Source organism: Mycolicibacterium nivoides, from assembly GCF_003855255.1.
GTDB classification, from domain to species: Bacteria; Actinomycetota; Actinomycetes; order Mycobacteriales; family Mycobacteriaceae; genus Mycobacterium; species Mycobacterium nivoides.
Genome location: NZ_CP034072.1, coordinates 2,935,849 through 2,992,193 on the forward strand (window position 1 = coordinate 2,935,849; position 56,345 = coordinate 2,992,193).

The 56,345-nt window shown below is 66.6% G+C and carries 58 protein-coding genes (2 of these 58 only partly in view); 23 read left to right on the forward strand and 35 right to left on the reverse strand.

All coding sequences use genetic code 11. The features are described from left to right. The 6 genes from EH231_RS13985 to EH231_RS14010 form a co-directional block, all read right to left on the reverse strand. On the reverse strand, positions 1-684 hold the start of the coding sequence (locus tag EH231_RS13985; RefSeq protein ID WP_124712589.1) for an NAD(P)/FAD-dependent oxidoreductase. It extends 789 nt beyond the left edge of the window; the window shows 684 of its 1,473 coding nt (coding positions 1-684); it begins with the start codon at positions 682-684; its stop codon lies off the left edge, out of view. An 88-nt stretch (positions 685-772) separates the two neighbouring features. Further along, the gene (locus EH231_RS13990; protein WP_090427859.1) at positions 773-1,345 is read right to left on the reverse strand and encodes a hypothetical protein; all 573 of its coding nucleotides are present in this window, start codon (positions 1,343-1,345) and stop codon (positions 773-775) included. A gap of 67 nt (positions 1,346-1,412) precedes the next feature. Continuing rightward, positions 1,413-1,826, reverse strand: coding sequence for a hypothetical protein (locus EH231_RS13995; RefSeq protein ID WP_090427856.1), 414 nt, complete (start codon positions 1,824-1,826; stop codon positions 1,413-1,415). Between the two features lie 119 nt (positions 1,827-1,945). After that, complete coding sequence (locus tag EH231_RS14000; protein ID WP_090428922.1) at positions 1,946-2,371, reverse strand: hypothetical protein; 426 nt, start codon at positions 2,369-2,371, stop codon at positions 1,946-1,948. Positions 2,372-2,505: 134 nt separating this feature from the next. Next, positions 2,506-3,879, reverse strand: coding sequence for a hypothetical protein (locus EH231_RS14005; RefSeq protein WP_090427853.1), 1,374 nt, complete (start codon positions 3,877-3,879; stop codon positions 2,506-2,508). A 15-nt stretch (positions 3,880-3,894) separates the two neighbouring features. Next, on the reverse strand, positions 3,895-4,686 hold the full coding sequence (locus EH231_RS14010; protein ID WP_090427850.1) for a (2Z,6E)-farnesyl diphosphate synthase: 792 nt from the start codon (positions 4,684-4,686) through the stop codon (positions 3,895-3,897). Positions 4,687-4,742: 56 nt separating this feature from the next. Here EH231_RS14010 and trhA point away from each other — a divergent pair, with 56 nt between their 5' ends. After that, positions 4,743-5,486, forward strand: a complete 744-nt coding sequence (gene trhA / locus EH231_RS14015; protein WP_090427847.1) for a PAQR family membrane homeostasis protein TrhA — start codon at positions 4,743-4,745, stop codon at positions 5,484-5,486. 46 nt (positions 5,487-5,532) lie between these two features. Here trhA and EH231_RS14020 read toward each other — a convergent pair whose 3' ends face one another. Genes EH231_RS14020 through mca form a run of 4 tightly spaced genes read right to left on the reverse strand, consistent with a single transcriptional unit; the run spans position 5,533 to position 9,058 of the window. Next, positions 5,533-5,907: a nuclear transport factor 2 family protein gene (locus EH231_RS14020; RefSeq protein WP_044521572.1), complete on the reverse strand. Its 375-nt coding sequence runs from the start codon at positions 5,905-5,907 to the stop codon at positions 5,533-5,535. Positions 5,908-5,917: 10 nt separating this feature from the next. After that, positions 5,918-7,927 (reverse strand): thioredoxin domain-containing protein, encoded by a 2,010-nt coding sequence (locus EH231_RS14025; protein WP_241177972.1) that lies wholly within the window; start codon positions 7,925-7,927, stop codon positions 5,918-5,920. Continuing rightward, on the reverse strand, positions 7,908-8,195 hold the full coding sequence (locus EH231_RS14030; protein WP_090427842.1) for a hypothetical protein: 288 nt from the start codon (positions 8,193-8,195) through the stop codon (positions 7,908-7,910). Before EH231_RS14030 ends, EH231_RS14025 begins: the two co-directional genes overlap by 20 nt. After that, on the reverse strand, positions 8,192-9,058 hold the full coding sequence (mca, locus tag EH231_RS14035) for a mycothiol conjugate amidase Mca (RefSeq protein WP_124712591.1): 867 nt from the start codon (positions 9,056-9,058) through the stop codon (positions 8,192-8,194). Before mca ends, EH231_RS14030 begins: the two co-directional genes overlap by 4 nt. A gap of 111 nt (positions 9,059-9,169) precedes the next feature. On the opposite strand from mca, the gene EH231_RS14040 reads away from it, so the two are divergent. The 3 genes from EH231_RS14040 (at position 9,170) to EH231_RS14050 (ending at position 11,034) form a co-directional block, all read left to right on the forward strand. Continuing rightward, a complete protein-coding gene (locus tag EH231_RS14040; protein ID WP_090427836.1) occupies positions 9,170-9,592 on the forward strand; it encodes a DUF4307 domain-containing protein in 423 nt (140 codons plus the stop codon). Positions 9,593-9,831: 239 nt separating this feature from the next. Continuing rightward, positions 9,832-10,326: a transcription elongation factor GreA gene (greA, locus tag EH231_RS14045; RefSeq protein ID WP_090427833.1), complete on the forward strand. Its 495-nt coding sequence runs from the start codon at positions 9,832-9,834 to the stop codon at positions 10,324-10,326. A gap of 36 nt (positions 10,327-10,362) precedes the next feature. After that, positions 10,363-11,034: a GOLPH3/VPS74 family protein gene (locus tag EH231_RS14050; RefSeq protein ID WP_124712592.1), complete on the forward strand. Its 672-nt coding sequence runs from the start codon at positions 10,363-10,365 to the stop codon at positions 11,032-11,034. 12 nt (positions 11,035-11,046) lie between these two features. Here the strand turns inward: EH231_RS14050 and EH231_RS14055 are convergent, their stop codons facing one another. The 5 genes from EH231_RS14055 to EH231_RS14075 all read right to left on the reverse strand — a co-directional run bounded on the left by EH231_RS14055 (position 11,047) and on the right by EH231_RS14075 (position 16,532). Continuing rightward, positions 11,047-12,201 carry a cystathionine gamma-synthase gene (locus EH231_RS14055; protein ID WP_090427827.1) on the reverse strand — a complete coding sequence of 385 codons (1,155 nt, stop codon included), beginning with the start codon at positions 12,199-12,201 and terminating at the stop codon, positions 11,047-11,049. Positions 12,202-12,284: 83 nt separating this feature from the next. Continuing rightward, positions 12,285-12,710, reverse strand: coding sequence for a TM2 domain-containing protein (locus EH231_RS14060; protein WP_124712593.1), 426 nt, complete (start codon positions 12,708-12,710; stop codon positions 12,285-12,287). 241 nt (positions 12,711-12,951) lie between these two features. Next, positions 12,952-13,632, reverse strand: a complete 681-nt coding sequence (locus EH231_RS14065; protein WP_124712594.1) for a DUF2189 domain-containing protein — start codon at positions 13,630-13,632, stop codon at positions 12,952-12,954. Between the two features lie 438 nt (positions 13,633-14,070). Continuing rightward, a complete protein-coding gene (locus EH231_RS14070) occupies positions 14,071-15,465 on the reverse strand; it encodes a cystathionine beta-synthase (protein ID WP_090427818.1) in 1,395 nt (464 codons plus the stop codon). Between the two features lie 29 nt (positions 15,466-15,494). Then, positions 15,495-16,532 (reverse strand): alpha/beta hydrolase, encoded by a 1,038-nt coding sequence (locus tag EH231_RS14075; RefSeq protein WP_090428919.1) that lies wholly within the window; start codon positions 16,530-16,532, stop codon positions 15,495-15,497. 192 nt (positions 16,533-16,724) lie between these two features. On the opposite strand from EH231_RS14075, the gene EH231_RS14080 reads away from it, so the two are divergent. Both EH231_RS14080 and EH231_RS14085 read left to right on the forward strand, forming a co-directional pair. Continuing rightward, entirely contained in the window at positions 16,725-17,699 is a 975-nt protein-coding gene (locus EH231_RS14080) for an SGNH/GDSL hydrolase family protein (protein WP_420891964.1), read from the forward strand. Between the two features lie 44 nt (positions 17,700-17,743). After that, positions 17,744-18,961 carry an acetyl-CoA C-acetyltransferase gene (locus EH231_RS14085; RefSeq protein WP_090427814.1) on the forward strand — a complete coding sequence of 406 codons (1,218 nt, stop codon included), beginning with the start codon at positions 17,744-17,746 and terminating at the stop codon, positions 18,959-18,961. Positions 18,962-19,035: 74 nt separating this feature from the next. Here the strand turns inward: EH231_RS14085 and EH231_RS14090 are convergent, their stop codons facing one another. Continuing rightward, positions 19,036-19,890 carry a DUF559 domain-containing protein gene (locus tag EH231_RS14090; RefSeq protein WP_241178176.1) on the reverse strand — a complete coding sequence of 285 codons (855 nt, stop codon included), beginning with the start codon at positions 19,888-19,890 and terminating at the stop codon, positions 19,036-19,038. A gap of 261 nt (positions 19,891-20,151) precedes the next feature. After that, a complete protein-coding gene (locus EH231_RS14095) occupies positions 20,152-21,000 on the reverse strand; it encodes a Bax inhibitor-1/YccA family protein (protein ID WP_090427813.1) in 849 nt (282 codons plus the stop codon). 175 nt (positions 21,001-21,175) lie between these two features. Here EH231_RS14095 and EH231_RS14100 point away from each other — a divergent pair, with 175 nt between their 5' ends. Genes EH231_RS14100 through EH231_RS14110 form a run of 3 tightly spaced genes read left to right on the forward strand, consistent with a single transcriptional unit; the run spans position 21,176 to position 24,708 of the window. Next, positions 21,176-22,225 (forward strand): enoyl-CoA hydratase/isomerase family protein, encoded by a 1,050-nt coding sequence (locus tag EH231_RS14100; protein WP_090427809.1) that lies wholly within the window; start codon positions 21,176-21,178, stop codon positions 22,223-22,225. After that, positions 22,222-22,998, forward strand: coding sequence for an enoyl-CoA hydratase (locus EH231_RS14105; RefSeq protein WP_090427805.1), 777 nt, complete (start codon positions 22,222-22,224; stop codon positions 22,996-22,998). Before EH231_RS14100 ends, EH231_RS14105 begins: the two co-directional genes overlap by 4 nt. A 9-nt stretch (positions 22,999-23,007) precedes the next feature. Then, entirely contained in the window at positions 23,008-24,708 is a 1,701-nt protein-coding gene (locus EH231_RS14110) for an alpha/beta hydrolase (protein WP_090427803.1), read from the forward strand. A 14-nt stretch (positions 24,709-24,722) separates the two neighbouring features. Here EH231_RS14110 and EH231_RS14115 read toward each other — a convergent pair whose 3' ends face one another. Both EH231_RS14115 and EH231_RS14120 read right to left on the reverse strand, forming a co-directional pair. Beyond that, the gene (locus EH231_RS14115; protein WP_090427800.1) at positions 24,723-25,091 is read right to left on the reverse strand and encodes a rhodanese-like domain-containing protein; all 369 of its coding nucleotides are present in this window, start codon (positions 25,089-25,091) and stop codon (positions 24,723-24,725) included. Positions 25,092-25,093: 2 nt separating this feature from the next. Beyond that, complete coding sequence (locus EH231_RS14120; RefSeq protein ID WP_090427796.1) at positions 25,094-25,612, reverse strand: cysteine dioxygenase; 519 nt, start codon at positions 25,610-25,612, stop codon at positions 25,094-25,096. A gap of 118 nt (positions 25,613-25,730) precedes the next feature. Between EH231_RS14120 and lpqV the strand changes: the two genes are divergently transcribed. After that, entirely contained in the window at positions 25,731-26,189 is a 459-nt protein-coding gene (lpqV, locus tag EH231_RS14125) for a lipoprotein LpqV (RefSeq protein ID WP_090427793.1), read from the forward strand. Here the strand turns inward: lpqV and EH231_RS14130 are convergent. After that, positions 26,186-27,895 (reverse strand): SulP family inorganic anion transporter, encoded by a 1,710-nt coding sequence (locus EH231_RS14130; RefSeq protein WP_090427790.1) that lies wholly within the window; start codon positions 27,893-27,895, stop codon positions 26,186-26,188. The two genes, lpqV and EH231_RS14130, sit on opposite strands and share 4 nt — an antisense overlap. A gap of 66 nt (positions 27,896-27,961) precedes the next feature. Here EH231_RS14130 and EH231_RS14135 point away from each other — a divergent pair, with 66 nt between their 5' ends. Beyond that, positions 27,962-28,966 carry a patatin-like phospholipase family protein gene (locus EH231_RS14135; protein ID WP_170856299.1) on the forward strand — a complete coding sequence of 335 codons (1,005 nt, stop codon included), beginning with the start codon at positions 27,962-27,964 and terminating at the stop codon, positions 28,964-28,966. Position 28,967: 1 nt separating this feature from the next. On the opposite strand, the gene EH231_RS14140 is transcribed toward EH231_RS14135, so the two are convergent. Next, entirely contained in the window at positions 28,968-29,825 is an 858-nt protein-coding gene (locus EH231_RS14140) for a patatin-like phospholipase family protein (RefSeq protein WP_090428916.1), read from the reverse strand. Positions 29,826-29,860: 35 nt separating this feature from the next. Then, entirely contained in the window at positions 29,861-30,715 is an 855-nt protein-coding gene (locus EH231_RS14145; protein ID WP_124712596.1) for a class II glutamine amidotransferase, read from the reverse strand. Positions 30,716-30,780: 65 nt separating this feature from the next. On the opposite strand from EH231_RS14145, the gene EH231_RS14150 reads away from it, so the two are divergent. Next, positions 30,781-31,836, forward strand: coding sequence for a zinc-binding dehydrogenase (locus tag EH231_RS14150; protein ID WP_090427783.1), 1,056 nt, complete (start codon positions 30,781-30,783; stop codon positions 31,834-31,836). A 3-nt stretch (positions 31,837-31,839) separates the two neighbouring features. On the opposite strand, the gene EH231_RS14155 is transcribed toward EH231_RS14150, so the two are convergent. Beyond that, positions 31,840-32,889, reverse strand: coding sequence for an NAD(P)H-dependent amine dehydrogenase family protein (locus EH231_RS14155; RefSeq protein ID WP_090427781.1), 1,050 nt, complete (start codon positions 32,887-32,889; stop codon positions 31,840-31,842). A gap of 77 nt (positions 32,890-32,966) precedes the next feature. Continuing rightward, entirely contained in the window at positions 32,967-33,881 is a 915-nt protein-coding gene (locus EH231_RS14160) for a trypsin-like serine protease (protein WP_124712597.1), read from the reverse strand. A 372-nt stretch (positions 33,882-34,253) separates the two neighbouring features. Here EH231_RS14160 and EH231_RS14165 point away from each other — a divergent pair, with 372 nt between their 5' ends. The 6 genes from EH231_RS14165 (at position 34,254) to EH231_RS14190 (ending at position 39,483) form a co-directional block, all read left to right on the forward strand. After that, the gene (locus EH231_RS14165) at positions 34,254-34,523 is read left to right on the forward strand and encodes a hypothetical protein (protein ID WP_090428913.1); all 270 of its coding nucleotides are present in this window, start codon (positions 34,254-34,256) and stop codon (positions 34,521-34,523) included. Positions 34,524-34,616: 93 nt separating this feature from the next. After that, positions 34,617-35,066, forward strand: a complete 450-nt coding sequence (locus tag EH231_RS14170) for a hypothetical protein (RefSeq protein WP_090427776.1) — start codon at positions 34,617-34,619, stop codon at positions 35,064-35,066. Between the two features lie 459 nt (positions 35,067-35,525). Beyond that, a complete protein-coding gene (locus EH231_RS33820; RefSeq protein WP_164480887.1) occupies positions 35,526-35,987 on the forward strand; it encodes a helix-turn-helix transcriptional regulator in 462 nt (153 codons plus the stop codon). A 165-nt stretch (positions 35,988-36,152) separates the two neighbouring features. Next, positions 36,153-36,950: an AraC family transcriptional regulator gene (locus tag EH231_RS14180; protein ID WP_241177975.1), complete on the forward strand. Its 798-nt coding sequence runs from the start codon at positions 36,153-36,155 to the stop codon at positions 36,948-36,950. Positions 36,951-36,954: 4 nt separating this feature from the next. Beyond that, on the forward strand, positions 36,955-37,836 hold the full coding sequence (locus tag EH231_RS14185; RefSeq protein ID WP_124712599.1) for a DUF8686 domain-containing protein: 882 nt from the start codon (positions 36,955-36,957) through the stop codon (positions 37,834-37,836). A 456-nt stretch (positions 37,837-38,292) separates the two neighbouring features. Continuing rightward, positions 38,293-39,483 carry a lipid-transfer protein gene (locus EH231_RS14190; RefSeq protein ID WP_124712600.1) on the forward strand — a complete coding sequence of 397 codons (1,191 nt, stop codon included), beginning with the start codon at positions 38,293-38,295 and terminating at the stop codon, positions 39,481-39,483. A 30-nt stretch (positions 39,484-39,513) separates the two neighbouring features. Here EH231_RS14190 and EH231_RS14195 read toward each other — a convergent pair whose 3' ends face one another. Genes EH231_RS14195 through EH231_RS14215 form a run of 5 tightly spaced genes read right to left on the reverse strand, consistent with a single transcriptional unit; the run spans position 39,514 to position 45,942 of the window. Then, positions 39,514-40,893, reverse strand: coding sequence for an NAD-dependent succinate-semialdehyde dehydrogenase (locus EH231_RS14195; RefSeq protein ID WP_090427771.1), 1,380 nt, complete (start codon positions 40,891-40,893; stop codon positions 39,514-39,516). A 33-nt stretch (positions 40,894-40,926) separates the two neighbouring features. Further along, a complete protein-coding gene (locus EH231_RS14200) occupies positions 40,927-42,372 on the reverse strand; it encodes an APC family permease (protein WP_205867136.1) in 1,446 nt (481 codons plus the stop codon). Between the two features lie 34 nt (positions 42,373-42,406). Next, entirely contained in the window at positions 42,407-43,513 is a 1,107-nt protein-coding gene (locus EH231_RS14205) for an alcohol dehydrogenase catalytic domain-containing protein (protein ID WP_124712601.1), read from the reverse strand. An 8-nt stretch (positions 43,514-43,521) separates the two neighbouring features. Beyond that, the gene (locus EH231_RS14210) at positions 43,522-44,847 is read right to left on the reverse strand and encodes an aspartate aminotransferase family protein (RefSeq protein WP_090428898.1); all 1,326 of its coding nucleotides are present in this window, start codon (positions 44,845-44,847) and stop codon (positions 43,522-43,524) included. A gap of 27 nt (positions 44,848-44,874) precedes the next feature. Continuing rightward, positions 44,875-45,942 (reverse strand): phosphotransferase, encoded by a 1,068-nt coding sequence (locus EH231_RS14215; RefSeq protein WP_090427764.1) that lies wholly within the window; start codon positions 45,940-45,942, stop codon positions 44,875-44,877. 99 nt (positions 45,943-46,041) lie between these two features. On the opposite strand from EH231_RS14215, the gene EH231_RS14220 reads away from it, so the two are divergent. After that, a complete protein-coding gene (locus tag EH231_RS14220) occupies positions 46,042-47,307 on the forward strand; it encodes an RsbRD N-terminal domain-containing protein (protein WP_124712602.1) in 1,266 nt (421 codons plus the stop codon). 17 nt (positions 47,308-47,324) lie between these two features. Here the strand turns inward: EH231_RS14220 and EH231_RS14225 are convergent, their stop codons facing one another. Continuing rightward, complete coding sequence (locus EH231_RS14225; RefSeq protein WP_090427758.1) at positions 47,325-47,930, reverse strand: TetR/AcrR family transcriptional regulator; 606 nt, start codon at positions 47,928-47,930, stop codon at positions 47,325-47,327. A gap of 62 nt (positions 47,931-47,992) precedes the next feature. Here EH231_RS14225 and EH231_RS14230 point away from each other — a divergent pair, with 62 nt between their 5' ends. Further along, positions 47,993-48,823, forward strand: coding sequence for an alpha/beta fold hydrolase (locus EH231_RS14230; RefSeq protein ID WP_124712603.1), 831 nt, complete (start codon positions 47,993-47,995; stop codon positions 48,821-48,823). Between the two features lie 70 nt (positions 48,824-48,893). On the opposite strand, the gene EH231_RS14235 is transcribed toward EH231_RS14230, so the two are convergent. Further along, a complete protein-coding gene (locus EH231_RS14235; protein ID WP_164480888.1) occupies positions 48,894-50,516 on the reverse strand; it encodes a fatty acid--CoA ligase in 1,623 nt (540 codons plus the stop codon). A gap of 108 nt (positions 50,517-50,624) precedes the next feature. On the opposite strand from EH231_RS14235, the gene EH231_RS14240 reads away from it, so the two are divergent. Further along, entirely contained in the window at positions 50,625-50,936 is a 312-nt protein-coding gene (locus EH231_RS14240) for a hypothetical protein (RefSeq protein WP_090427752.1), read from the forward strand. 3 nt (positions 50,937-50,939) lie between these two features. Here the strand turns inward: EH231_RS14240 and EH231_RS14245 are convergent, their stop codons facing one another. The 3 genes from EH231_RS14245 to EH231_RS14255 all read right to left on the reverse strand — a co-directional run bounded on the left by EH231_RS14245 (position 50,940) and on the right by EH231_RS14255 (position 53,156). Then, positions 50,940-51,254 carry a hypothetical protein gene (locus tag EH231_RS14245; RefSeq protein WP_164480889.1) on the reverse strand — a complete coding sequence of 105 codons (315 nt, stop codon included), beginning with the start codon at positions 51,252-51,254 and terminating at the stop codon, positions 50,940-50,942. Between the two features lie 132 nt (positions 51,255-51,386). Beyond that, the gene (locus EH231_RS14250) at positions 51,387-52,748 is read right to left on the reverse strand and encodes a cation:dicarboxylate symporter family transporter (protein WP_090427748.1); all 1,362 of its coding nucleotides are present in this window, start codon (positions 52,746-52,748) and stop codon (positions 51,387-51,389) included. A 153-nt stretch (positions 52,749-52,901) separates the two neighbouring features. Then, positions 52,902-53,156, reverse strand: coding sequence for a hypothetical protein (locus EH231_RS14255; protein ID WP_241177979.1), 255 nt, complete (start codon positions 53,154-53,156; stop codon positions 52,902-52,904). 205 nt (positions 53,157-53,361) lie between these two features. Between EH231_RS14255 and EH231_RS14260 the strand changes: the two genes are divergently transcribed. Continuing rightward, positions 53,362-54,921 carry a sensor histidine kinase gene (locus tag EH231_RS14260; RefSeq protein ID WP_090427742.1) on the forward strand — a complete coding sequence of 520 codons (1,560 nt, stop codon included), beginning with the start codon at positions 53,362-53,364 and terminating at the stop codon, positions 54,919-54,921. Then, on the forward strand, positions 54,918-55,622 hold the full coding sequence (locus tag EH231_RS14265) for a response regulator (RefSeq protein ID WP_090427739.1): 705 nt from the start codon (positions 54,918-54,920) through the stop codon (positions 55,620-55,622). Before EH231_RS14260 ends, EH231_RS14265 begins: the two co-directional genes overlap by 4 nt. Position 55,623: 1 nt before the next feature. Here EH231_RS14265 and EH231_RS14270 read toward each other — a convergent pair whose 3' ends face one another. Next, positions 55,624-56,345, reverse strand: partial view of an MmpL3/TtfA transport complex stabilizer gene (locus EH231_RS14270; RefSeq protein ID WP_090427736.1) — the 3' portion only. It continues 370 nt past the right edge of the window; the window shows 722 of its 1,092 coding nt (coding positions 371-1,092); its start codon lies off the right edge, out of view; it ends in the stop codon at positions 55,624-55,626.

Consider the following 56,345-nt stretch of genomic DNA (forward strand, 5'->3'; position numbering starts at 1 on the left):
GGGGAACAGCCGATCCCGGCTGGAGAAGAAGGTCCCCGATCCGGCCACCATGTTCACCTCACGACCTGGATACGTTGTGATCAGAGCGTGCACGGTGTCCATGGCGGTCTTGCCGCTGCCGATCACCCACACCGGGGTGTCGCTGTCGGAGATCTCGCCGGAGCGCACATCACAGGTGTCGGGTGACACCGACCTCACCAGATCGCTGGACAGCGCCAAGGCGTCGTTCGGCGTCACGCGCACTCCGTAGGCCTTGATCAACCGGTCGGCCCGGATGGTGTGCGGTTGCCCGTCGGCGTCGCGGCAGGCGATCTGTACGGCACCACCGACAGCGTCCGCCGTCTCGAACTCCCAGCCGAACCGTTCCTCGACGCGCACCCGCTGTTTGATCTGCTGCAGGCAGTGCGCGAAGTGGTCGAGCACCTCGGGTTTGGTGGCCAGGTACGACGGTTCGCGGCCCAGCGTCCACTTGATGTCGCCGGCGGTGAACATCGGGTGGGGCTGGTGCAGCCGCACATACGGGTAGGTGTCCACCCACATGCCACCGACGCGCGGCCGACGGTCGATCAGGATGACCTTCTGGTCCGGTCTGAGATATCTGCTCGCCACGAACAGGGCGTTCATGCCGCACAGACCGGCGCCGACAATACAGACATCGCAGCTGTCCGCAGCTGTTGTGGTCATCGCAGCCTCCAGTGACGCCCCCTGAGGTCAGTCTGCGACGCCGGCTCGTGATGGTCGTGAGTAGTCGGCTACCCGAATCGGGCGTCGCTCAGGCGCGTTCCCAGCCGCCCCACTCATTGCCTACGAATCGCCTTCCGTCGGCGATCACGAAATGGTGCAGGAACACCTGCAGCGCCGGCTGCATGCGCTGGTGCAGTTCGGTCATCTCGGTGACCAGTTCGGGGGTCATCGGATCCTCCCCCTCGGGCTTCTTCGGCGGGATCAGCCCCAGGTGCAGCGCCATCTCCAGCTGATAGAAGGTGAAGTCGCCGTACGGCCGCTTCGGATCGCAGCCGGGCACCTCCTCGTCCAAATAGGGATCGGACAGTTCCCAGCTCATGTTTGCCAGCAGGGTGCGGTGCTGATCGGTGAGGCCGAACGGGCCGGACTCCGGCAGCCTCTCCACGAAGAACGAGTACTCATGGTCGGCCGGCGGACGCTCGTAGGGGTATTCGCCTGCGGCACAGGCGCCGAACCCGGTGGCGATGCGCAGCAGATCGAGGTCGCCGGGTTCGGTCTCCCAGTCCGGCGGAAAACACGGCGCGCCCACCTCGGTTCCGTCCCAGCCGACCCGTACTGCCCGCAACCGCTCGGTGTGCTCTGGTGTCCAGCGCAGTTCCACTCGACGATTATCCGCCAGGCACGCAGATCGCCCAGAACCGCAATGGCTCTGGGCGATCGCAGGTCGGTCAGGCCGGGATCCGCTTGACCCCGACGTACTGCAGTTCGGCCATCGCCAGCGTGTAGATGCCGGTGGCGATGACGAAGACCACGCCCGCGGTGGTCAGTGTCATGGTGAAGGCGGCGGCCAGTGCGATCACCGTGCAGGCGGCGTTGGCGATCACGGTGCCGATGCCTGCGGGACGCACCCGCTCGATCCCGGCGAGGGCGAACACCGCGATGCCGTAGACGACCGAGAAGATGCCGACGCCGTACTCGACGGATTTCGGCAGACCCGTGAGATCGGCGAACCACCCGGCTGCGGCCAGCAGCGCGATCCCGCTGATGCCGACGAGGACTGCGTCGAGCCGCATGGCCAGGCGCAGCAGCGAGTCCGCTGACTTCCTGGTGCCCGCGGCTCCGGTGGCGGTGATGGCGGTCATGATTCTCCTTCTCTCCGGTGTGATTTCTTGTCGTGCATCGACTTGGTGCGATGGAGCACGGTGCGGGGATACTCGCCGTAACCTCTTCCGGCGGCACCCCGCACCGGCTCGGGAAGGAGTCACGCCAGACGGCGCACTCCGCGGTATTGCAGCCAGGCCAATACGACGGTGGCGCTGACGAATCCGAGGACCAACTCGACGCCGGTCCCGGTCAACGGCAACCAGCCGGTCACGATGGCGACGACCGTCGCGACCGCGAAGACCAGGTTGCCGGCGAGGACGACGACGCCCACCCGCCGTACGTGCGAGGCCGCGGCCAGGACGTACAGCAGGGCGCCATAGCCGACCAGAGCGGCGCCGACGAACCACCCGGCGGTGGCGGACACGCCCGCGATGCGGGCCAGCTGATCGGCGGCCATGGCCACCAGCAGTCCGACGCCGGCGCACACGGTGGCATCGGCGCGCAGGGCGAACCGCAGCAGGGAATCTCCCACGGCCGGTCCGGCTGTGGGGTCGGCCAGTGGCTGGTGCAGGGTGGCGGTCATGTCGGGCTCCTCGGCGATGAGGGTGTCGATGGGTGGAACACCTCCGACCTTGCTCATGAGGTGCTGCCAGATCGACGCCAAACACTGCCAAGGACTGCCAAGCCCTGGTCAGGGGTATTTTCGGCGGCGCGAACCTATCGGCCGGCCGAGCCGGCCACCGGCGCCAGGTCACCGCGCAGGTCCGCGGCGATCACCCGCGCCGCGGCGTTCTGCCAGTTGTGCAGCGAGCGTTGCGGCACCTCGGTGACGAACCACTGCCAGGCCTGCCGGGCAACGGGATCCAGTCCGGCGGCGGTGGCGTTCTGCGCGTAGGCGCGGACCCCGACGACGTAGGGGAAGTACAGCGAGTTGTAGTGGCGCCACTGCTCGGTGGTGCCGAAGTCGCCGCTGTCACGGGGCTTGAGAGCGGCGATGCGGTCGGCCAGCAGCGCCTTGAGTTCGTTCGCGCGTTCCAGCGGCTGGTCCGGCGCCCCGCGCTCGGCCAGCCGGGCATCGATCGTCGGTAGTGCCGTCAACGGGCTGGCCACCAGTTTGGACAGGTCGCCGTAGTGGCCGAGGGCGCGCCGGGTGAGCCGCGTGAAGGCGTCGTCGTCGATGCCGCCCAGGGGGTGATCCGATCGCAGCGGCAGCGCGGCCTCGGTCTGGCGCAGTGCCTCACGGTCGGCCCGCAGGTCCGGGGACCGGGAGAAGGCCAGTCGGTCGAACAACCCGGCCAGTGGATCGGCAAGCACTTCGACGGCGACCGCGACCGCCAGGCTGGTGAACAGCAGGATCGTCATGACGGTACGGCCGGTCCCGGCGTCGAGAACGGTCATGCCGATCAGGGCCTGCGCGGCGAACGGGACCGCGATCACCAGCGTGCCGATGATCGAGCGGCGCATGTCCGCGCGCAGCGCCTGGCCCTCGTCGAAGGCGTCCCAGATCGCGACCGCGACACCGAGCAGCGCGACGTCGAATCCGGTGGAGGCCAGGGCCAACCAGCTGGGTACCAGTCCGAGCGGGATCACCAGGATCGCGTTGCCCAGCGCGAAGAACAGCGTCGCGACGATGATGAAACCCACCACCGACCCGGGTTTGGCGCCGCCGACCACGGCCTTGATCATGGCCCCGAGCGAGGACAGCGAGATCACCGCGAACATCACCCAGTGACCGGTCCGCAGCGGACCGTCGACGCTGCCCGCGAGTCCCGCTCCGGCCAAGGCCAGAACCGCGACGGCGAAGATCGCGGCGATCTCACCCGCGCGGGACCGGAAGGTGTCGGCCGGCCGGGCAAGTTCGACCATGACCGCGAACCAGGCGATACCAGGTACCGCCACCAGATAGATCTCGATGCGGCTGAGCACTTCCGAGCCGGTGACGAGCCGGACCGCGTCGAGCGCGACGACCACCGCGAAACTGGTCAGCCCGATCGCCGCGAGGGCGAGGACGGGCTTACGCGGGTCGCGGGCGAGCAGGTAGAGACCCAGCCACCAGCTGAGCGTGAAGACCACTGCCGACAGCGCAGCCATAGGTTCAGTTTGGCACTACTTGCCGAATCTGCGATGCCGGGCCGTGTAATCGCGCAGTGCGCGCAGGAAGTCGACGCGGCGGAAGGCGGGCCAGTACGCCTCGGTGAACCACATCTCCGAATATGCGCTCTGCCACAATAGGAATCCGCTGAGCCGTTGCTCACCCGAGGTGCGGATGACGAGGTCCGGGTCGGGTTGGCCTGAGGTATAGAGGTTCTCCGAGATCCCGTCGACGGTGACGGCTTCGACGAGTTGTTCGGCAGTGGCTCCGTTGGCCAGTTCCTTCGACAACAGCGAGCGCACGGCGTCGACGATCTCCTGACGTCCGCCGTAGGCGACGGCGACATTCACATGGAACTTCCCGCCCCTGCCGTTGGTCGACTCGACGGCCTCCCGCAGCCTGCGGGCCGGCTCCTCCCCCAACAACTCAAGGTCACCGACGGTGCGCACGGTCCAGGTGTTCGACGGGGCGCAGATCTCCTCGACCACGTCGGTGATGATCTCGAGCAGGGCCGACAGCTCTTCGGGGTCGCGTTGCAGGTTCTCCGTCGACAACAGATAGACCGTCGTCATCTCTATGCCCGCGGCCTGACACCAGCGCAGCATCTCGGCGATCTTGGCGGCACCCATCCGGTAGCCGATGCTGACGTCGTCGTAACCCGCGTCACGCGCCCAGCGGCGGTTGCCGTCGCACAGCACCGCGATATGGCGGGGCAGTTCTGATCTGGACTGCGCCAATTCCTGACGCAACCGCATCTCGTAGAGCCGATAGGCCGGTTCTTTGAGCCGCGGGGGAATGATGTCCACGAGAGTCCAGACTACTGTGAGCGTCGGGGTACACCACGGTTCTCAATGGAGGTGACATGACTGCGCCGACGGGTAGCACCAAGCCCTACCGCTCAGCGGCCGCGCTGAACCGGCCCGCGGAAGATCTGCCCGAGGCGGTTGCCGAGGGCGTCGCCCAGTTCCTGGGCAGGCCGCGCGCACGGGGCTGGATCCACGTGTATTCGGCGGTGATCGCATTCATCGCCGGTGCGGCCCTGGTGTCGGTGTCGTGGTCGCTGGAATCCACCCGGGCCGGGCTGGCCACGCTGCTCTACACGTTCACGATCGTGGCGATGTTCGCCGTCAGCGGCACCTACCACCGGGTGACGTGGAAGTCACCCAACGCTCGCAAATGGATGAAACGCCTCGATCATTCGATGATCTTCATCTTCATCGCCGGCAGCTATACCCCGTTCGCACTGCTTGCCCTGCCCGAATCCAAAGGCATGGTGCTGTTCTGGATCGTCTGGGGTGGGGCGATCGCGGGCGTGCTGCTCAAGATGTTCTGGCCGTCGGCACCACGCTGGCTCGGCGTCCCGCTCTACATCCTGCTGGGTTGGGTCGCGGCCTGGTTCATCGGACCGATCATGCACGGCGCGGGTGTGGCCGCGGTGGTGCTGTTGATCGTCGGTGGCGCGCTCTACAGCATCGGCGGCGTGCTCTACGCGCTCAAATGGCCCAATCCCTGGCCGACCACGTTCGGTCATCACGAGTTCTTCCACGCCTGCACCGCGGTAGCGGCGATCTGCCACTACATCGCAATGTGGTTCGCCGTCTTCTGACACAAAAGCCCCGCACCGCCGAAGCGACGCGGGGCCTCACACGTGTCTACAGCTGGGTGATGTCGGCCGCCGTCCAGTAGGCCTTCATCGCGGTGATCTTGCCCTCGGCGTCGAACGTCATCACCTCCATGGGTTCGATGCGCATGGCCCCACCGACGACGATCGCGAACAGGAAGGCCGCCTCGTGTCCGCCGGGGCGGAACTTGAGCAACTCGGTGGTGATCTCGCCGCCCGCGGCGGTCAGGTTCTTGTAGAAGCCCTCGATCGCCTGGCGCCCGATGTGTACCTCGCCGCTGCCCACCGGATCCTCCAGCGTCGCGTCGTCGGCGTACAGCGCGGCGACCTCGGCCGCGGACCCACCCGCAACGGTGTCGAGATAGCGCTTGACGAAGGACTCCAGGGCGGCGGCATCGTGGCTCATGGCCGCGAGGCTACACGGCGCCACTTCTGCCGTCTGGCGGTTCACCACCCAGCGAGACAGCAAGCTCTCCGACCGTCGTGACGGGCAGGTCGCACACCGTGCCGCGACAGACATAGGCGGCATCGGTGCCGTCCACGCGATCGCGCCCGGTGAGCAGTTCCGAGGAGTCGACTTCACCGCCGACCACCAGCGCCCCACCCGGCGCCAGCCGGCGCGCGGCGGCCAACAGCGGTGACGCCGGATCGCCCGCGACTGCGATCTGGATCGGACCGCGGACCTGCGCCTCGGCGACCGCGAGCCAGTGCCCGCCGGAGCGGGCCGCGCGCGCGAGGATCGGCGAGGCCGACGACAGCGTCGCCTGTGCCGCATCCACGTAGCGCGAGGACCCCGTCAGGTACCCCGCGAGCTGCAGCGCCTCGGCGATCAGGGAGGCACCCGACGGCGTCGCACCGTCAATCGGGTCGGCGGGACGCACCATGAGCTTCTCGGCGTCATCGGCGGTGTCGAACCAGCGCCCGGGCTGATCCGGGTCGGCAAAATGTTCGAGCGCGAGGTCCACCAGGCGAACCGCCTCGGGCAATCCGAATCCGGTGAGCTGGTAGAGCGTCAGCAATGCGGTGGCCAGCGCCGCATGATCCTCGAGGATCGCCGCGCTCGCCCCGACCTGGCCGCCCAGACTGGCGCGGCGCAGCCGGCCGTCCACCATGTGCAGATCCAGCAGCCGGCGCGCGCATTCGAGTGCCGCGGAAAGGAATTCGGGCCGCTCCAGCGCCACCGAGGCTTCGGCCAGCGCGGTGATGGCCAGGCCGTTCCACGCGGTCACCACCTTGTCGTCGCGCGCGGGCTGGGGTCGCAGCGCGCGGGCCGCGGACAACGCCGCCCGCACCGATTCGAAGCGGGCTTCGTCGTCGGGATCGCGGTGCAGTTGCAGCACCGAGGCACCGTGATCGAATGTGCCGGCCTCGGTCACCCCGAAAAGCGAAGCCGCCCAAGCCCCGTCGTCATCGCCCAGTACCGCGCGCAGATCGGCCGGCGTCCACACGTAGGTCAAGCCTTCGCGCCCACCGGCGTCGGCGTCCAGCGACGAGGTGAACATTCCGCCGGCACCCAGGTCGGACACGATGAACGCGGCGGTCTCCTCAGTCACCTTGCGTGCCAACGGATCTCCGGTTCGACGCGCCAGGTGGGCATATGCCCGGAGCAGCAGCGCGTTGTCGTACAGCATCTTCTCGAAGTGCGGTACCACCCAGTGCGGGTCGACGCTGTAGCGGGCGAATCCCCCGGCCAACTGGTCGTAGATGCCGCCGCGGGCCATCGCCGAACAGGTGCGCTCCACAGCCGTGCGCGCCGGGGCGGATCCGGTGCGTTCATGGTGGCGCAGCAGCCCTTCCAACAACGCCGAGGGCGGGAACTTGGGCGCGCCGCCGAAGCCTCCGTAGGTCTCGTCCTCGTCGTGCAGCACCGCGGCCACCGCGTGGTCGCACAGTTCCGGCCCCACCGGCGCCCCGCCGCCGGGCAGCCCCGCGGACATCGAACGCAGCTCGGTCGCGATCTGATCCGAGGCCCGCTCGACCTCGTCGCGCCGGTCCCGCCAGGTTTCGGCGACTGCGTCCAACAGTTGCAGGAACCCGAGCTTCGGGTAGTACGTGCCGCAGAAGAACGGCCGGCCCTCGGGAGTCAGGAAGCAGGTCATCGGCCAGCCGCCCTGCCCGGTCAGCGCCACGGTGGCATTCATGTACACCGCGTCCAGGTCCGGACGCTCCTCGCGGTCGACCTTGATGCAGACGAATCCGTCGTTGAGCACGGCGGCCACGTCGGCGTCTTCGAACGACTCATGCGCCATCACATGGCACCAATGACATGCCGCGTAGCCGATGGACAGCAGAATGGGGACGTCCCGCGAGGCGGCTTCCGCGAGCGCCTCGGGCGTCCACTCTCGCCAGTGCACCGGATTGTCGGCGTGCTGGCGGAGGTACGGGCTGGTGGACCCGCCGAGCGTGTTAGCCGCCACCCTGCTCACGTGTCTGACCCCGGTGGTCATCGGCGCGATCGGGGTCCCCCTCGACGGTGCCTTCATCGGCCGCCTGATCGGGCTCGGGGTGTTCCCGGTCGAAGGACTCGGGCAGCTTGCGCAGGTGCCGGTTCATCGACCAGACCAGCGCGAAGGTTCCGATCAGCAACGCCACCGTGATGAGCAGGCCGAGCGGGGTCGCCTTACCGAACTCCGGCCCGGTGTTTCGAGGCTCGTCGGCGAGCAGTGTGATCACTGCGGTCAAAGTGTCGATCATTTCTCAATCCCGGTGAACAAATCGTCTTCCGGCAGGTTCACCGGCACACGCGACCGTGCCAACTCGAACTCCTCCGTCGGCCAGAGTCGCTGCTGCCACTCGATCGGCGCGTGGAAGAAATCGCCTTTCGGGTCGATCTGGGTCGCATGTGCGCGCAGCGCATCGTCGCGCTGGCTGAAGTACTCCGAGCATTCAACACGGGTGGTGACCCGGTTGGCGAATATGTCGTGATCGGGGTCCCAGTGCTCAAGCCATTTGCCGAAGGGGCCCTGCCGGCCATTCTTGGCAAACTCGTCCTGCAACAGCTGCATGCGCTGCCGCAGGAAGCCGTGGTTGTAGTAGAGCTTCGACACGCTCCACGGCGTGCCCGCCTCGGGGTACAGCCGGTAGTCGGCGGCCGCCTCGTAGGCCGCCACCGACACCTCGTGGCAGCGGATGTGATCGGGATGCGGGTAGCCACCGTTCTCGTCGTAGGTGGTCAGCACATGAGGCTGGAACTCCCGGATCACCCGGACCAGGCGGCTGACCGGCTCGGCGAGCGGCACACGCGCGAAACAGCCATCCGGCAGCGGGGGCAGCGGGTCGCCCTCGGGCAGACCCGAGTCGACGAATCCCAGCCAGTGATGCTCGACGCCGAGGATCTCGGCCGCCTTGGCCATCTCGTCGCGGCGCACCTCGGTGATCCGGCCGTGCACCTCGGGGAGATCCATCGCCGGATTGAGAATGTCGCCGCGCTCACCACCGGTGAGCGTCACGACCATGACGCGCACACCTTCAGCCGCATAGCGCGCGGTGGTTGCCGCCCCCTTGCTGGACTCGTCGTCCGGGTGGGCATGCACCGCCATCAACCGCAGTTCACTCATTTCGCTTTCATCTAACTACGGCGTCCTCTTACCTAATCCCTGTACCCAAGTCCTCGGCCCGCTCCCTGGGGTCCGGTGACGTATTTGCCTGGCCCTATAGTTCCAGTTCTGATGATCGAACGCCCCGCCGCCCGCTACGGATCCCGCCAGATATCCCGCCGGACCCGGCGATGGATCACGTTCGCGCTGGTCGGACTGGTGGTGGCGGCGGGTGTGATCCTCGCGATCGTGGCCTTCCAGCGGTTGGGCACCGGCGAGGTGAAGGGCGAGCTCTCGGCCTACGAACTGGTCGACAACCAGACCGTGTCGGTGACGATCGGGGTGACCCGCCCCGACCCGTCGAAGCCTGTGGTGTGCATCGTTCGGGCCCGCTCGATCGACGGCAGCGAGACCGGCCGGCGGGAAGTCCTGGTCGGTCCGTCCGATCAGACGGTGGTACAGGTGACGACGGAAGTGAAATCCAGCCGACCCCCCGTGATCGGCGATGTCTACGGTTGCGGGACGGACGTGCCGTCTTACCTGGTAGCGCCCTGATTTTGCCGCCCGCAACAAACGACGAACAGCCATTACATGAAGATTCGTTGGCCGCTCGGTGGTACGATTGTGCGATACACGGTTCCTCGCTGGGGCCGTGTATTGCTGCATTAGCACGCGATTAGGTGCTGACGCCCGCGGCAATACACGCAGCCAGTCCCCGGCCGGAAACAACGGACTTCGTACGCGAGGACGGCGCAACAGCGCCACAAGAGCAAGACAGACAGGAGCGCGAGAACATGACCGACACACAGGTCACCTGGCTCACTCAGGAAGCATTCGACCGGTTGAAGGCGGAGCTGGATCAGCTGATCGCCAACCGGCCGGTGATCGCCGCCGAGATCAACGACCGTCGCGAAGAGGGCGATCTGCGCGAGAACGGTGGCTATCACGCCGCCCGCGAGGAGCAGGGCCAGCAGGAGGCCCGCATCCGCCAGCTGCAGGAGCTGCTCAACAACGCCAAGGTCGGTGAGGCACCCAAGCAGTCCGGTGTCGCGCTGCCCGGTTCGGTCGTCAAGGTCTACTACGACGACGACAAGAGCGACACCGAGACGTTCCTGATCGCCACCCGCCAGGAGGGCATCAGCGACGGCAAGCTCGAGGTGTACTCCCCCAACTCACCGCTGGGCAGTGCACTGATCGACGCCAAGGTCGGCGAGTCGCGCACCTACACCGTGCCCAACGGCAACACCGTCAAGGTCACCCTGGTCAGCGCCGAGCCTTACCACGCCTGACGGGACGGCCCGGGTCGAAGCACTACAGTCGGGGAAATGGCGCAAATCGCCGAAGACCTGTTCTTGCTGTTGCTGGACAACGCGGCCGCGCAGCCCGGGCTCGACCGTAACCGCAGGGAGAAAGTCCTCAGCGCCGCGGTGTTGCTGGATCTGGCATACGCGTGCCGGATCCGTCCTGCCATGGCCGGCGAACCGATCGAGGCCGGTCGGCTGATCGCGCTCGCCGGCGACTGGCCCGTCGATCCGGTCGGTGACCCCGCGTTCGAACTACTCCAACGCCGGCCGCTCGCGGCCGATACCGCGCTGGCCAAGCTGAGCAGGCACACCCAGACCACGCTGGAACTGCATCTCGAGCGCCTCGGGCAGATCCGCCGAGTCCGCATGCCCGGCAAGGGCTTTCCGGGCAGGGCGGTCTACTGCTGGCCACTGACCAACCGGGATCGGGTGAGCCAGACCCGTGCGGCCCTGCTTGCCGCGTTGTTCGACGGCCACAACCCGGTACCGGCGATCGCCGCGATCATCTGCCTGCTGCACGCGGTGGACGGCCTGGGCGCGGTCCTGAGCCTCAACGACCGGGGCTGGCGCTGGGTGCATGCCCGGTCGACCGAAATCGCCACGGGCATTTGGGTGGACGAGACCGCGTCGTCACTGCCGGAGATGAATCTGGCGGTGACGACGTCGGCATTGCGTCCGGCCCTGATGGCCTAGCCGCCACGTGCCCTAGGACAGGGCCTGCTCCAGATCGGCCAGCAGATCGGCGGCATGCTCGATGCCCACCGACAGTCGCACCAGGTTGTCGGGCACCTCGAGCTGCGAACCCGCGGTCGACGCGTGGGTCATGGCGCCCGGGTACTCGATCAACGACTCCACCCCGCCGAGCGATTCGGCGAGAATGAAAAGCTCAGTACGCGAGCACAGTTCACGTGCGGCACGAGGTCCGCCGCGCAGCTGCAGGCTCACCATGCCGCCGAAACCGGACATCTGCCGGGCCGCCACATCGTGGTTGGGGTGGCTGACCAGACCGGGATACAGCACGGTCTCGACCGCTGGGTGCCCGTCGAGGAATTCGGCGATCAGCGCGGCGTTTTCGCTGTGCTGACGCATCCGCAGCACCAGCGTCTTGAGTCCACGCATGGTCAGGTACGCGTCGAACGGTCCCGGCACCGCACCGGCGCCGTTCTGCAGGAACGCGAATGCCGCGTCCAGTTCCTCGTCGTTGGTCAGCAGGGCGCCGCCCACCACATCGGAGTGTCCACCGATGTACTTGGTGGTCGAGTGCAACACGATGTCGGCACCCAGCAGCAGCGGCTGCTGCAGCGCCGGGGAGGCAAACGTGTTGTCCACCAACACTTTGACGCCCGAGGACGAGGCGATCTGCACGATCGCGGGGATGTCGGCAACGCTCAGCAGAGGGTTGGTCGGTGTCTCCACCCAGATCAGCCGGGTGCGCGGGGTCAGCGCCGACCGCACCGCGTCGAGGTCGCTCAGCGGAACGGGGGTGTGGGTGATGCCCCACTGCGAGAACACCTTGTCGATGAGCCGGAACGTGCCGCCGTAGGCGTCGTCGGGGATCACCACATGATCGCCGGGCCGCAACACCGCGCGCAGCGCACAGTCGGTGGCGGCCATGCCCGAGCTGAACGCACGCCCGTAGGCGGCTTCCTCGACCGCGGCCAATGCCGCCTCCAGGGCCTGTCGCGTCGGGTTGCCGGTGCGGGCGTACTCGAATCCGCCCCGCAGGCCGCCGACGCCGTCCTGGGCGAAGGTCGAACTCGCGTAGATCGGGGTGTTGACGGCTCCGGTGCCCGGGTCGGGTCGGTAACCGGCGTGGATGGCTTTTGTGGCCAGACCGTGCCACCTGCGCTGTTCACTCATAACGCGTCGAGCCTATCGGGGTGGGCTCGAGCGCGCCCGGCCCACCACCTCGAACTCACGCGAGCGGTTGACGCTCCGACGGTTCAGCTGCGCAGCTTCCGGCCGTACTGGTCGGGAATCGATCGGGTGAACATCATCACCGAATCCACCAGGGCCCAGATTCCGACGCCGAGACAGATGAAGATTCCGACGATCAGCCACGACGTGACGATGCCGAGGATGGTCAGCCCCAACTGGATCGCACCGATGTTGGTGGAACCGATGTAGAAGCGCCCGACGCCCAAACCGCCCAGGAAGAACTGCAGGAGGCCGGCGGTGATGGCCGATTTGTCGGACAGCGGCTCACCGGTGAGCGGGTCACGACCGTATGGCGCCGACGGGTCGACGGGATAGGCACCGTAAGGCTGCGGCTGCCCCGGGTACCCCGGCGGCGGGCCCTGCGGCGGATACCCGGCCGGCGGACCCTGGGGCGCATACCCGCCGTACGGCGGAACCCCTTGCGGCGGCATGCCTTGCGGAGGTACACCCTGCGGCGGCGTGCCCTGCGGAGGAACACCCTGGGGAGGTACGCCCTGCGGAGGCATCCCGTACATATCTCCGGGCTGATTTGGCATAGACATTGGGGCCACGACTTTCTCGAATACACCGAGCGGATGGGATCGGCAGGCTAGCTCACATGATGTCACGACCACAACGCCCACGGCGCAGGCGTTTCTGCCCTGTGCGCCGTGGGCGTTGAGTTCGGTTCTGTTACTGCGACAGCGCTGCCACCGGGCCGCCACTGAGCCGACGCCAGGCGTACACCTGGATCAGGAGGATCAGCGGGATCGCCACGATCAGGCCGAGCCCGCACGGGATCGCGCCGACGATCGCGATGGCGAGCATCACGAGCACAGTGAGCAGCACCGTGCCGAAGTTGGGCTTCACGAGTTCGAAGCTCGCCTTGACCGCGTCGACTGCCTTGAGATTGCGGTCCACTGCGGCGACCGTCGTGAACAGGAACAGCACACCGATGGCCACATCGGCGATGAAGGCCAGCGGCATGGTCAGGAACCAGAGCCCGGGCACGAAGACCGTCGGGAGCTGCAGCACGAAGTTGACCGCGAACGTGATCGCACCGACGATCACCGTCGCAAGGATCACGTTGGTGACATTGCGCGGCTTGAAGAACGATCCGATCGACACGGGCTGCCCATTGGCGATGTCGAGCAGACCCGCGGTGTAGGCCGCGGCGATCCACCCGGTGAGGATCAGCATCACGATCCCCCCGACGAACATCACGATGGCGCCCGCCACGGAGAGATTGTTCGACGAGGCCGCGAAACTGAAGCCATCTTCATAGGTCTCGTAGGTACCGGTGGCCTCGGGCGACACCGCGGCTGCGATCAGCGTGATGACAACCCAGACGGCGGTTGACGCCGCCCCGAACACCAGACCCGGGACGATCAGCTCGACCGGATGCTTGAGGAACTTGTTCCACGCCCATGAGAACGCGTCACCGATGTTGTAGGGCGAGACGCCGAAGCCGGGGCCACCGGCGGGCGGGTAGCCCGGGGCCTGATGTCCGGGCGGCTCCCGGGCGGGGGCGGTTGATCGGTCACGTCGAAAGCTCTCCTCATCTGCCGATAGCGCTCCGCGTACGGACGCTACTTTCTGCCAGCACCTAGATGTACAGACTGCTCCACAGGCAGATTACGCACCGTCAACCCCGTTTGACAGGTCAACACGAGCGCATTCGCCGGGCACAGCGGGACGGCTGTCGCCATGGGCGGTGATGGCTACTGAGTTTGCTAGCCCTAGGCCAGCTCACCCTAGCTGAGAAGTAGCTGGAGACAAGGTATTCCACGCGGCACGAGCACCGCGACGTGTCTAGTGCCTGCCGCCGCCCTCGGAAAGGAAGCCGAGCAGATCGTGACGGGTGAGCACCCCGACGGGCTTGCCCTCCTCGACCACCATCACCGCATCGCACTCACGCAGCGTCTTGGCCGCGGTCGAAACCAGCTCACCCGCACCGATGAGCGGCAACGGCGGGCTCATGTGCTCGGCGACGGCGTCGGCCAGCTTCGCCCGGCCCTCGAACACCGCGGACAGCAGTTCGCGCTCGGACACACTGCCCGCGACCTCGCCCGCCATCACCGGAGGCTCGGCGCCGACCACCGGCATCTGCGAGACACCGTATTCACGGAGGATGCCGATCGCGTCGCGCACCGTCTCCGACGGGTGGGTGTGCACGAGGTCGGGCAGCGCCCCGGACTTGCCGCGCAGCACGTCGCCGACAGTCGACTGCTCGATCGAGCCGTCCAGCCGATTGCGCAGGAATCCGTAGGACGACATCCATGCGTCGTTGAAAATCTTTGAGAGATAACCGCGTCCGCCGTCGGGCAGCAGCACCACGACTACCGAGTCCGGGCCGGCCTTGCGGGCCACCTCGAGCGCGGCCACCACTGCCATGCCGCAGGATCCACCGACCAACAGCGCCTCTTCACGGGCCAGTCGACGGGTCATGTCGAACGAATCGGCGTCGGAGACCGCGATGATCTCGTCGGGCACCGAAGGGTCATAGGCCGACGGCCAGAAGTCTTCGCCGACACCTTCCACCAGGTACGGGCGGCCGGTCCCGCCCGAGTACACCGAGCCCTCCGGATCGGCGCCGATGATCTTCACCTTCCCGTCCGATACCTCTTTGAGGTAGCGGCCGGTGCCCGTGATGGTGCCGCCGGTGCCGACGCCCGCCACGAAGTGCGTGACCGTGCCGTCGGTGTCGGCCCAGATCTCCGGACCCGTCGTCTCGTAGTGGCTTTCCGGACCCATCGGGTTGGAGTACTGGTCGGGCTTCCAGGCGCCGTCGATCTCCTCGACGAGACGGTTGGAGACGCTGTAGTAGCTGTCCGGGTGGTCCGGTGGCACCGCCGTCGGGCACACCACGACCTCGGCACCGTAGGCGCGCAACACATTCTGCTTGTCCTCGCTGACCTTGTCGGGGCAGACGAAGATGCACTTGTAACCGCGCGTCTGGGCCACGAGCGCCAGACCGACTCCGGTGTTGCCGGACGTCGGTTCGACGATCGTGCCGCCCGGCTTGAGCTCACCGCTGGCCTCGGCGGCGTCGATCATCTTGGCCGCGATGCGGTCCTTTGAGCTGCCACCGGGGTTCAGGTACTCGATCTTGGCCAGGACCACCCCCGAGCCTTCGGGGACAACTGAGTTCAGCTGGACCAGCGGGGTGTTGCCGATGAGCTCACTGATGTGCCTGGCGATGCGCATGCGTCAATGGTCTCAGGCCCGCAGAAACCTCACCAGGTGGCCTCTCGAATGTATTCGCCGATCTGGCGCAACGAGCGCTTGGCTTCGGACACCAGAGGCGACGCGAGCTGGAAGACATGCATCTGACCGGGCCAGATCCGGAGCTCGACGGGAACCCCGGCGGCGGCCAGCATGTGCGCGGCCTTTCGCGCATCGCTGAGCAGAACCTCCGAGCCCGACGCGTGGATCAGCGTGCGGGGCAGACCGGACTCGACATGATCGAGCGGCTCGTAGACCTGCTCGCCCTTGCGCTTGGCCGCGGCCTCGATGAGTTCGACGAGGGCATCGAAGGCCTTGGCCGGGAACATCGCGTCGGTGTGCATGTTCGGGTGGTTGGCCCGCGACTCGTTGTCGATCTCGAACAGCGGCGACATCGTCACCAACGCGGCAGGCATCTCGCCCTCTTCGACCAGGCGCTCGGCCAGCGCCAGCGACAGGTAGCCGCCCGCTGAGTCGCCGGCCAGCACGATCTGGTCCGGCTCGTAGCCGGTCAGCCGCAGCCAGCGGTAAGCGTCGTAACAGTCGTCGATCGCGGTGCCTACCGAGTGCTTGGGAACCATCCGGTAATCGACCACGAGCACCGGGCTGTCGGCATATCCCGACAGAGCCGTGACGATCCCCGAGTGCGTGTTGGCCCCGCAGGCCAGGAACGCACCGCCGTGCAGGTACAGGATGATGCTGCGTTTCCCGTCGGCGGGAAGCACACCGTCGGCGCGCACGAGCTGTGCCTTGCAGTTGGGCAGCGCGATGGTGGCCTTGATGGTCCCGGGCACCGGCCGGATCAGCCGGGCGGCGAAATTGACCAACCCGAACGGCCACGGCAGATGCGGTACGTGGCTACCAATTGCCAAGGTCGGCTTGATTGTCAGCATGGCCGCCAGCGAAACCAATCGGCCTGCCAGGCTCGGGCCGTCCTCGACCACCTCGACGGGTGCGCCGTCACTGACCGGAAACCTACGCCCGCGGTGGGCCCTAGCTGGGCTTATGCCAGCATGATGAGACCTGGATACCTTGCTCGGTGCAGTCATCGCCACCACTTCCTACGTCTTTGTAGTGCTAGGTGAGCTTCGTCACTCAGACAACCCGGGTAACTTAGCTTGACATCCGTAAACAGTTCAACAGTCAAATAAACTGAATTGATACCGGACTTGATACAGCACCGTGATCGCCACGCTGAGGCGCCACGCAGAGAACCCGTCTGATCCACTTAGACTGATCACGTGGGTTCAAGCCGAAGTGCTCCTCACGTGCGCGTCCCGCGCCGTTCGACCATCGCCCTCGCCGCTGCGGCGGGGTTGGCGTCTACTGGATCGGCCTATATCGGAGCACGCAACCTGCTGAATGGGCAGGCCGACAAGGCCCGCCAGGTCATACCCAAATCGTGGGACATCCCGCCCCGCGCCGACGGTGTGTATGTCCCCGGCGGCGGCCCGGTCGAGAAGTGGGAACGCGGAGTCCCCTTCGACGTGCACCTGATGATCTTCGGCGACTCCACGGCGACCGGATACGGCTGCCACGTCCCCGATGAGGTGCCGGGCGTCTTGATCGCGCGCGGCGTAGCCGAGCAGCTCAACAAGCGAGTCCGCTTGAGTACCAAGGCGATTGTCGGCGCCACGTCCAAGGGGTTGTCCGGCCAGATCGACGCCATGTTCGTGGCGGGGCCGCCACCGGATGCCGCGGTGATCATGATCGGCGCCAACGACATCACCAAACCCAACGGCATCGGGGCCTCGGCGCACCGGCTGGGCGCCGCGGTACGCCGGCTGCGCTCGGCGGGAGCCGTCGTCGTGGTCGGCACCTGCCCGGACTTCGGCGTGATCACCGCGATCCCGCAGCCGCTGCGCTGGTACGCCCGCACCCGCGGCCTGCGTCTGGCCCGCGCCCAGGCGGGGGTGGTACGGGCCGCAGGCGGCTTTCCCGTGCCGTTCTCCGATCTGCTGGCACCGGAGTTCTACAAGGCCCCTGACCTGCTGTTCTCCGAGGACATGTTCCATCCGTCGGCGGCAGGCTACGCACTGGCGGCCAAGCAGTTGCTACCCGCGCTGTGCACTGTTCTCGGCGAGTGGGACGGTGACGCGGCGCTGGAATCCGGGGCCGCCGACACCCGGACACTGCTGACCCGGCTGGGCGGGGTCAGCAGGCTGTGGCGCCGCTCAACCGGGGTGCCCGCACCCATCGTGGTGCACGCGGGCTAGTTTCAATCTGAGTTTTCTAAGCCATTCGATCAGCAGGAGCCGTCATGCCTGAAGCCGTCATCGTTGCCACTGCCCGCTCACCGATCGGCCGGGCCGTCAAGGGCTCGCTGGCCACCATGCGTCCCGACGACCTGGCCGCGCAGATGGTGCGCGCCGTGTTGGACAAGGTGCCGTCGCTGGATCCCAGGGACATCGACGACCTGATGATGGGCTGCGCCCAGCCCGCCGGTGAGGCCGGCTACAACATCGCCCGCGCCGTGGCCGTCGAGCTCGGCTACGACTTCCTGCCCGGCACAACCGTCAATCGGTACTGCTCGTCGTCACTGCAGACCACCCGGATGGCCTTCCACGCCATCAAGGCCGGCGAGGGCGACGTGTTCATCTCCGCGGGTGTCGAGACGGTGTCGCGCTTCGGCGTCGGCGCCGCCGACGGTGCCCCGAACAGCAAGAACGCGTTGTTCGAAGAGGCGCAGGCGCGCACGATCACGCAGGCCGAGGGCGACATCAAGTGGCATGACCCGCGCGAAGACGGCCTCATCCCGGACGTCTACATCGCCATGGGTCAGACCGCCGAGAACGTCGCCACCTACACCGGTATCAGCCGGGAGGACCAGGACCACTGGGGCGTGCGGTCGCAGAACCGCGCGGAAGAGGCCATCAAGAACGGGTTCTTCGAGCGCGAGATCGTCCCCGTGACGCTGCCCGACGGCACCGTGGTCTCCACCGACGACGGCCCGCGGGCCGGCACCACCTACGAGAAGATCAGCCAGCTCAAGCCGGTGTTCCGGCCCAACGGCACCATCACCGCGGGTAACGCGTGCCCGCTGAACGACGGCGCAGCCGCCGTCGTCATCATGAGCGACACCAAGGCCAAGGAGCTGGGCCTCACGCCGCTGGCCCGGATCGTGTCCACCGGGGTGTCCGGTCTGTCGCCGGAGATCATGGGCCTCGGCCCGATCGAGGCCATCAAGAAGGCCCTCGGCAAGGCGGGCAAGAAGATCTCCGATATCGACCTGGTCGAGATCAACGAGGCATTCGCGGTGCAGGTGCTCGGCTCGGCTCGGGAACTCGGCATCGACGAGGACAAGTTGAACGTCTCCGGCGGCGCGATCGCGCTGGGTCACCCGTTCGGCATGACCGGTGCCCGCATCACCGCCACGCTGCTGAACAACCTGTCCACCTACGACAAGACCTTCGGCGTCGAGTCCATGTGTGTCGGTGGCGGCCAGGGTATGGCGATGGTTGTGGAGCGCCTCTCCTAATTTCGTTCTCGCCGAGTCTGCGTACAGATCGCGAAATCGCGTGAAATCGCGATCTGTGCGCAGGCTCGCTGCACTCACGGCAGGGTGGCTTGCCTATCAGCGAGTGCGTCACGAACCCGCCGCAGAATCTCGGGCGGCCGGTCCTCTGCCACCACTCTGACGACGATCCAGCCCATCCGCTCCAGCTCGGCTGTGCGGCGGATGTCCTTCACGTACTGCATGCGATCACTGCGATGCTGGTCCCCGTCGTACTCCACCGCGATCATCCACTCGGCCCAACCCATGTCGAGGTAGGCGAACGGGTAGCCATTTGCCCCCAGCACCGGGATCTGGGTCTGCGGGCGCGGCAGCCCGTCGTCGATGAGGAGCAGACGCAGCCAGGTTTCCTTCGGGGACTGGGACCCTGCATCGAGCATCGGAAGCACCCTCTCGAGTTGGCGCAGTCCGCGGGCTCCACGATGCCGGGCAGCCACTTCTTCGACATCGCAAACCTTCAAACCCGTTGCCCTGGCGAGGGAATCGAGCCGAGCCACCGCACGACCGATCCCGGGTGTGCGGCCGATGTCGAAGGCGGTCCGCTCCGGTGTTGTCACGGGAAGTTCGTGGGCCTGTCCGATCTCGGTCGGCTGCAAGCGCATCGCGGATGTCCGCACGCCGCGCGGGCTCCTGGCATTGACCCAGATCAACTCGATCGGCGCGGACTCATCGACCCATTTCGCCCCGTGCAGGGCCGCCGCGGTAGTACCCGCCAGCACTCCCTGGCGGTGCGACCACAACCATGCTGCCCTGGCCCGGTCGACCAGCCCCGGGCTGAAGTCCCGGGCCACATAGACATCGGGCAGGACGGCACGGAAGTTCGCCCGCAACTGATGCTTGCGGATCAGACCGGCCCGCAACGCTTCTGAGCCGATGAACGGACTGTCGAAGATGCTCACGGTGTCGACGGTGCGAGGCGTCGCCGACAGCCACTGTTCACGAGAGCGCCGGCCAGCTTATGGCTGTGGATGAAATCGACTCTGTGTACAGGTCTTCGAGCCTGCGCTCAGAGCGTGTTTGCGCGCAATTTCACGCCCTCAGCGCAGACTCGGCACTCCCAACGCAGACTCGGCACGCTCTGAGCGCACCGTCGGCGCAAAATCCAAAAGAAAAAGGCGCCCGCAATCGCGGACGCCTTTCTCGGGGCAGGGTTGCTAGTCGTTGTTGAAGTACGACAGCAACCGCAGGATCTCGATGTACAGCCAGACCAGGGTGACGGTCAGGCCCAGGGCGATGCCCCACGCGGCCTTCTCCGGCGCGCCGGCACGGACCATCTGGTCGGCAGCGTCGAAGTCGATCAGGAAGCTGAACGCCGCCAGGCCGATGCACAGCAGCGAGAAGCCGATAGCGAGCATGCCGCCGTCACGCAAGCCCAGGCCTGCACCGCCGCCGACGCCGAAGATCGCCAGGACGAAGTTGAGCAACATCAGCGCCAGGACGCCGAACATTCCGGCGACGATCATGCGGGTGAACTTCGGTGTCACGCGGATGGCACCGGTCTTGTAGACGACCAGCATGCCGAAGAACACGCCCATGGTGCCGACGATCGCCTGCGCGATCATGCCGACGCCGCCGACCGAGGCGATGTTGGCGATGATGAACGAAATGGCACCGAGGAACAGGCCCTCCAGCGCGGCGTAGCTCAGCACGATGGCGGGGCTGTCCTGCTTGCGACCGAACGTCGCAACGAGGACGAGCGCCAATCCACCGAGCCCACCCACGAGGGCGAACGGCGTCGCCAGTGCGAGGTTGCCGGCCACCAGCACGTAGGAGATGACGCCGACGACCGAAAGCACAGCGAGGGTGATGCCGGTCTTGGTGACGACGTCATCGATGGTCAGCGGCCGGGAAACACCGGTCTGCGGCTGCTCCAGGTACTCCTGCGCGTAGGGCTGCGCATGCACCTGCTGTGCACCGTAGCCTGCGGCTCCGGTACCGAATTGTGCGTATCCGCCCTGCTGTTTCGGCAGGCTGCGGAATACCGGGTTGCTGGATTCGCGCACCGTCGGGTTCCTCTCCTATGAAGATGTTCGCTTACGAACTACTAGCTCAACGATCGATGTTCCTGGCGGGTTCCCGTGGAGGCCAAAAGACTCCCAGGAAACTTCCAGGTTTGATCTTGAGGCAAACCCTACCCGTAGCGCACCGTCCCCGGGGGGCCGAACTAGATTGCAACTCGTGACCGAAAACGAGGACGTCCTAGTAAGTGTCCGCAACGGCGTCGGCATCCTCACGCTGAACCGGCCCAAGGCGATCAACTCGCTCAACGATGCGATGGTCGCCGGCATGTCCGAGGCGCTGCACGCCTGGGAGGACGACGAGGCAGTTCATACCGTGCTGCTGACCGGTTCCGGCGAACGCGGCCTGTGCGCGGGCGGCGACGTGGTGGCGCTCTATCACAGCGCCCGGGAGGGCGGCGCCGACGCACGCCGGTTCTGGTACGACGAATACCTGCTCAATGCCTACATCGGCAGCTATCCCAAGCCATACGTGGCCTTGATGGACGGCATCGTGATGGGCGGCGGCGTTGGCGTCGCGTCCCATGGCAGCGTCCGCATCGCCACCGACACCACGAAGATGGCGATGCCCGAGGTCGGCATCGGCTTCATCCCCGACGTCGGTGGCACCTATCTCCTGTCACGGGCTCCCGGTGCGCTGGGATTGCACGCCGCGCTCACCGGTGCACCGTTCTCCGGGGCCGACGCGATCGCCATGGGTTTCGCCGATCACTACGTGCCCCATGACAAGCTGGCCGCCTTCGCCGAGTCCGTCATCGCCGACGGCATCCAGAACGCCCTGGCCACCTACGCCATCGAACCGCCCGCCAGCCCACTGCTGGAACAGCGCGGCTGGATCGACGAGTGCTACGCCGGAGACACCGTGGCCGACATCCTCGCCGCGCTGGGCGGCCATGACGCACCCGCCGCCCGCGATGCCGCGAAGCTCATCGCCACCCGCTCCCCCATCGCCCTGGCCGTCACGCTGGAAGCGGTGCGCCGGGCGGCCAAGCTGGAGACACTGGAGGACGTGCTGCGCCAGGAATACCGGACCTCGTGCGCGTCGGTGAAATCCCATGATTTCGTCGAGGGCATCCGGGCCCAGCTCGTCGACAAAGACCGCAACCCGCAGTGGTCCCCCGCCTCGATCGCAGCGGTCACCCCCGCCGATGTCGAGGCGTACTTCGTTCCGGCAGACCCCGACCTGACCTTCCAGGAGGAGAACAAATGAGTGAGTTCGAGACCATCCTCGTGACCCGCGTCGAGCGGGTCGCCACCATCACGCTGAACCGGCCCAAGGCGCTCAACGCGCTCAACACCCAGGTCATGACCGAAGTGACCACCGCCGCAGCCGAACTCGACCGTGACCCGAGCGTCGGCGCCATCATCGTCACCGGCAACGAGAAGGCCTTCGCCGCCGGGGCCGACATCAAGGAGATGGCCGAGCTGTCGTTCGCCGACGTGTACTCGGCCGACTTCTTCGAGCTGTGGTCGAAGTTCGCCGCCACCCGCACCCCGACCATCGCCGCGGTCGCCGGGTACGCGCTGGGCGGCGGCTGCGAGCTGGCGATGATGTGCGACATCCTGATCGCCGCGGATTCGGCCAAGTTCGGTCAGCCCGAGATCAAGCTGGGTGTACTGCCGGGCATGGGCGGTTCGCAGCGGCTGACGCGGGCGATCGGCAAGGCCAAGGCGATGGATCTGATCCTCACCGGCCGCACCATCGACGCCGTGGAAGCCGAGCGCGCCGGCCTGGTTTCGCGCCTGGTGCCCGCGGATTCACTGATCGACGAGGCACTTGCCGTGGCCGAGACCATCGCCGGGATGTCGCTGTCGGCATCCCGGATGGCCAAGGAAGCGGTCAACCGCGCCTTCGAGTCCACCCTGGCCGAGGGATTGCTCTACGAGCGCAGGCTGTTCCACTCGGCGTTCGCCACTGCCGATCAGAAGGAAGGCATGGCGGCGTTCTCGGAGAAGCGCGCCGCAAACTTCACCCATCGCTAAAGTCGACGGGTGACCGAGACCGCCGAACCCGAGGCCGACGCACCCGAAGTCCAGTCAGGTGACGCAGACAAACCTGTCTGGTGGGCGCGTCATTACACGTTCTTCGGGACGGCGCTCGGTCTGGTCTTCGTCTGGTTCTCGCTGACGCCGTCGCTGCTGCCCCGCGGCCCGCTGTTCCAGGGCCTGGTCAGCGGCGCGGCGGGTGCGACCGGTTATGGGCTGGGCGTGTTCGGGGTGTGGCTGGTGCGCTACATGCGTTCGGCGGAAACCAGTCCGCGGGCACCGAAGTGGGCCTGGCTGTCCCTGCTGGCCGTCGGCATCGTCGGCCAGGTCCTGATGATCGTCTACTTCCACGTCTGGCAGGACGAGATCCGCGACTTCATGGGTGTGCCCCGGCTGAAGTTCTGGGATCACCCGTTGACGGCGGTGCTGTCGATCGTGGTGTTGTTCGCATTCGTCGAGCTGGGCCAGCTGATCGGCAGGCTGGTGCGGTTCCTGGATCGCAAGCTGGATCGCTTTCTGCCGCCACGGGTTTCGGCCGTTGTGGTGGTGGCGTTGCTGCTGGCGCTCAGCATCGCGTTGCTGAACGGTGTGGTGGTCCGGGTGGCGATGGACACCATCAACCGGACATTCGCGGCCGTCAACGACGAGAACGATCCCGACTTCCCCGCCCCGATGTCACCCCTACGCTCAGGCGGCCCGCAGTCGCTTGCCAGCTGGGAATCGCTGGGCCATCAGGGTCGAGTTTTCGTCTCGGCCGGCCCTACCGTGCAACAACTTTCGCGGTTCAGCGGCAAACCAGCGGTCGAACCGATCCGGGCCTACGCCGGCCTGCATTCCGCTGACGGCATCAAGGCCACGGCGGCGTTGGCCGCCGAGGAACTACAGCGCACCGGCGGCCTGAACCGCGCAGTGATCGCAGTGGCCACCACGACGGGCACAGGCTGGATCAACGAGGCCGAGGCCTCGGCGCTGGAGTACATGTACAACGGCAACACCGCGATCGTCTCGATGCAGTACTCGTTCCTGCCGAGCTGGCTGTCGTTCCTGGTCGACCAGGAGAACGCGCGCCAGGCCGGACAGGCGCTGTTCGAGGCCGTCGACGCGTTGGTCCGTGCGATGCCCGAGGACAAGCGGCCCAAGCTGGTGGTGTTCGGGGAAAGCCTGGGATCGTTCGGCGGCGAGGCACCGTTCCTGTCGCTGAACAATCTGGTCGCCCGCACCGACGGCGCGCTGTTCTCGGGCCCGACGTTCAAGAACACCATCTGGACGACGCTGACCCGCGATCGCGACGCCGGTTCACCAGAGTGGCTGCCCATCTACGACAACGGTGAGAACGTCCGATTCGTCGCGAAAGACGAGAATCTGAACCGGCCCGACGCGCCTTGGTCCCACCCCCGCGCGGTGTATCTGCAGCACGCGTCCGACCCGATCTCCTGGTGGACGCCCGACCTGCTGTTCGCCAAGCCGGACTGGCTGCGGGAACCCCGTGGGTATGACGTGTCCCGCCGCATGGAGTGGATTCCGGTGGTGACGTTCCTTCAGGTGTCAGCCGACATGGCAGTGGCCGTGGACGTTCCCGACGGGCACGGCCACGTCTATGTGCAGAACGTGGCCGATGCGTGGGCCGCGGTGCTGCAGCCGCCGGGGTGGACACCGGAGATGACCGCAAAGCTGCGCCCGATGCTGAGCAGCAACGAGAACGCCTGAGCGCCGGCGGCGGTTTACACCTGGCCGGCGGCGACCAACGCGTGATAGCCGCCGACGACATCGGTGGACCGGTGCAGACCGAGGTCGACCAGCGAGGCGGCGGCCAGGCTTGAGGTGTACCCCTCCGAGCACAGGATCACCCAGTAGACGTCGTCGTCGACGGCCTGCGGGATCCGCGCGTCACTGGTGGGATCGCAGCGCCACTCCAGCACGTTGCGTTCGATGACCAGTGCACCGGGCACCGACCCTTCGGCGGCACGCTGGGCGGCGGGGCGGATGTCGACCAGCACGGCACCGGAATTCAGCGCCTCGGGCAGCTCTGACGCGGACAGCCGGTGCAGCCGGGTGCGGGCCTGCTCCAGCACGGTGTCGATGCGGCTCATCGCTATCCCTCCGGCGCGTCGGTGAGTTCGGTGCGGTTGCGGCGCAAGGTGTTCTGCGGTGTCACCTCGTAATAGGACATCGCGGTCAACGGCGGCGAGTACGCATGAACGCTCAGCGTCGGACCCGAGATGGCCGCAGGCGCATGCACCACGTCATGCACCCACCCCAAAGGGAATGCCGCCTGGTCGCCTGCCGTGAAGCGTCGCTTCCGTAAAAGCTCGCCGTCCCAACGAGTTTCGCGCAGTGCGCCGGACACCACGGTCAGCGCACCCAAGGATCCGCCGTGGTCGTGCAGTTCGGTCGACTTGTCGGGCACCCAGCTGATCAGCCAGACCTCGATCTCGTCGTCACCGGACAACCGCGTGTACCAGCGGTCATCCTTGGGCAGTCTCCGCAACAGCCGGTCGTAGCGGCCGGACAGCACTTCGTCGGCGGCATGGTCGGTGGCGTGCAGCAGGTCGGGCAATCGCAGCCGCGTGGGCGCGGAGACAGCAGGAACGGGCGCGAGCGTGGACAGCATGAAGGGAACTCCAAGGATGGCGGCGGAACAGGGCAGACGGGCGCGCTAGCAAGCCCGACAACACTCCTGGAATCCGGTCCCTTCCGTCACGGCCGCCAGTGTTGCATAGATTGGCGGCATGCGCCGTTACACGTGGACCACCCGCCTGACCGCCGGAGCCGCCGCAGCGGCCGGCCTGAGCCTGCTGATCGGATGCTCGACGGACGCTGGCAAGGACCAGTCCGGGGCATCCACGGCACCTTCCCCACAGGCGACGACGACCGCCGAGGCGGCGACGCCGACGGCCAAGCCCGGTGAGGTTGCGACGTCGCCCGGCGGGGTCACGACGGCCGTCGGCGCCGACGCGCAGTCCACCGAGGAGGAGTACTTCCAGGCCTGTCATGCCGCGAAGCTCTGGATGCAGGCCAAGGGCGGGGATCTCAAGGCGCAGATCGAGCCGTATCTGGCGAGCGTGCAGGCCCCCGATGCGGCACCGGGGCCGGGCACGTACAACGTGGCGTGGGGCCAGCTCGAGCCGGGGCGTCAGGCTGCGGTCATCGTCGCCGCGCGGGCAGCGGCCGACGAGCTCTGCAGCTAGTTCGAATCACGCTGCGGCGAATCCCCCGATTTACCGGTCTGAGCGGCCACCCAGGCGCGGCCCCGCTCGACGGCCACGTCGAGGGCGCCGAAGATCCGATCCGACGCCGGCACGACACCGTCGTCGCCCAGCAGGTCATCGAGTCCACCGCGCCGCAGCACCTCCGCGGTGCCGGGGTTGACCCCGGAGATGATCAACCGGCCGTTGTTGGCCGTCAGCTGGCCGGCCCATCGGCGCAGCGCCTTGATCGTCACCGACGACGGCACGTCGGGCAGCGCCCGCAGGCTGAGCACCACGACGGCATTGGTGGTGCCGTCGGCGCGCGGCCATGTCTCGTCGATCCGGGCCACCTCGGCGAACAGTCCCACCCCGGCGTAGTGCAGCACGGTGACGTCGTTGCTGGTGCACCGCTCGGGCACGGGAGCCTGCTGCCAGCCGCCGTCCGGTGCCGGTGTCAGCGCGACCAGTTGCGCGGTCTCGGCCACCTTGGCGCAGTAGAGGACCAGCGAGGTGATCACGCCGATGACGATCGCGGTGTGCAGCGGTAGTTGCGTGGTGGCGGCGAAGGTGACCAGCATCGCCACCGCCGACAACGGCGCGACCCGCAGCACCAGCTTGATGTCGGGCAACCGGCCGACGATGAGTTCGGCTCCGATCACCAGGATCAGCCCGCCGATCACGGGCATCGGGATGATCTCCGCGGCCGAGCCGGCGACGAGCACCAGCAGGGCAAGCCAGATCCCGGCGAAGATGCCTGCCCACCGGGTCTGGGCACCCGCCGACGTCGCCACCCCGGTGCGTGACAGCGAGCCACCGGCCGGCAGCGCACCGAACAGTCCGCCCGCCACATTCGCCGCGCCCTGCGCCAGGAAGTCTCCGTTCATGTTGGTGCGGCTGCCGTCCGGGTTCGGTACGGCGGCAGAGATTCCCGCGGCCTGAGCCAGCGCGACGAGTGCCACGGCCACGCCGCCGACGATCAGCTCGGGCATCGCCGCGAAATTCGGAACCGTCACCGGCGGAAGCGCATTCGCGATCGACGCGATGTCGCCGACGGTTTCGACGTCGATCCCCAACGCCGCGGTCGCCGAAGTAACCACGACGAGCGCCAGCAGCGTCGCGAACGATTCGAGCGGCTTGATGAAGTGGAACACCGCCCACACCGCGACCGTGCCCAGCGCCACCGCGACGGCGGCCGGATGCCACAGTCCGATGTGCGCCAGCGAGTCGATGAACTTGCCAATGGTGTTGCCGCTCTGCGGTTTGTAACCGGTGGCGTCGCCGAGGACGCCGGCCACGATCTGCAGGGCGATCCCGGTGGAGAAGCCGGTCATCACGGCGTTGGAGACGAAGTTCATGATCGAGCCGAACCGCAGCAGACCGAACAGCAGCATCACTGCGCCGACGACGAGGGCCAGCGCGGCCACGTTGGCCGGATCCTGCGGATCCAGCCCGGCCTCCTTGAGCACGCTGCGCGACGTCAGCGCGATCGCACTCGTCAACGTCGTCACCATCAGTACCGTGCGGGCGAACAGTGACCCGATGATGCCGGGCATGATGCCGGCGTAGATGCCGGTGACGGGGTTGAACCCGCCGATGCTGGCGTAGGCCATGCCCTCGGGTATGGAGAACAGACCCGTGACCAGTCCTGCGATGACATCACGGGGCTTGGGACGGCCCAGTTTCCGAGCGAATGTTGGCGCACCCACGGGCCAACCCTGTCACGAACAAGGCCGTCTGCGGCGGTACTTCACCGGTTGCACCACAATGGACGTATGCGTGTTGCTCTGGCCCTCGGCAGTGGTGGAGCTCGCGGCTACGCGCACATCGGGGTGATCAACGAGCTGCAGGACCGTGGCTACGAGGTCGTCGGCGTGTCCGGGTCATCGATGGGCGCGCTGGTCGGCGGTCTGCACGCAGCGGGCAAGCTCGACGAGTTCGCCGACTGGGCACGAACTTTGACTCAGCGGGCGGTGTTGCGGCTGCTGGACCCGTCGATCACGGCGGCCGGGATTCTGCGCGCCGAGAAGATTCTCGACGCGGTCCGCGACATCATCGGCGACGCCACGATCGAAGGACTGCCGATCCCCTACACCGCGGTCGCGACCGACCTGATCGCCGGTAAATCGGTGTGGCTGCAACGCGGCCCGCTGGATTCCGCGATCCGGGCGTCGATCGCCATCCCCGGAGTGATCGCGCCACACGTGCTCAACGGCCGGCTGCTCGGCGACGGCGGCATCCTCGACCCGCTGCCCATGGCGCCGATCGCCGCGGTCAACGCTGACCTCACCATCGCGGTCAGCCTGTCCGGCGGCGATCCGGGCACCGCGCCCACCCCCGAGGACCCGGAACGGCGCCCCACCACCGAATGGCTCAACCGCATGATGCGCAGCACCTCGGCCGTGCTGGACACGGCGTCGGTGCGGGCCATGCTGGACCGGCCCACCGCCCGGGCCGTGCTGAGCCGGTTCGGGGCGTCGATCCCGCCCGAGGACAGTTCCGAACCGGTCGACGACGAGGGCGCCGACGGTCCGGTCGACGATCCCGACGCACCCGAGGTACCCGAGCCGGCCGATGTGCCGAAGCTGGGCAGCTTCGAGGTGATGAACCGCACCATCGACATCGCCCAGGCCGCGCTGGCTCGGCACACACTCGCCGCCTATCCGCCCGACCTGCTGATCGAGGTACCGCGCACGGCATGCCGGAGCCTGGAATTCCACCGCGCCGCAGAGGTCATCGAGGTGGGGCGGGAGCTGACCGCCCGGGCGCTCGACGGCTGAATCAGCCCTTCAGGAAAGCGGCGACCTCAGCGGCGACCCGCCGGCCCTGAGCACGCCCGGCGTGCGCCGACGGCACCCGGCAGTCCGGGTCGAGCGGGTTCTCGCCGAAGGCCGCCAGGGCCTCGTCGTCGGCGAAGATCCCCAGCGATCGTCCGTCGAAGCCATCGACCTCCTGCGCTGCGCCGCTGCCGAACGGCGATGGTGCCGAGCGGCCCTGCGGCACCAGCGCCACCACGGTGTCGCAATCGGCCGCCAGTGCCATGTTGACCGTGCTGCCGATGCCGCCGTCCATGAACCGGCGGCCACCGATCGTCACGACCGGCCACACCGCGGGCACCGCACAACTGGCGGTGACGGCGTCGACCAGCGATACCCCGGCGTCGCGGTCCAGCGTCACCAGCTCGCCGGTGTCGATGTCGACGGCCGAGATCCGCAGCACCCGGTCCGGCCAGTCATGCGATGGCAGCCGCGCTTCGATGACCTTGCGCCGGACTGCCGGGTCGACCGTGGCGGTGTCGAGCGCCACGGCACCGATCTGCTGCAGCTTCTGCGCCTTGGTGGTGTTGGGCGTCAGGACGGCTTTCACGAACAGGTCGGTGACGGTGTCGATGCTTATCGCGGGATCCAGCTCGGCCGATTCGGCACCGATCTGGCGCTCGAACAGCTCCGCCAGAGGCGCGCCGCTGCCGAGCTGCGCGGACACTGTCGAACCTGCCGACGTGCCCACCAGCACATCGACGGCGAGCAGCGCATCGGCGGCTTCGGGAGATTCGTCGGCGATGCCCTGCAGGATGCCGGTCTCCCAGGCGATCCCTGCGATACCGCCACCGGCGAGCACCAGTGCACGTTTGGAAGTCACGAAGGTCGAGTGTGCCAGGGCCCCGAATGTCACAGCTAAGCGTGCTGCGACGCCGCCGCCTGCGCGGACAGGTCGTCGCGGTGCAGGAGGTGGCGAGGCGGCTCCGGAAACGCGACCCGGGTGTCGATCCGCAGATCCGCGTCGACGTGCACCAATTCGCCGGGGGCGATGAGCCGCCAGTCCTCGCCGTCCATCTGCTCGCTGGCGAACAGCACCGACGGCTGCGACGTCAGGTGCTCGGATTCGGCCCGGATCCGGGCGCTGCGCAGGCGCAGGCGCCGCTGATCGGGGTGCCTGCGGTCGAGCACATACAGCTCGTGGGTGTCCGGGTAGCGCAGGGCCCACATGTCGGTGGCGGTGCTGAGCAGGAGATTGACGGCGTAGATCGGCACGTTGCCGGCCAGCCAGCCGATGGCGTCGACAATGGCTGCGCCGACGTCGCCGCCATGTGCCCGGACGGCCGCGGTGATGAGGGCGAAGACACGCTCGGAGTCGGTCTGGCCCCCGACGAGGTCCGCCACCCCGAGTTCGCGGATCCGCTCGTCGAGCGCGCCCAGACCTTCGACGACACCGTTGTGCGCGAAGATCCGGTCATCCTGGAGAAAGGGATGGGTGTTCGCCACATCGAGCGCCCCGGTCGAGGCGTAGCGGACGTGCGCGACGAAGGTCGTCGCGGTGACATCGTGTGCCTCCGTGGCGAATTCGGAATCCTGCCATGCTGCCACGGGTTCCTTGTGCAGCACGGCGACGCCGTCGGCACCGAACACGCCCAGGCCGGTGCCATCGGGGTTACGCCTGCTCTGCTCGGCGAGATTGTCGGGCGCATCCAGCAGCCAGAAGGTCGCCGGTACCAGCCGGCGACCGGCGTGCAGACCGAACAATCGGCACATGACCTCAGCCCACCCGATGAAGTGCCATGATTTCCGATAGTAGCCGGGCGAGAGAAGGAGCCACCATGACATCCGACCTCGGGCCTACCATGCGGGCGGAGCGCTTCTACGCCGACACCAAACGAGTTGTGGTGGAGGATGTTCCGATTCCCGAGCCAGGCCCGGGCGAGGTTCTGGTGAAGGTGGCGTTCTGCGGGATCTGTCATTCCGATCTGAGCCTGATCAACGGGACCTTCCCGGCGCAGGCCCCGGTGGTCACGCAGGGCCATGAGGCGTCAGGCACCATTGCCAGGCTCGGCCCGGACGTCACGGGCTGGGCCGAAGGCGACCGTGTCATCGTCGCCGCCGGCCGGCCCTGCATGGAATGCCCCAATTGCGGTCGCGGCGATATCGCCAACTGCATGCGAATCCGGTTGATGGCCTTCGCCTATGACGGGGCGTGGGCCGAATACACGCTGGCTCAGGCGGTCGGGCTCACGCGCGTGCCGGACAACGTGCCGTTGGAGCAGGCCGCGATCCTCGCCGATGCGGTGTCGACCCCGTACGGAGCGGTGGTGCGCACCGGCAAGGTCGGTATCGGCGAGTCGGTCGGCGTGTGGGGCCTGGGTGGGGTCGGCACCCACATCGCACAGCTGGCCCGGCTGGTGGGGGCGGTGCCGGTGGTGGCCGTCGACATCAAACCCGAGGTGCTGGAGCGGGCCCTGGAACTCGGCGCCGACTATGCGTTCGACGCAGGCGACGAGCGGCTCGGCGAGAAGATCGCCGAGGTCACCGGGGGCCGCGGGTTGGACGTGGCGTTCGACGCGGTGGGCCTCAAGTCGACGTTCGAGCAGGCGCTGGGTCAGCTGACGGTCGGCGGGCGGTTGGTCGCGGTCGGGATGAGTGCCCAGGAACCCACGATCGGACCGACGTCGATGTTCGGCCTGACCCAGAAGCAGGTGCTGGGTCACCTGGGATACCAGAACGTCGACATCTCCACCTTGGCGACGCTGGTGTCTCTGGGCAGGCTGGACCTGTCCCGTTCGATCAGCGAGATCGTGTCCCTGGAGGACATCGCACTGGGCATCGACAAGCTGGAGCGCCAGGAGGGCAATCCGATCCGAATCCTGGTGCGACCCTGAGCGTTACCGCAGTTTTGGAGCGGCCTTACCGCTGATCAGCGGCAGGTCGGGGTAGGTCACCACACCGGGTGCCGCGGCGCAGACCGCGGGGACCGAGTTGACGCAGTGCGCCGCGGTGGCGACGACGCCAGACTCCGGGCCCTCCTCACCGGCCTCGGACTGGAAGCCCTTGATGATGACGGTGAAGTCCGGGTTACCGCGGACCTCCATCTCGTAACGCTGCCCGGCGGGGCCGAAAGTCCATGCGGGGTCGAGGTTTTCCTCGCCCATCAGCCAGTTCACCGTGACCCGCACGACGGGTTCGCCGTCGACGAGGGCCTCCCAGTGGAACTTGCGGCCGGCGACCTGGCCGGGTTCGATCACGCCGATCGGCGAGTCGATGGGCGCGGTGGCCACGGCGATCTCCTGGGTGGCGCGGATCCGCGGGTCGATCTTGAATCCGACGTGATCGACGACCATCTTGACGGCCTGGATGAAACCGCCGTCGAGCATCTTCTGCATCGGTCCGCTCAGCGCGGTGTCGGGGGTGCCGCCGAAGCCCATGACATGGCGCACAACGTCGGGTGCGTCATAGGTGCGCAGGTCGGAAAATTCCTCGGCGCGAACAAAGTTCACCCCGGTGGCCATCGCGGAGAGCACCAGCGGGAACTTCTCGCTGATCCCGCCGGGCGCGATGCCGGTGCCGTGCAGCGTGGCGTTGCCTTCCAGCGCGGCGGCCCGCATCGGCGCGGCCTGCTTCTCGCTCGGGTACAACCAGCCGACGGGGGTGATCACGTTCTTGCCCGAGCGCAGCAACGCCGCGACCTCGTCGGGGTTGGGGATGAGCGGCGAGTAGATCACCGCGTCGGCGTCCAGCGCCAGGATCTCTTCAGCACTGTTGGTGGCGGTGACACCGAGCGGTTCGGCACCGATGATCTCGCCGACGTCTTTGCCGTTCTTGGCGTCCGAGTGCACCCAGCAGCCGACCAGCTCCAGGTCAGGATGTTCGAGCACACCGTTGATCGCGGCCACGCCGACCCCACCGGTTGCCCATTGCACGACGCGTAACGCCACAGACCCTCCTCGGCAGAACTAGAACACGTTCTACTTCAGGTCTACACCACCGTCGTCGTCAGCGGAAGTACGATCGATCAGTTGGCCTGACCTGTTTCACAAGCCGGGTCGCAGACCAAAGTGGTACGGGTCGCATCGAGCACGGGCGCGATCAGCGTGAACTCGCTGTAGTCGTCCTCACCCTCGGGGGACCCACGAAGAATCCCGACGGCGGCGACCTCGTCATTCCCGAGCTTCACATACGCCGGCGAACCCGAATCGCCCTCGGCGGAGTAGACGTCCGCCTGCACTCGCGTGCCGGTCACCACTTCGACCTTTCCGCACGTCTCACCGGAGACAAAGCCGAACTTGCAGAGGGTCACGTTGTTGTTCAACAGATAGTGATGATCGAGAACCTTGGTCACCCTGTACACGCCCGCGATCCGCGCGTTCGGCGAGACATCTTCTGCCAGATCAGGATCGACGGCGATCACCGCGAAGTCCGCCCAATCATCCTTACCGGTCTGCACGACCTTGCTCGGTTCGGCCCCGGTCTGACTGGTTGTGAACTCTCCCAATTCGACGTGGGTGTCCGGATCAGTTGCTCGGGTGAAGTACGGGCGATCACCGAATCCCTCTTTGCGACAGTGGCCGGCGGTGAACGCGATCGCGGTATCGGTCGCATCGCGGCCGAGAAACGCCAACGTGCACTCGTGGGAGTCGACTTCATCGGTGGTGGCATCGACGCTGTCGGTGGCAATTGCGGTGCCCGGCACGAAGTCGTCGAAGGACAGCCAGTCGTTGTTCGTCCCGGTAGCGACTGGAGTCATGTTGGGCTGATCTGCCGGCACCGTCGGATTGGGCCACAAGATCAGGACCACGAACGCCACCACGATGACGACGACGAGCCCCACAACGGTCAACAGGATGCGGCGAAACGCCCGGCGGGGCGGATTGACCGGTGCCGCCGGTGGATAAGCCGTGGACCCATCCGGATCGAAAACGTCGCTCATGCCAGGCCGACCAAGCAGAGATCGGCTCCGGCGATGTCTCTCGTTGTCATATCGACTCCCGTTGGATGGATCAACGGTCGTCACCGTATCCCACGAACCGGTTCGGGACTGAGTTGCTGAGGAGCAATTTCGGCGTTGCCTCGGCGAACTCTTCATCCGCCGAGCACGTCCCCGAAATGCCTAGACTGCGGCGATTGCCGATGCCTTCGGTATCGAAATGTACTGATATCCAACGTGTAAGAGATGGACCGTCCCCGCACCGGCCGTTTATTGAAACCCTGTGAATTTTCTGGAAGCATCTTGTACGTTCGCCAGGTACTGTCCACTCGGTTTGCTCGGGACGGTCCCGACCTCGAGTGGGAGGAAATCTCTGTGCTGAAGAGGATTGCTGTCGCCGGCGCATTGGCAATGGGCGCCGCGTTGGCCAACACGACAGGCGTCGCCCACGCCGACGACATACTGGTGGTGGGTTACGACGGCGTGGAGGAGTTCTACTACACCGAAGCGGAGTGCCGAGAAGACGGGCCGACCGTTCATCTGCAGATCAACGACCACTCATACCCGTACTGGTACTGCCGGATCGGTGATGACCGCGGTGACACCGAGCACTGGTACCTCTGGAATTCCGACAATCCCAACTAGTTCGGTGCGGGCGCGGCCGAGGGGTCCGCGGCCGGAACACCGACGAGGCGGCGCCGCAGCGCGGGACTCTGGCGGCGAAAGCGAGGAGCACGCATGGATTTTGGTGGTCGGGTTCTGATCGGCACTGCCGCAGCGGGTGCGATCCTCGGCGGATCGCTTGCGCTACCGGGTATCGCCGCAGCTGACGAGATCCTGCCGACGGGGGCGGGCGGGGTCACCTACATCCGTACCGAGTCGGGACGGACATTGTGCGGCATCCAAGGAGACGCGGTGAACTGCACGGTGCAGTTCGTGAACCCGCCGCTGACGGCATCGGGTGACGTCGCCAATTCGGTGACGCTCGACCAGAACGGGAAATTCACGTATCTGGCTGCCGACCTCGGCGTGACGGACCCGCTCCACACCATCCGTTACGACCAGACCTACATCGCCAACGGTTGGGCGGTTGAGGCGTTCAGCGACGGCACGCGGTTCACCAACAACCGCAGCAACGAGGGATTCTGGGTCAGCGTCACCGATGTCAACGCCCTCGGCCAGATGTGATTCTTCGCGAAATCCGCTGAAGGGCAACGGCTATCCTCCCAGTATGAGACGAAGTCCGCCATCACCGCCGGAGTGTTGGTAATGGGAGACGCGCGCTGGAATGTGACCGGCGGACCGCCCAAGGAGAACCGCCGCCGAGGATTCCGCACCTGGTTTGTCGCAGCCTTGGGTGCCGCCCCCTTCCTCGAACACCCAGACTGGGACGTCCACGCCCCGCACCGAATCACACTGTGTGCGAGCATCGGATCGTTGCGGCCCTCGCAGGGAGATGCCCCCACGCTGGTGCCGCTGAATCGGGCCGATCTGTGGGTATTGCCTACGACGGAGCGTCCAGCCGCCGGCACATACGGACCGGTCATCGAGCATTGCGAAATCGCCCTACCAACAACATTGTTCGCTGGGCCAGACCTACCGATCGTACGGCCTCGTCATCCGTTCACGCTCCAGCTCATCGAGCGAATGCGACAACTCGCACCACGAACCGACGGGACCGCGCAGCTGCTCGCCGCGGCGCTCAACGAATCGATGCGGTTGCATCTCATCGATTCGTTCACAGAGCGAGGCACTCCCAGCGTTCGTAGCGATCGCCTACTCGGCGAGGACGAGCAAGCACGGTTGGTCGACTACATCGACGGGGGCAGCGTCGAGTTGGGGAGTACCGTTGCGGCCCTGGCTGATCAGGTCGACATGACGGTCGACACGTTCAAAAAGGCATTCGCCGCGACGTTTCACACCACTCCACGCCAGTTCGTGCTCGACCGGCGGATTGCGATGGCGAGGGCACTGCTCGCCGACCCCAGCTACTCGATCGCCGACATCAGTGCCCGCCTGGGGTTCTCGAGCACCAGTCATTTCACGACGGTGTTCAAGAAGCGCGTCGGCGTGACCCCCGCCGAGTACCGGCCACGCTGGCCGAAGTAGCACCCGTGTCGACGAAGTAGTCGTCGATACCGGCGTTGCGGCCGTTGGAGCCGGCACGACTCGTACTCGAATAGTTAGGATCCGTACGTCGCGTAGTCCGATGACTGAAGTAACCGGTGTGACGGGTGGACGGGAATCGGCGAGACGGATAGGGGGCAGTGCGACGTGAGCATTGATGTCGAATTTGTGGACCTGCCGCTGCGGGGTGGTTCGGCCGATGCTGGGTTCTTGGCGCCCCACCACACCATCATCGTGTATCGCGGCGGCGGAGTACTGGCCAAGGAATATGAACTGGAAAAGGGTCAGTCTCTCCTGGTTGAGAAACCGAAGTTGGGCAACGCGTGGGTTCTTCCTGCCGAACATCGCGCTGCCGTCCTGTGCCGTGGTGCCACCATCGCGCAGTATTGCCAGCTGACGGTGCCCACCGCAGCGCTGGGCTCACAGCCACTGCGCCCGTCCGTGCGCCGTGACCCTCTCTTGCATCAATTGATCGAGCGCATGAACAGCGTTGCCGGCCGCAATGACGTGCTTGCCAGGATGATGCAGGAGACATTGACCGAAACAGTGCGCCTGCACCTGACCGATCAATACGGTCCGCCGATCCTCGAGCGACGGTCGGTGGCGGCGCCCCGTTCACTCGACCAGGCGACCCAGACGTTACTGGAGGAGTACCTCAACGACAGTCTCGATTCCCGGATCAGCCTGGCCGCCATGGCCGAGTTGGCCGGAATGCCGGCCGCGGTATTCACCAGGGCCTTTGCCGCGGCGTTCCACACCACACCTCACCAATATCTGTTGAACCTACGTATCGCTCGGGCTCAGTCACTGCTGGCCAGTGCGGCGTTGACAATGTCCGAGATCGCATTCGCGGTCGGTTTCTCGACCCCCGGCCATTTCTCGACGACATTCAAGGATCGTGTGGGCATCACACCATCGCAGTACCGTCAGCAATCCGCGAGTTGACCGCGTGCCAACGGCGATAACACCGATCAAGGGGCGGGCGGTCAGGCCGGGCGTGCGCGCTGCGCTCATCGGCGGCGTCATTCTGGTCATGATGTTGGCGGCCAGCCTGGGTATGTACTACCCGACCCGCACAAGTGAGAACACTGCCCGGGTATCGGGGGATGACACCAATCCAGACCGGGTTGATGTGACGGCCTGGGTAACCCACGTCGACACCACCAACGGCACCGTCTCGGTGAGCATCTCCAGTCTGGAACCACGCGGTTCGCTGGCCGATGAGAGTGGCCTGTTTCGTGACGATGCCCACCTGAACGCCTCAACATCGCTGACCGCCGTGTCGGTCCCGGTCAAGCACGCCGAGGTGGCACCCAACGTCGATGAGCGTTTTGGGTTGACCGGTGTTGTCACCGACTATCCGTTCGACCAGTACACGGCGACTCTGGACATCCGCATCCTGGATGCAGTCGGCAGCGAGGTGCCCACCGCGATCACGCTTCTCAGCACCGACCCTTTCTTCACGATGAGTTCGTCTGCTGATGACGCGGGGCTGATCAATCTGACATTCACCCGAAGCGCTCCCACATTGGTATATGCCCTGTTCGTCATGGTGCTGATGCTCGGGCTCGCGATCGCCGCCGCAACGGCTGCGTATTACATCTTGCGCGGACGAAGGGGCCTGCTGTTTCCTGCATGTTCCATGATGGCGGCCATGTTGTTCGCGCTGGTGCCGTTGCGCAATGCAGTGCCGGGCAATCCGCCGATCGGGTCGGTGATCGACTTCGGCTCATTCTTCATCGCCGAGATCGCCATCTCGGTGTCCCTGATTGCCAGCGTGGTAATCGGCCACCATTTCGAGCGGGCGAACGAACGGTCCAAGACCACATAGGCCGTGGGCAATCAGGCCGCCGAACAGCTCTCCATTCCGGCGCACCCGTCAACAAACATGATCGGGTTCGCACTCCGAAGGCGGGCAGTCACGTTCGGCCACCCGTTTGCTGCAAGCCCAGGGAAATTTGGAAGCGTTCAGGTCAATGCCCTGGCTACACTCCTGGCGCACGCTGCGCAATAGGCGGCGCTAACGTGTGGCCCGATCGCCCGATGACCTCCCTCTTCTGGGGGCGGGCGATCGGGCTTTCAAACATCCTGAATTCGACACGACGCGCGGTCGGCAAGACCCCTACACGCGGTCAATCATTGCCTCGACCGCGACGGCGGCAATCCGGCGAACTGGTGGCGGCTCGGAGTGTTCTCCCTACTGGCCGCGGCGGCGCTGACGGTGCGCTTGCGTCAACTCCAGTTGAAGACGGTTGCCCCGATTTCGCGATGAAGTATGTTCCGTTGCATGGCTAACAAAGTGTTTGTCGTCGGTGTGGGGATGACGAAGTTCGAGAAGCCCGGTCGGCGTGAAGGTTGGGACTACCCGGACATGGCGCGCGAGTCCGGCACCAAGGCGCTCGAGGACGCGGGCATCTCGTATGACCAGGTGCAGCAGGGCTACGTCGGGTACTGCTCGGGGGATTCCACCTCGGGCCAGCGCGCCCTGTACGAGCTGGGCATGACGGGCATCCCGATCGTCAACGTCAACAACAACTGTTCCACCGGATCGACCGCGCTTTACCTTGCCGCACAGGCGATTCGCGGCGGCCTGGCGGATTGCACGATCGCGCTCGGCTTCGAGAAGATGCAGCCGGGCTCACTCGGCGGCGGCGCGCAGGACCGCGAGTCCCCGCTGGGCAAGCACGTCAAGGCCCTGGCCGAGATCGATGAGTTCGCCTTCCCCGTCGCGCCGTGGATGTTCGGTGCGGCCGGCCGCGAGCACATGAAGAAGTACGGCACCACCGCCGAGCACTTTGCAAAAATCGGCTACAAGAACCACAAGCATTCGGTGAACAACCCGTACGCGCAGTTCCAGGACGAGTACACGCTCGACGACATCCTGGCCGCCAAGATGATCTCCGATCCGCTGACCAAGCTGCAGTGCTCCCCCACCTCCGACGGGTCGGGCGCGGCGATCGTGGCCAGCGAGGCCTTCGTCGACAAGCACGGCCTGGCCGGTCAGGCTGTCGAGATCGTCGGGCAGGCGATGACCACCGACTTCGCCTCGACCTTCGACGGCAGCGCCGCCAACATCATCGGCTACGACATGAATGTGCAAGCCGCCCAGCAGGTTTACGCACAGTCCGGTCTCGGACCCGAGGACTTCCAGGTCATCGAGCTGCACGACTGCTTCTCCGCCAACGAACTGCTGCTGTACGAAGCCCTTGGCCTGTGCGGCGAGGGCGAGGCGCCGCGGCTGATCGACAACAACGACACCACCTACGGCGGACGCTGGGTGGTCAACCCCTCCGGCGGGCTGATCTCCAAGGGCCACCCGCTCGGCGCGACCGGCCTGGCCCAGTGCTCCGAGCTGACCTGGCAGTTGCGCGGCACCGCCGACAAGCGACAGGTCGACGGCGTCAACGCGGCCCTGCAGCACAACATCGGCCTCGGCGGCGCGGCCGTCGTGACGGCCTACCAGCGCGCGGAGCGCTAGGCCCGCGCGAACCAGCTGGTTCGCGCGGTCTCACTCCGACGCCGCGCGAACCAGCTTGTAGTTCACGAACTCCCGGATCCCGAGGGATCCGAGTTCGCGGCCGACACCGGAGCGCTTGGTACCGCCGAACGGTAGCTCCACCGCATCCAAGCCCACACCGTTGACATAGACCATCCCGGTGTCGAGGGCGTCGGCCACCCGGTCCGCCTGTGCCGGGTCATCGGTGAACACATACGAGCCCAGGCCGAATGGCGTGTCGTTGGCGATGCGCACGGCGTGCGCCTCGTCGGTTGCCCGGTACACGATCGCGACGGGCCCGAAGAGCTCCTCGTGGTGAATCGGGTTGTCCTCGGCGACATCGGCCAGTACGCCACAGGTGTGAAACGCACCTTGCCGCGAACTGGGCAACAGCGCCTTGGCACCGGCGTCGAGCGCCCGCCGCACCTGGGATTCCAGGTTTTTCGCCGCTCGCTCCGACGAGAGCGGGCCCAGCACGGTCTCCTCCTTCATCGGATCGCCGGGCGCCACTTCGGCCAGCCTGCCGACGAAAAGCTCGACGAACTCATCGAAGTGCCGGTCCAGGATGATGATCCGTTTGGCGCCGTTGCACGACTGCCCGCTGTTGTCGAGCCGCGCCTCGACCGCCGCGTCCACCGCTGCGGAGAGGCTCGCGACGTCCAGCACCAGGAACGGGTCGGATCCACCGAGTTCGAGGACCGACTTCTTCACCGCGCCACCGGCGAGTCGGCCGACCACCGCGCCTGCCCGCTCGGACCCGGTGAAACTGACTCCGGCCACGCGCGGATCGGCGATGGTGTCGGCGATCTGCTCCTCGGCGGCGAAGATGGTGGTGAACACCGCTTCCGGAAAACCTGCCTCGGTAAAGATCCGCTGGATCTTCAGCGCGGACTCCGGGCACTGCGGGGCAGGTTTGAGCAGTACGGCGTTCCCGGCGGCGAGACTCGGCGCGGCGAATCGCGCGACCTGGTAATAGGGGAAGTTCCACGGCATGATCCCGAGGATCACGCCGAGTGGTTGTTTCCGGAGCACCGCGCTCCCGGTTCCCGACTGCAGGTCGATCGAATCCTCGGCGAGGAAGGCCTCGGCGACACCGGCGTAGTAGTCGTAGATGTCGGCACTGAACTCGACCTCGGCACGCGCCTGACTGATCGGCTTCCCCATTTCGCGCACCGCCGTTCGGGCGAGATCGTCGAGTTGTTCGCGGTGCAGCTCGGCGACCCGCTTGAGCGCGGTGGTGCGCTCAGCCACCGAGTTGTCTCGCCAAGAGCGTTGCGCCGCTTGCGCATCGGCAATCACGCCGGCCAGGGCGGCGCCGTCGATGAACGGCAGCTGCTCGCCGGTCTCACCGGTGGCGGGGTTGACCACTTGAAATGGAATCGAGGTTGGCATTGCTGCGCTCCAGGTGCTCGTGAACGGATGGGATCAGGCGTCGAGTTGGTCGTATACATCGGGACGGCGACGACGGATCACCACCGCGCTCACCGATCCCACGACAAAGGAGGCGAGCACGAAACCCATCACGCCGTAGGCCTGGCCCTGTGTGCCGGTGAGCAGGCTGAAGTTCGTGACCACCAGCAGCAGGATCACCGCCAGCCCGATGGTGGAGATGATCGGGGCGATCAAGGTGTGCCAGATGCCTTTACCGGTGGCGACCCGCCGGAAGAACACCAGCATCGCGACGCTGACCAGCGTCATGAGGATCACCACTCCCAATGAGGAGGCCGCACCGGCCAGGGTGAACACGACAGAGACCGGATCGAGCTGGGCGATGATCGAGGCCAGCACGAACACACCGATCATGATGCTCACGACCAGGGAGGCACGCGACGGCGCGTGATGCTTGGTGCTGACCTCGCCCAGCCGCGAGGGCAGGACACCCTTCTGCGCCAGGACGAACACATACCGGGTGACGATGTTGTGGAAGGACAGCGCGCAGGCGAAGAAGCTCGTGACCAGCAAGACCCGGGCCAGGTCACCGAGAATCGGGCCCGCCACCGTGTGCATCAGGTCGAGCACCACGTTCTCGGGATCGTCGGCCGAGCGTTGCACCACGTCGCCGACGCCGACCCCCGCGACCACACACCACGCCGAGAAGGCCGAGAACAGGCCGATGACGAAGACGGCGATGTAGGTCGCGCGCGGAATGGTGCGGTTCGGGTCGCGGGCTTCGTTACGGAACACCGCAGTGGCCTCGAATCCGATGAAGCTGTAGAAGGCGAACATGACGCCGAGCGCGGGCACCCCCTCGCCCAGCGTGCTCAACGGAACCGAAAGCGAATGGCCCGCACCGCCATTGGTGGCGAATACCCCGATGTTCATCACGATGACGACGACGGTCTCCAAAGCCAGGGCGATCAGCAGAACCTTCGAACTCAGCTCGATGTCGCGATAGCCGAGCAACCCCACCAGGGCGACCAGCATCAGGGAGAACACCCACCACGGAAGATCTGTCCCGATCAGATTGCGGGCCGCGACACCGAAATAGGCCGTCACGCCCAGCAGCATCATCGAGTACGCACAGATCGCGACCGCGGCGGCGCCGGTTCCGGTGATCCGGCCCAGGCCCGCCTGGATGTAGGAGTAGAACGCTCCGGCGTTCGGCACGTATCGGCTCATCAGGGTGAAGCCGACCGAGAACACGGCGAGCAGCGCGGTACACACCAGGAAGTAGTAGGGCGCTCCCGCGTTGGCGCTCTGCGCGATCAGAACCGGCAGGTTGGCGGCCACCACCGCCAGCGGCGCCGCCGCGGCGACGACCATGAAGACGATCGGGCCGACGCCGAGGTTACGGCTGAGCAGCGATATGCCGGCCGCGTCGGCGCGGGTGCTCGTCGCATCCGCGGATGCTGACTGAGAGCCTGTGGTCATTTGTGGGTTGTCCTTCGGTGTTCGATCTCGCGGGTCAGTGCTGACCGGGGATGAGCAGGGTGCGCAGCGAGGCGCCGGTGGCGAGTTCGTCGAGGGCGGCCGCGGCCTCCTCCAACGGGCGACGGGCGGTCACGAGTTCGTCGATCTTGAGTTCGCCGTCCATGTAGCGGTCGACCAGCTTGGGGATGTCGATTGCGGGACGGACGCTGCCGTAGTTGGAGCCCAGGATGCGCTGATCGGCCTCGGCCAGGGCAAGCGGCTCGAAGGACGCTTTTGCGCCGGCTGCGGGAAGTCCGACGACAACGGCCGCTCCACCCAGGCCCAGCATTCCGATGGCCTGCTCGGTGGTGGCGATCTTGCCGATCGCGTCGAACACGTAGTCGGCCCCGTCGGGAAGCAGTTCGCGAAGTGCCGCGACCGGCTCGGTATTCGCGGCGTCGATCGCGTCGGTGGCACCGAGGGTGAGCGCCAGGGCAGTCTTCTCGGGCTGGATGTCGACGGCGACGATCCGGCTCGCGCCCGCGATCCGGGCCCCTTGCACGACCGACAAACCGACTCCGCCGCAACCGATCACGGCTACGGTCGCGCCTTCTTCGACCTTCGCCGTGTTGGTGACCGCGCCGACACCGGTGGCGATCGCACATCCGATCAGACAGATGACGTCGAGCGGGGCGTCCTTGCGAACGCGGATGGCGCCACTGGCCGGCACGATCGCCTCCTCGGCGAACGAGGAGACGCCCTGGTAGTGGTAGATCGTCTCGCCGTCGCGGCTGATCCGTGAACTGCCGTCGTACAGCACGCCGCCGGGGGCGACGAGGTTCATCGCCACGGTGCAGCGGGCCTCATGACCCGATTGGCAGTACCGGCACTCGTAGCACGGGGCGACCCAGGACAGCACGACGTGGTCGCCGATCTCCAGATCGGTGACACCGGGCCCCAGTTCGGTGACCACCCCGCTGCCCTCGTGGCCAAGCACCATGGGCACCGGGAGCGGCCACTCGTTGCGGATGATGTGCAGATCGGAATGACATACGCCCGTTGCCGCGATCTTCACCCGGACCTCACCCGGTCCGGGCTTGGCCAGGTCGACGTCGGCTACCTCGACTTTTCCGGAGTTCCCGGAGAACAACACTGCGCGCATCTTCGCTCCTAGTTCGATTTCTTCTTGGTGGTGGCCGTCAAGACCTCGTCGAGGGCCGTCACCACGTGGTCGGCGTGTTCAGCTTGAAACGGCAAGGGGGGACGGATTTTCAGCACGTTCTCGGATCGGCCGGATGCGCTGATCAGGATGCCCCGGTCACGCAACTCATTGACCACTGCCGAAGCCGTTGCGGCGTCCGGCTCGCGGCCGACTGGGTCCACAACGAACTCCGCGGCCACGAAAAGGCCACAGCCGCGGACGTGCCCGATCGTGGGGTGCCTTCGGGCCACCTGCTCGAGTCCGGACCGCAGTCGTGCGCCGACGGCGCTCGCGTTGGCGATCAGGTCGTCATTCTCGATGACATCGAGCACCGCGTTCGCGGCCGCGATGCTGACCGGGTTTCCTCCAAATGTGTTGAAATAGCGAATGTCTCGACCGAATCTGTCCATCGCGGCATCGGTGCCGACCACCGCGGCGATGGGGATTCCGTTGCCCATCGGTTTCCCGAGGACCACCAGGTCCGGTTTCAGCCCATGCCGGGTGAAACCCCACCAGCCGGTCCCCAGCCGACCGAAGCCCGGCTGAACCTCGTCGGCAATCCACATCCCGCCGGCCTCGTGCACGGCATCGGCGGCCGGGGCCAGCCACCCCGCAGGGTCGGTCTGCACACCATCGCTGGAGAGCACCGAGTCGACGATCATGGCGGCCAGGCCGACACCGCGTTGGCCGAGCGTCGCGATGGCCGCCTTGACCCGGGCGGCGAAGATCTCGGCGGCGGCCGTGGGATCGTCCCTGTACGAGTCGGGTACGTCGACCAGGATCACTTCCGGACCGATGGGGTTGTTGGGCCCCAGGCTGGGCGAAATCTCGGCGGCGGCGGCCGTCGTGCCGTGGTAGGCGTGACTGGTGCAGATGATGCCGCGCGCGCCGGTCTCGTATCGGGCCACCCGCAGGGCCAGGTCGACGGCCTCGCTGCCGGTGCAGGTGTAGACGATCTTCGACAGCTCAGGCGGGAACAGCGCGAGCAGCCGCTCCGAATACGCGATCAGCGGCTCGGTGAGATATCTGGTGTGGGTGTTGAGCACACGCATCTGTTCGTCCACCCGCTGCCGAACGTGCGGATGGCTGTGTCCGACCGCCGGAACGTTGTTGTAGGCGTCGAGGTAGCGCCTGCCTTCGGCGTCATAGAGCCAGACGCCTTCGGCACGGACGACACTGACCGGGGCCCGGTAGAACAGCCGATAACTGGGAGCGAGAACCGCGGAGCGGCGCCGGATGAGTTCCTTGGTCTCAGGTTCGAGCAATTCGTCGTTACCGTCGAACGCGTTCGCCATGAATGTGCGGTGAGTGTTCATCGTCGGTTACCGATCGGCCCGGGCCGCCGGGCGCCCGGCGGAGGCGGCGGTTTTCCCGCAGACTGAATGCAGATGTGCCGCAGCCTCTTCTGGGCTGATGGCCAGAACGCGGTGCAGTGTCGGCAACGTGAACCGCATCCGCATGCTGCCGTAGGCGGTCGGGTTCGTGCTCGCTCGCGACGTCCACGTCAACGCCTGCACGCACAATCTGGACGCTGCCAACGGATAGATGACAGCCAGTTCGTCGTCGGTCAGCGGTGTCACGGCGTGATACCCGCCGATCACCTGGCCGAGGGCACGGAGCGGGTCGGCCTGACGCAACATGGCGTACGCGCCGGCGATCGTCGGCTCGGCGACTCGCACGCTGTACAACGCGTCGTTGAAGTCGAGCACCCCCGAAACTTGGTCGCGCTCAACATCGACCAGGACGTTGTTGTCGTTCAGGTCGTTGTGCACCACAGCGCGCGGCAATGCCGACAGGCCCGGTTCGACATCGTCGAACCACCGCAATGCAGTTCGCACATAGTCCATCTCGGCGAGTTCCGGGGCATCGGCGAGGCACGACGTGATCGCGGTACGGGCCCGGGTCACATCCCAGTGATGTGTGGCGCGCAGAGATTCCGGCGGAAATCCTTCGAGGGCCGCGGTGATGCGCGCGGCCGTCGCACCCAACTGGACCAAGAGGGCATCCGAATGCCGATCCACCTTGGCCCATTCGACGCCGTGCACCCAGTTGAACACGGTCAGCACTTCGTTTCCGCTGTCGAGTCGGACGTGCCGGCCACCGCTCGCCGGCGGCACGATGGTGGGAACCGCGACTCCGGGGTCTCTGCCCGCCATGTGCGCGAGAATGTCTTCCTGCCAGCTCTGTTCGCGGAGGCCTTCGCCACGAATCTGCAGCTTCGCCAGAAAGCACGAGCCGGAATCAGCAGTGGCCCGGTAGTTGCGGTCGAACTCGCCACCCAGAAAGGCCAGGTCGACAATCGACAGTCCGTACTCCTCGCCGAGGAGGTCTGTCAGCGTCGACCCCCAGGAGTCATCGGTGACGGGCAGTGCACCTCGCGATTGCGGCATCGATCGTCCTTCCGCTGGCCGGGGTGTCGCCGGGCGCAGCACGTGAATGTGGGGCAGCACACATTCAATGAGTTCAAAGCGATGCGGTCAATGCCATAATTGGCGCGCATTTCGCCCATAAACTGTGCGGATTGCACATTTCAGATCCTGCGATCGCAGGCCGAGAGAGAACGGGAACGCCCCATGGGACAGCTGGACACCACCACGCAGCTGATCAGGACCACCGCTCGCCGACTACTCGACGTCCACCTCGACGAGATCGTGGAACGCACCGTGGCACGCACGATCGAGGACGAGCCCACCTACACCGGCGGTCCGGTCAGCCGAACGGACCTTCGGTACCACATGGATCGGACGATGCGGTTGGCGCTTTCGCGACTGGCCGGCGACGAGATCCCGGCCGATCTCGAGTCCGTCGCGCTGGAGCTCGGCAAAATCCGCGCTCGCCAAGGTGTTCCGCTGTCCAGCGTGTTGCACGCGTTCAGAATCGATCTGAAGTCGTTGTGGGAGGCGCTGATCGACGAGGGCCGCGCGGTGGGCGCGGATGTACGGGCCGACTTCCTCGAACGCTCGTCGCTGATGGTGTGGGAGGCCGTCGAACTCAACACCGAGCACGTCGTCCGCGGGTATCAGACCACCCAGGGCAGTCTCGACGAAATTCGTTCAGCCGCATTCGATCAGCTGCTCACAGGCGGCGAGCTGGAGCCGAGCGCGGTCGAAGATGCGGCTCGCGTACTGGGGTTGCCCACCGAGGGCAGCTACCACTGCCTCGTCGGCGCTTTCCCGATTCCGCGGCCCGAGGTTCTCGCCGAATGCAGTGCGGCCCTGCAGGCATCTGGCCGGGCCTTCTACTTCAGCTGGTGGGCCCGGGAACTGCGGGGCGTGGTGCACGCCGCCGACGACTCTTTCGACATCACCGAGGAACTGGAAGCGTTGAACGGGCAGACCTGTTCGGTGGTGACCGCCGACAGGCTCGGATCGGTGTCCCGCGCCATCCGCCTGGCCCGGATGGCAGTGAACGGCCGCTCCGGCGTCGGAGTCGAACGGCTGCAAGACAACTGGCTGCATGCCGTCGTCGCGGCGGACCAGGAGCTGTCCGAGGAAATCCACTCCGCAGTCTTCGGCCCGCTCGAGAGGCTGAGCGACAGCGAACGCCACGGCCTGATCGAGACGGTCGGCGACCTCGCCGCGAATGGCGGATCCATCGCCAACATCGCCGAGCGGACTTATCGGCACCGGAACACCGTGCGGGCGCGACTGCGCGCGTTTACCGAGCTCACCGGCTTCGACCTGGCCAAGCCGAATGACCTCGCCACCGTCACGATCGCGTTCATGATCGACGCCAACAGGAAGGCGGCGGATTGATCTCCACCGGGAGCAACTCAGACCGTCAACATCGCGTCGATCAGACGGCGTAGCACCTGCCTGATCTCGCGGCGGGCCTTTTTCGGATCCTCGGCGGTGGCGATGACCATGGCGGCCTCGTCGAGGGCGCCGATCAGTACGTGCGCCAGGGCCCGCACCGGCTGCCGGGCCAGCTGACCCGCCTTGATCGCCTCGGCCAGCAGCTGCTCGGTCATGCCCAGGCTGTAGCGCTGGGCGACATCGCGGAACCCGGCCCAACCGAGCACACTCGGGGCGTCGAGCAGGATCAACTGCCGCACCTCGGGATCACCCGACACCTCCAGCCAGGCATCGACCGCGGCCCGGATCGCGTCGGCCGGCGTCGACGCGCCCGACGATGCCACCTCGGTCGCCAACCGGGCCATCACGTCCTGCTCGACGACCTCGACCACAGCCAGGAAAAGCGCTGCCTTGTCGGCGAATTGGTGATACATCGCGCCGCGGGTCACCCCGGCGGCACCGGCGATCTCGGGAGTGCCCACGTCGGCATAGCCACGTTCGCCCCATAGCTGCCGGGCAGCCGAGATCAACGCCTCGCGGGTCGCCGCGGAACGCTCTTCCTGAGTACGTCTCTTGTTTTCCATACACCCTGTTGGTAAGTTACCGGCAGACTGTTCGTAAATGCGTATCGAGCCGGGAGTCATCCATGTCGATCATTGAGATTAACGCCGGAACCATCCATTACGAGGAATTCGGACCAATCGACGGCAGGCCGGTCGTCTTCGTCCACGGCTACATGATGGGCGGTCAGTTGTGGCGGCAGGTCAGCGCCCGACTGGCCACGCAGGGCCTGCGGTGCATCGTCCCGACCTGGCCGCTGGGCGCGCATCCCGAACCGCTGTGGCCCGGCGCCGACCGGAGCATCCGCGGGATCGCCGACATCGTCGCCGACACCCTGGACGCGCTGGACCTGCAGGACGTCGTCCTGGTCGGCAACGACACCGGCGGCGTGGTCACCCAGCTGGTGGCGGTGCACCATCCGGAGCGGATCGGCGCCCTGGCGCTGACGAGTTGTGATGCGTTCGAACACTTTCCGCCGCCCATCCTGAAGCCACTGATCGCGGCCGCCCGGTCCAGGACCGTGTTCCGGACTGCCGCCCAGTTGGTCCGGATCCCGGCCGTGCGCAAGCGCGCGTACGCGGGCCTCGCCTACTCCGACATCGACGCGCTCACCCGCGAGTGGGTCCGTACCGCGTTGTCGAATCCGGCGATCGCCGAGGATCTCCGGCAGTTCACCCTGTCGTTGCGCACGGAGGTCACCACCGGGGTTGCCGCGCGGCTGCCCGAATTCGACAAGCCGACGCTCATCGCGTGGTCGGCCGATGACGTGTTCTTCGAGGTCGGCGACGGCGAACGACTGGCGCAGCTCATCCCCCAGGCCCGCCTCGAGGTCATCGACGGCGCCCGCACGTTCTCGATGGTCGACCGCCCGGACCGGCTGGCCGACCTGCTGTCGACGATCGCCGTCCGTGCCTGATTTCCTCCCGCGAGCAGACGCGTAGGTACCCCAAGACGCCAATTTCCGGGTACCTCAACGTCTGCTCGCGCTAGAGGGTGAACACCTCGTAGACGCCATCGGCGTGCCGCGCCCGGATGGTCTTCTTGTCGTACTTGCCCACGCTGGTGCGCGGGACCTGCTCGATGAATGCCCACCGCTCGGGCAGCCACCACCGAACCACCTTGTCCGCCAGGAACTCCCTCAGCTCGGCCGGCTCCGCTGAGGCCCCCTCCTCCAGCACCACCACAGCCAGCGGACGCTCCTGCCACCGCTCGTCGGGCACCCCGACCACGGCGGCCTCCAACACCGCCGGGTGCGCGATCAGATGGTTCTCCAACTCCACCGAGGAGATCCACTCCCCGCCGGACTTGATGACATCCTTGGCCCGGTCGGTCAGCGTGACGTAGCCCTGCTGATCGATCGAGCCGACGTCCCCGGTACGCAGCCAGCCGCTCTCGAACTTCTCGGCATCGCGGCCCAGGTAGTAGGAGCCGGTGATCCACGGCCCGCGGACCTCCAGTTCGCCGACGGCGGTGCCGTCGTTGGGCAGCGGGGCGCCTTCGTCGTCGACGACACGCACCTCCACACCGCACATCGGCCGGCCCTGGCTGACCCGCATCTCCCACTGCCGCTCCTCGGACACCCCGGGCAACGGTTTGGCCACCGTGGCCAGCGGTGAGGTCTCGGTCATCCCCCACGCCTGCTGGATGTAGACGCCGTAGCGCTCCTGGAAGGTCTGCATCAAGGACAGCGGCACCGCCGAACCACCGCAGGCCACCAGTCGCAGCGACGAAACATCGTGTCCCGGGTTCTTTTCCAGCCGGTGCATGACGTCGTTCCAGATGGTCGGTACGGCGCCGGCCAGCGTGGGGCGCTGCGATTCGATCAGGTCGATCAGCGAGGCACCGTCCATGAACCGGTCGGGCATCACCAGGTTGGCGCCGGCCATCAGCGCCGCATACGGCAACCCCCACGCGTTGGCGTGGAACATCGGCACGATCGGCAGCACCGAGTCGCTGCAGCTGACGTCGAGGGCGTTGGCCGTGCAGGTGTTCAACGCATGCAGATAGCTCGACCGGTGGCTGTACACCACGCCCTTCGGGTTTCCGGTGGTGCCGCTCGTGTAACACATTGCTGCCGCGGAGTTTTCGTCGATCTCGGGCCAGTCGAACTCTTCTGCCTGCGCGGCCAGCAGCTCGTCCCAGCGCAGCACGGTCTTCCCGGTCAGGGCGCTGGTATCGCCGTCGCCGACCACGATCACGGTGTGCACGGTCTCCAGCAGCGGCAGCACAGGGGCCAGCAGCGGCACCAGGGACACATCGGCGATCACGACGCTGTCGGCCGCCTCGTTGGCGATGTAGGCGATCTGCTCCGGCGACAGCCGGATGTTCAGGGTGTGCAGCACCGCGCCCATCGCGGGCACCGCGAGGTAGGCGACGAGGTGCTCGGTGTTGTTCCACATGAACGTGCCGACGCGCTGGTCGCCGTCGACCCCGAGCCCGCGCAGGGCATGGGCCAGCTGCGCCGCCTGGCCGCCCAGCTCCCGATAGTTGATCGTGCGGTAGCGGCCCTCGCCTCCCGCGGTGGTCACGGTCCGGTCCCCGTTGACGCCGCAGGCATGTCGCAGGATCGACGCGATCGTCAACGGCCAGTTCTGCATCGTGCTCTTCACGGGCGCGATGCTATGCGCTCGCCGGTCGGCACCGGCGGGAACGATTCGAATTTCCTGAACGATGTATGTAGGGGAAGATGGACCGGTAACGACGGAAGGACGTGTCCGATGCGCGCGAAGTGGACGCTGGCAGCAGTCGGCGTGGCTGTGTTGGGCGTGATGGGCGGGTCGACGGCGATCGCCTCGGCAGAGGAAACTGCCCAGCAGGTGATCAGCCGCCTGCAGTCCGAGGGCTACACCGTCACCATCGACAAGATCGGCACCGCGCCGCTGGAGCAGTGCACGGTGACCAGCGTGCGCAACCCCCAGCAGGTCACCCAGTTGGTGCCCTACGTCGGTCCCGGACTCGGCGGCGATCGGATCCTGGTCCCATCGGTCACCAGCCAGACCGTGTCGGTGTCACTCAACTGCCAGCGCTGAGCCTCACTTCGAGCAGTCCAGCGACACCGTGATGGTTCGCCGCACCACTACGGGTACGAGATCGAATTCCTTCGTTCCGTTCTTGCCGAACCGCTCGACCCGGATCAGCCTGGTCTGGGTCTGCGGGTTACGGACGCTGATGACGGTGCACTGATCGAGCGGGGCGCTGCCCACCCGGTCGATGTTGACGTAGAAGCCCTCGGCTTCCAGCAGTCCGATGGTCTCGATCGCCGAGTCGGCAAATGCCGATCCGGCGGGCGCCAATATGGTTCCCAACGCCGCCCCCGACGCGGCCACCATGATGATCGATGCGTACATGGCCGTGTCTTCTTTCTCACTTCTCGCATACACCTTTTCGGTGATGTCCTGCCCTTTGTTACGGGCCAGGGCCGGCAGGAGTTCAACGCAAAGACCCGGCCGGGCGGTACCGGCCGGGCCTGTAGCTACCTGTCAGGCGTGCGCAGGTTCGGGTGTGCGGTTGGCATGGTCGTCGACCATGGTGAGTTCGTCGAACGGATCGTCGCCGCGCAGCACCGCATCGACCTTGGCCTTGTTCACGGTGTGTGTCCACGAGCCGACCAGCAGGGTGGCCACCGCGTTGCCGGAGAAGTTGGTCACCGCGCGGGCTTCGGACATGAACCGGTCGATCCCGACGATCAGTCCGACCCCGTCGAGCAGGTCGGGGCGATGGGCCTGCAGGCCACCGGCCAGCGTGGCCAATCCGGCGCCGGTGACGCCGGCCGCTCCCTTCGACGCGACGATCATGAACACCAGCAGTCCGATCTGCTGCCCGACGGACATCGGGGCACTCAGCGCGTCCGCGATGAACAGCGCCGCCATGGTCAGGTAGATCGCCGTGCCGTCGAGGTTGAACGAATACCCGGTCGGCACAACGACACCGACAGTGCTTCGGTCGACACCCAGGTGCTCCATCTTGGCGATCAGCCGCGGCAGCGCCGACTCCGACGAAGAGGTCGAGAAGATCAGCAGATACTCGCGGGCCAGGTACCGCACCAGCTTGAAGATGGACACTCCCGACACCGCGCGCAGCAATACGCCGAGCACGCCGAACACGAACACCACGCAGGTCACGTAGAAGCCGAGCATCAGGGTCAGCAGCTGGGTGACGGCGGTCCAGCCGGTCTGCCCGACGACGTTGGCGATCGCACCGAAGGCGCCGATCGGCGCCAGCCACAGGATCATGATCAGCACCTTGAACACGAGCTTCTGCAGGTGTTCGATACCGCGCAGGATCGGTTCACCCGCGCTGCCCATGCCCTGCAGCGCGAACCCGACCAACAACGCCACGAACAAGGCCTGGAGCACGCTGCCCGCCGTCAGCGACGAGAACAGCGTCTCCGGGATGATGCCCTGGACGAAGTCCATGAGTCCGCCGGACTCATGTGCCTTCTCCGCGAGTTCGGCGCCCTTGCCCGCCGAGCTCTCCGACAGGTGCATGCCGCTGCCCGGGTGGATCAGGTTGCCGACCACCAGACCGATGGTCAGCGCGATCGTGGACATCGCCAGGAAGTAGCCGAAGGCCAGGCCGCCGACCTTCCCGACGGTGGCGGCCTTGCGCACCGAGCCGATGCCCAACACGATCGTGCAGAAGATGATGGGGCCGATCATCATCTTGATCAGGTTGACGAACATGGTGCCGAGTACGCCGACGCTCTTGCCGACCTCGGGTGCCACGAGCCCGACCACCACACCGACGACGACGGCTGCGATGACCGCGATGTAGAGCCAGTGCGTGCGGTCGCGACGCTGCGGGGGCGCCGGCTCTGATTGCGGGTCCATGGACACGGTCATCGGTCCACCTCCAGTTCGGTTGGGTTCGGCGTGAATGCGTGTACCAGTACCTTCGACCATAGGGTGAGCCAGGTCACGTTTTAGTTCATTACGTTCAGACAGCGATCCGGCCCCGAGGCGAGCGACTTCGGGACCGGACCAGCGATCGATTGCTCAGATACCCGCGCAGAGCGAGACAAACGGAATAGGCGCGCAGATGCCGACCGAGAAGTAGGGCGTGATGTCACCGTTCCACGCCGGCGGAGGGGGTGGTGGAGGCGGGGGCGGCGGCACCTGGGCCGCCACGCAGGTGTTCGAAGGCGGATCGAAAACAGTGCCCACTCCGCACTCGGTGGCGTTGCCGACCGCCGGGCAAATCGCCGTCACCACCGCCAGTGACGCAACCGCGGCCATGATGATGGTCGTCAAGCGATGAATCGTGCAGCTCATCGCAGGTCTCCCTTGGATCTACCCTCGACCCTGCTTACTGTCAGATTCTACGACTGAGCGCCCGCGAACAGCAGCCCTGAATTGACGGGCGCGAAGGTCCCAAGGATCGCCGGCGCGAACCCGCTACCAGCGGATATCCGAGCCACTATTTTGAAAGATCGTTGCCTTCACAATCGGAGGTGTTGTGACGCACTGGCGGCAGCTGCCGGCCCGGGCCTGGCCGCGCTCCCTGGCCGGGCAGGCCATCGCACTGCAGGTCCTGGTGGTCGCGGTGGTGGTGCTGGCCGGCACCGCGCTGGCCCTTCTCGATGCCCGCCGCGACGGCGAGGATGCTGCGCGCGAGCAGGTGATCGGCATCGCCACCGCGCTGGCCGATTCCCCCTCGACGGCGGCAGCCATCGAATCCGGCACCGCGACAAAGGTTTTGCAGCCGGTAACCGAGGCAGTGCGGACCAGCACCGACATCGCGTTCATCACGATCATGGCGCCGGACGGAGTGCGGTTCACCCACACCGATCCCACCCAGATCGGCGGGCATTACCTGGGCACCGTCGAACCCGCGTTGCGCGGCCAGACGTTCAGCGAGGTCTACACCGGGACGCTGGGTCCGTCGGTGCGCGCGATCGCGCCGGTGCGTAGCGCCGACGGACGCATCGTTGGCCTGGTGTCGGCGGGGATCACCCAGCAGACGCTGGCCCAGCGCTGGCGCGCGCAGATTCCGGTGATCGCCGCGGTAACCGCTGCCGCACTGGCGGTTTCACTGATCGGGGTGTGGGCGATCCGGCGCAGGCTGTTGCGTCAGACCCGGGGCCTGCGGCCCGACGAACTGCGGGTCATGTACGACCACCACGACGCGATCCTGCATTCGGTGTCGGAGGGACTCATCGTGCTCGATCGCGATGGCGTGGCCCTGGCCAATGACGAAGCACGCCGGCTGCTGGGACTGGCGTCAGGGCCGGTGCGCACGCAGGACCTGCCGCAGTTTCTGCGCAGCGCCGATCCCGGAGTGCGCGACGAGCTGCACGTCACCGCCGACCGCGTGCTGGTCGTCAACCGGGCCCGTGTCGCCGGCGCCGGCTCGGAAGTCGTCACGATCCGTGATCGCACCGAACTGCAGGGCGCCCTCGGCGAGCTCAGCTCGTTGCAGGTGCTGGCCGACTCGTTGCGGGCGCAGGCGCACGAGTCGGCCAACAAGCTGCACACGGTGGTCACCATGGTGGAGATGGGCCGGCCCGAGGATGCGGTCCGGTTCGCCACCAGTGAATTGGAGTTGTCCCAGCGCCTGGTGGACCGGTTGTCGCTGGCCGTGGGTGAACCTGCCCTGGTGGCCCTGTTGCTCGGCAAGACGGCTCAGGCCGACGAACGTGGGATCGCGCTGACCGTCACCGAGGACACCCAGTTGTCCGCCGACGCCGTGCTCTCCGGGCAGGAGATGGTGACGGTTCTGGGTAATCTGATCGACAATGCGATGGATGCCTGTGACCGTGACGATCCGTGGATCGAGGTCACAGTGACCCAGGACGATCACGAGTTGTTGATCCGGGTGGCCGACAGCGGCCCCGGCATGGACTCCGACACCTTCGAAAAGGCCATGCAGCGTGGCTATTCCACGAAATCCGCCGACCCGGCCGGGCATGGGCTGGGACTGGCCCTGGTCGGCCAGGTGATCCGCAAGCACGGCGGGACTCTGCGCGCCGACGTCACCTACGGTTCCGTGGTGACCGCGACGGTGCCACGGCCATGAGCGCTTGCTCGACGATCAGCGTCCTCATCGTCGAGGACGATCCGCTCATCGCCGAGGCCCATCAGGCCTATCTCGGCCGCCTGGAGGGGTTTTCGGTTGCAGCGGTGGCGCACACCGCACGCGACGCGATGCGGGCGGCGGCGGCTGCGGCCGCGTCCGAGCATCCGGTAGACCTCGTGCTGCTGGACATCGGATTGCCCGATGCCAGCGGAATCTCTTTGGCGTCCGGCCTTTCCGGGCTGCGTCCTGCTCCTGACATCATCGCCATCACCTCCGAGCGGGACCTGGAGATGGTGCGCGCGGCGGTGGCCCATGGCGCTCTGGCCTATCTGCTCAAGCCGTTCGCGTTCGCAGCTTTCCGCGACCGGCTGGAGCGCTACCGCCGCTATCGTCTGGCGCTGCCGTCGGGAACCGATGCCGCCAGCCAGGCCGAGGTCGACCGGGCGTTGGCCGAATTACGCATCGCCACAGACAAATCCACCGCGCCCAAAGGTGCGGCACCACAGACCACAGAGGGGATCGCCGCGGCGGTGCGCGACGCGCCGGACGGGCTGACCGCCGATGAGGCGGCCAAACGGGTCGGCGTGTCACGGGTAACGGCGTGGCGCTATCTCGAGCGTCTGGCCGATGACGGCACCGTCACCCGCCACACGGAATACGGCAAGGCCGGGCGGCCGCGTACCCGCTATCGCTGGCGCTGAGTCAGGCGCCGGCCACCTGCAGGGCCGGCAGCTCGTGCATCTCGACCGCGTCCGCCGAGACCAGCTGCGAGTACAGCGACTCGGCGACGTCGAAGACGTTGACGTGGCCGGCGTAGTCGGCGATGTAAAGCCGGGTGCCGTTGTCGCGCACGGCAACTGCGGCGGGCTGTGCGTGCACGTCCATGCTGCCCTGGATCTCGCTGGTCAGAGCGCACCACACGATGACGCGGTCGTAATCGACCAGGTAGGCGCGGGTGGCATCGGGGCTCAGCACCAGCTGGGTCGGCGCTCCACCGACCTCGACGGCGTCCACCACGGCGCCGGCCGACAGGTCGACGGTGTGGACCACACCGCGATGCTCAAGGTCGGAGGTCAGCACGTAGGCCACGCCATCGCCGATCGCGATGTCGCGGATCGGGGCACCGACCCACACGGTGGCCTGCGCCTGAGCGGTTTCGGTGTTGACGATGACCAGGCGGCTGCCACGGGAATCGGACGTGGCGACATACAGGCGCTTGCCGGTCGAGTCGATCTGCAGGGCGTCGAGGTTGATGCCGGGGCCGGTGGCGATGTCGATGGTGCCCACCCGCTCGGCGGTGGTGTCGATGACGGCGATGTCGATGCGCTCGTGGCCGGTGCGGCCGGCGAAGACGCGCTTGCCGTCCGGGCTGATGGCCAACGCGGTCACGCTGAAGGCCAGCGGGTACTCGGCGAGCACCGCGC

Bases quoted from the DNA above. Each gene is read 5' to 3' on its own strand.
- EH231_RS14000 (WP_090428922.1), bottom strand. From the start codon at position 2,371: ATGACCGCCACCCTGCACCAGCCACTGGCCGACCCCACAGCCGGACCG.
- EH231_RS14265 (WP_090427739.1), top strand. From the start codon at position 54,918: ATGAGCGCTTGCTCGACGATCAGCGTCCTCATCGTCGAGGACGATCCG.
- EH231_RS14135 (WP_170856299.1), top strand. From the start codon at position 27,962: ATGCGTGTTGCTCTGGCCCTCGGCAGTGGTGGAGCTCGCGGCTACGCG.
- EH231_RS14030 (WP_090427842.1), bottom strand. From the start codon at position 8,195: ATGATCGACACTTTGACCGCAGTGATCACACTGCTCGCCGACGAGCCT.
- EH231_RS14210 (WP_090428898.1), bottom strand. From the start codon at position 44,847: ATGGCGAACGCGTTCGACGGTAACGACGAATTGCTCGAACCTGAGACC.
- EH231_RS14200 (WP_205867136.1), bottom strand. From the start codon at position 42,372: ATGACCACAGGCTCTCAGTCAGCATCCGCGGATGCGACGAGCACCCGC.
- EH231_RS14215 (WP_090427764.1), bottom strand. From the start codon at position 45,942: ATGCCGCAATCGCGAGGTGCACTGCCCGTCACCGATGACTCCTGGGGG.
- mca (WP_124712591.1), bottom strand. From the start codon at position 9,058: ATGAGTGAACTGCGGTTGATGGCGGTGCATGCCCACCCGGACGACGAG.
- EH231_RS14060 (WP_124712593.1), bottom strand. From the start codon at position 12,710: ATGCCGCCGCAAGGGGTTCCGCCGTACGGCGGGTATGCGCCCCAGGGT.
- EH231_RS14120 (WP_090427796.1), bottom strand. From the start codon at position 25,612: ATGCTGTCCACGCTCGCGCCCGTTCCTGCTGTCTCCGCGCCCACGCGG.
- EH231_RS14075 (WP_090428919.1), bottom strand. From the start codon at position 16,532: ATGACTGCACCGAGCAAGGTATCCAGGTCTCATCATGCTGGCATAAGC.
- greA (WP_090427833.1), top strand. From the start codon at position 9,832: ATGACCGACACACAGGTCACCTGGCTCACTCAGGAAGCATTCGACCGG.
- EH231_RS14085 (WP_090427814.1), top strand. From the start codon at position 17,744: ATGCCTGAAGCCGTCATCGTTGCCACTGCCCGCTCACCGATCGGCCGG.
- lpqV (WP_090427793.1), top strand. From the start codon at position 25,731: ATGCGCCGTTACACGTGGACCACCCGCCTGACCGCCGGAGCCGCCGCA.
- trhA (WP_090427847.1), top strand. From the start codon at position 4,743: ATGACTGCGCCGACGGGTAGCACCAAGCCCTACCGCTCAGCGGCCGCG.
- EH231_RS14170 (WP_090427776.1), top strand. From the start codon at position 34,617: ATGGATTTTGGTGGTCGGGTTCTGATCGGCACTGCCGCAGCGGGTGCG.
- EH231_RS14145 (WP_124712596.1), bottom strand. From the start codon at position 30,715: ATGTGCCGATTGTTCGGTCTGCACGCCGGTCGCCGGCTGGTACCGGCG.
- EH231_RS14070 (WP_090427818.1), bottom strand. From the start codon at position 15,465: ATGCGCATCGCCAGGCACATCAGTGAGCTCATCGGCAACACCCCGCTG.
- EH231_RS14195 (WP_090427771.1), bottom strand. From the start codon at position 40,893: ATGCCAACCTCGATTCCATTTCAAGTGGTCAACCCCGCCACCGGTGAG.
- EH231_RS14055 (WP_090427827.1), bottom strand. From the start codon at position 12,201: ATGAGTGAACAGCGCAGGTGGCACGGTCTGGCCACAAAAGCCATCCAC.
- EH231_RS14225 (WP_090427758.1), bottom strand. From the start codon at position 47,930: ATGGAAAACAAGAGACGTACTCAGGAAGAGCGTTCCGCGGCGACCCGC.
- EH231_RS14150 (WP_090427783.1), top strand. From the start codon at position 30,781: ATGACATCCGACCTCGGGCCTACCATGCGGGCGGAGCGCTTCTACGCC.
- EH231_RS14230 (WP_124712603.1), top strand. From the start codon at position 47,993: ATGTCGATCATTGAGATTAACGCCGGAACCATCCATTACGAGGAATTC.
- EH231_RS14205 (WP_124712601.1), bottom strand. From the start codon at position 43,513: ATGCGCGCAGTGTTGTTCTCCGGGAACTCCGGAAAAGTCGAGGTAGCC.
- EH231_RS14190 (WP_124712600.1), top strand. From the start codon at position 38,293: ATGGCTAACAAAGTGTTTGTCGTCGGTGTGGGGATGACGAAGTTCGAG.
- EH231_RS14105 (WP_090427805.1), top strand. From the start codon at position 22,222: ATGAGTGAGTTCGAGACCATCCTCGTGACCCGCGTCGAGCGGGTCGCC.
- EH231_RS14240 (WP_090427752.1), top strand. From the start codon at position 50,625: ATGCGCGCGAAGTGGACGCTGGCAGCAGTCGGCGTGGCTGTGTTGGGC.
- EH231_RS14115 (WP_090427800.1), bottom strand. From the start codon at position 25,091: ATGAGCCGCATCGACACCGTGCTGGAGCAGGCCCGCACCCGGCTGCAC.
- EH231_RS14160 (WP_124712597.1), bottom strand. From the start codon at position 33,881: ATGAGCGACGTTTTCGATCCGGATGGGTCCACGGCTTATCCACCGGCG.
- EH231_RS33820 (WP_164480887.1), top strand. From the start codon at position 35,526: ATGCGACAACTCGCACCACGAACCGACGGGACCGCGCAGCTGCTCGCC.
- EH231_RS14020 (WP_044521572.1), bottom strand. From the start codon at position 5,907: ATGAGCCACGATGCCGCCGCCCTGGAGTCCTTCGTCAAGCGCTATCTC.
- EH231_RS14050 (WP_124712592.1), top strand. From the start codon at position 10,363: ATGGCGCAAATCGCCGAAGACCTGTTCTTGCTGTTGCTGGACAACGCG.
- EH231_RS13995 (WP_090427856.1), bottom strand. From the start codon at position 1,826: ATGACCGCCATCACCGCCACCGGAGCCGCGGGCACCAGGAAGTCAGCG.
- EH231_RS14040 (WP_090427836.1), top strand. From the start codon at position 9,170: ATGATCGAACGCCCCGCCGCCCGCTACGGATCCCGCCAGATATCCCGC.
- EH231_RS14250 (WP_090427748.1), bottom strand. From the start codon at position 52,748: ATGACCGTGTCCATGGACCCGCAATCAGAGCCGGCGCCCCCGCAGCGT.
- EH231_RS14005 (WP_090427853.1), bottom strand. From the start codon at position 3,879: ATGGCTGCGCTGTCGGCAGTGGTCTTCACGCTCAGCTGGTGGCTGGGT.
- EH231_RS14245 (WP_164480889.1), bottom strand. From the start codon at position 51,254: ATGTACGCATCGATCATCATGGTGGCCGCGTCGGGGGCGGCGTTGGGA.